Below are 56,212 nucleotides of genomic sequence, written 5' to 3'. Positions count from 1 at the left end.
ATCGGGCAGATGATCGAATGATCGAGCTTCAACTCGTTGCTGAACGCCATGTCGAAGCCTCGGTCGATGAGACCCTCGAGCATGAATGCGGAGAGATCCTCGTGCCCGTCGAGCACGTACTTCGGGATCCCGAACTCTCGCTCCTCGTTGTAGAACGTGGCGTCGTACTTCGGCGCCTTGCCGATCAGGAACTGCGGGTAGTTGTCCAGGAAGAACTGATGGAAGTGGTCGGCGCCGACCATTACCAAGATGTCCGGTTTGGCTCGAGTCAGCGTTTCGCGATACGCCTCGACCTTGCGCTTCCACTCCGGTGCCTGGGGAATCTGCTCCTCCGGCGGCGCGGACGTCAGCTTGAGATAGAACGGATGATGAGTGGTCGCCAGTACGGCGACGAGTTCGGCCACGGTCTTGTTACCTCATTTCGCCTGTGAATCGGATGCCTGCGATGAATCGGATGCAACGTGCGCGCGGCGCACACAGAAGTTTCGGTACGCGATCGGTCCCGTTGCGCCGAGCACGCCAACCAGGATTGCGCCACCCGCCCAGGCCGGGCCGCTGAGAAAATCGAGCCCGAGAAGGTGGTCGATGGACCACTGGCCGGGACCGGTGAGTGCGATCACCACTGCAAGTAGGGCATACACCAGTGCCACTTCAAAGCCCCCGAGGTGCGCCCACAGGCCGTTTGGAAAGTTGTACGCGATCGCTACGGTCATGGTGCCGACGACGATCGTCGTTCCGAGTGGCACGAACGCGCCGAACACGATCAGCGTCGCGCCGACGAGCTCTGAGGCACTCGACAGGATGACGAACGGAAGCCCGGGTCGCAGTCCCCACTTCTCGAACGACGCGGCGGTGTTACGGGCACCCTGCCCGCGGAACCAGCCGAAGACCTTCTGTGTCGAATGCCCGAACAGGAGCGCACCGAGGATCAGCCGCAGCACCAACAGCCCCAGGTCCATGTTGCTTCCTCGCTGAATTCAATTTCGGACTAGTGTCCGATGAGTGGACACTCCACTATTGTCACGGAATCCTCGCCCTGTCAATGCCCAGCCGAAAATCGGCAGCGTCCAGCTATCCTGGGAACAGGGTGCTCGACCATCAGCGGTGCCCGGAGGACAGACGGTGATGAAGCGCAATACCTGGCAACGCGAGGCCGTTCGCGAGGCACTCGGCTTCACCGATGGCTTCATCAGTGCGCAGAGCCTGCACACCAACTTGCGCGAATCGGGATCACCGATTGGGCTGGCCACGGTTTACCGCGCACTGGCGGACCTGGCCGTCGAAGGCGACGCGGACTCACTGCAGTCCCCCGAGGGCGAAGCGTTGTACCGCGCGTGCACCTCGACCGGCCATCACCACCACCTGATCTGCCGCAACTGCGGCCTCACCGTTGAGATCGAGGCGGATGCCGTCGAGCAGTGGGCGCAGTCGGTCGCCGCCAAGAACGGATTCACCCAGGCGCGCCACGTCGTCGACGTGTTCGGCCTGTGCGCGAACTGCAGCGCGGCGTAGTCATCACCTGACCGTGCCGCAGCCGCGTCAGTTTGCGCGACACGCCGGAGGAACGTAAGCTAGATCCTTGGCTGAGCGGACTCCTCCGCTCAGATCGCACGTCAATCCCCCTCTCGAAACAGTTTCGGGGATGAATCGTGCCGACAAGAGATCTTGGGCAAGGCATCCGTCTTGCGGTAATGATGGAGGACACCATGGCAGCAGTCTGCCAAGTGACCGGAGCCGTTCCCGGCTTCGGACACAACATTTCACACTCGCACCGGCGCACCAAGCGTCGCTTCGACCCGAACGTGCAGCGCAAGACGTACTACGTGCCGTCGCTGCGCCGCAACGTCACGCTGAACGTCTCGGCCAAGGGCATCAAGGTCATTGATGTTCGTGGCATCGAATCCGTTGTCAAGGACATCCTGGCCCGTGGGGAGAAGATCTAATGGCAAAGCAGCAGGACGTTCGTCCGATTATCAAACTCCGTTCGACGGCAGGCACCGGTTACACCTACGTGACCAAGAAGAACCGTCGCAACGACCCAGACCGTCTCGTGCTCAAGAAGTACGATCCCGTAGTGCGCAAGCACGTTGAATTCAGAGAGGAGCGCTAAGCAGATGGCCAAGAAGAGCATGATCGCCAAGAACGAGCAGCGCAAAGTTATCGTCGAGCGTTACGCTGCAAAGCGCCTCGAACTGAAGAAGGCCCTCGTCGACCCGAACGGCACAGACGAGTCCCGTGAGGCCGCACGCGTCGGCCTGCAGAAGCTTCCCCGCAACGCATCGCCGGTCCGCCTGCGCGGCCGCGACGCCATCGACGGCCGCCCGCGCGGCTACCTGAGCAAGTTCGGCGTCTCCCGTGTTCGCTTCCGCGACATGGCACACGACGGTCAGCTGCCCGGCATCACCAAGTCGAGCTGGTAACAGCCCGCAACGCTTCATCCAGAGGGGATGTCGGTTTCGACCGGCATCCCCTCTGGCATTCCGGCGAGCCCGTTCGGGCTCCGACGGTCCGCAGAAATGCGGACACACGGGTGCAAAACGGCGTGAAAGGCACGGAAATCCGCGAGATATCGCGGGTTTCTGATACATTCAAGGCGGTCGAACAGACCAAACGTAACGGCCTTCGTGGCTCAACCGTTCCAGATAGATGACGCTGTATCCACAGCAGAAGGTCCGAGGAGGACACTCAATGGCTGACAAGTCGCTGAACAAGACCGAGCTCGTTGCTGCCGTTGCGGCTGCGTCCGGCCAGAGCCAGGCCGCCGTCGGTGGCGTGCTTGACGCATTCTTCGCCACGATTGCGGACACCGTGGCCAATGGTGGCAAGGTCACCATTCCGGGCTGGCTCGCAGCGGAGCGCACGGCAACCGCCGCTCGCACCGGCCGCAACCCGCAGACCGGCGCAGAGATCAAGATCCCTGCCGGCCACCGTGTCAAGCTGACCGCGGGAAGCAAGCTCAAGGCATCCGTCAAGTAACTTCGCGCTATACGGGCTCAACACGAGCAGAGGGGACGCCGGTTCGCCGGCGTCCCCTCTGTGCTCTCCGTGCCCGCCTCCGCCGCCGAGTGCGCGCAAATGGCCGCCATCGGGGCCGTTGCGAGGGTGAAAACGACCACGTGGCCGCACTCGCCGGAAAGCAGGAGGCGCAGCCTAAGCTTGTTGGGTGAACAGAGTGCAACGTGTGGCGGGGCCCGTCAGCCTTGTCGTCGTTGCATTGGTTGCCGTTCTCGTGGCGCTCGCCTACGGCGGCGGGGCACAGCCGCCCATCCTGATCGACCCCGGTCCTCTTGTGCGTTGGGGGCTGCCGATCACCAAGCTGCTCGTCAACCTGAGCGCGGCTGGGATGATCGGTTCACTGGTCCTCACCTGCTTCGCGTTGAGCGCGAAGAAGCCGGAATTCAACACGGCGCTGGATGTCGCAGCCGGCTCGGCCGCGTTGATGACCGTGACGAGCGCACTGACCGGCTTTCTCACCTACCTGAGCGTCAGCGGCATCCCGCTCACCTTCGATTCGACGTTCGGTCAGGGCCTCGGGCAATTCGCAGCGACGATCCCGCTCGGGCAGTCGTGGCTTGAAACCACGCTGATCTGCGCCGCGGTCACCGTGCTGTGTTTCGCCGTGCGCAACGTCACGGCGCTCCTCGTCGTAACCGGTCTGGCACTGCTCTCGCTACTGCCGATGTCACAGCAAGGTCATGCGGCAGGCACGGCGGGCCACGATCAGGCGACAACGTCACTCGGCCTGCACCTCGTCTTCGCGGCGATCTGGGTCGGCGGGCTGGTGACCATCGTGTTCCTCCGCCGAACACTCGAGCCCAAACGCATCATCGAGGTCATCTCGCGCTACTCGACGCTCGCTATCATCTGCTTCTTCGTCGTGGCATTCTCCGGGTACATCAACGCCGACCTGCGAATCGGAACCCTGGCCAACCTGCTCACGCCGTACGGCATTCTGGTGCTCGTCAAGGTAGCGGCGCTCTGCTCGCTTGGGCTTTTCGGTCTGCTGCACCGCCGCTATTTGATCGACAAACTGCGGCGCGGCGGCGGGCGCGGCGTGTTCTGGTGGTTGATCGCGGCAGAACTGGCATTCATGGGGATCGCCTCCGGGGTCGCCGCCGCGCTTGCACGCACGGCGACGCCGGTCACGCAGACACTCAGCACGGCCGCGACGCCCGCAGAGATCCTCACCGGTGAACCGCTGCCACCTCCCGCCACCCTGCAGCAGTTCCTGTTCGCCTGGAACATCGACCCGCTGTGGCTGATCGGCTGCGCGTTCGTGCTCTTCTTTTACATCGCCGGCGTCGTCCGGTTGCATCGCCGGGGCGACCGCTGGCCGATTCTGCGCACGCTCTCCTGGATCGTTGGCATTCTCCTGCTGTGCTACATCACCAATGGCGGCGTGAACGTGTATGAGAACTACCTGTTCTCCGCCCACATGCTCGCGCACATGGTGCTGACGATGATGGTTCCGATGCTCCTGGTGCCCGGGGCCCCCGTCACGTTGGCGATGCGCGCCATCCACAAGAGAACGGATGGCTCGCGCGGCCCGCGCGAATGGATCCTGCTCGGCGTGCACTCCTGGATCGCCAAGATCCTCGCGAACCCGATCGTCGCGGCCGTGCTGTTCGTCACCTCTCTCTGGGCGTTCTATTACACACCACTGTTCCGCTGGGCGACGGTCGACCACATCGGCCACGAGTGGATGATCATCCACTTCGTCATCGTCGGCTACCTGTTCGTGCAGTCGATCATGGGGATCGACCCCGTGCCCTATCGCCTGCCATACCCGTTCCGGCTGGTGCTGCTGCTCGGCACCATGGGTTTCCACGCCTGGTTCGGTGTGTCGCTGATGACCACCAACAGCCTGCTGCTGGCGGACTGGTACGGATCGATGGGGCGCGTCTGGGGTGCGCTGCCGATCGTCGATCAGCAGACCGGGGGTGGCATAGCGTGGAGTATCGGTGAGATTCCAACGATGCTGATGGCACTCATCGTCGCGGTGCAGTGGAGTAGAAGTGACGCGAAAGAGTCCAAGCGCAACGACCGCAACGCCGACCGAACGGGAGACGCCGAACTGAACGCATACAACGCACGGCTGGCGGCGATCGCTGAGCAGGATCACGCCAGATCATGACGTCTGCACTGACGCTCTCCCCTGAGCAGGCCGCGGTGTACCAAGCGATCGAGACGACCAGGCAGCACGTGTTCGTCACCGGTCGCGCGGGCACCGGCAAGTCGACGCTGCTGAATCATCTTGCCTGGAACACCGAGAAACAACTTGTCATCGCGGCGCCGACAGGGGTCGCGGCGTTGAACGTCGGCGGGCAGACGATCCACTCGCTGTTCCGTCTGCCGATCGGGGTGATCGCCGACCATCAGATCGAGCAGAGCGCCGAGTTGCGCAAACTGCTGAATACCATTGACACCCTCGTGATCGATGAGGTGTCCATGGTCAACGCCGACCTGATGGATGCGATTGATCGCGCGCTCCGGCAGGCGCGGCAGCGCTCAGCAGAATCGTTCGGCGGGGTGCAGATCGTGCTGTTCGGCGACCCATACCAACTCGCGCCCGTGCCCGGCGACTCGGATGAGCGTGCCTACTTCGAAGACACCTACCGGTCGATGTGGTTCTTCGATGCGAAGGTCTGGCGGGATGCGGACCTGAAGATCTTCGAGTTGACCGAGATCCATCGCCAGCACGACTCCGATTTCAAGGCCATGCTCAACGCGGTGCGCCACGGCCGGGTCACGAAGGAGATCGCAGACCGGCTGAACACGGCGGGCGCCCGACCGGCGCCCGATGATGGAACGATCACACTGGCCACCCGCAACGACACAGTGAACCGGATCAACGCATCCGCCCTGAAACGGCTGCCCGGCCGGGCGCTGTCTGCCAAGGCGGAGATCACGGGCGACTTCGGGAACCGCACGTACCCTGCCGATGAGACACTGGAGCTCAAAGTCGGCGCCCAGGTGATGTTCCTGCGCAACGACACCGGGCAGGGCGGCGAGGGGCCGCGCTGGGTGAACGGCTCGATCGGCACGGTCACACGCATCGACTCGACCGTGTTCGTCGACATCGACGGGCAGGCACTCGAGGTCGAGCCCGCGATCTGGGAGAAGTTCAAGTACAGCTACGACCCGGTGAACAAGAAACTGACGAAGAACGTCGTCGCCGAATTCACCCAGTTTCCGCTGCGGTTGGCGTGGGCCGTGACCATCCACAAGTCGCAGGGAAAAACCTACGACAGCGCGATCATCGATCTGGGCGCCCGCGCGTTCAGCCCCGGGCAGACGTATGTGGCCCTGAGCAGACTGACCAGCCTCGACGGGTTATACCTGACCCGCCCGCTGCGACCGAATGACATCATGGTCGATTCAGACGTGCGGCGGTTTATGGCCGAGCGGTGATGGTGGCGGATCTCGATACGCGGATTCGCTGCGCTCATGCGCTACTCGATCACCGGCGCCGGTGGTCGAGTAGCGAGCCTTCGGTCCCTGCCCTTCGAGACGGCCGCGGGCGGCCTCCTCAGGAACCGCGGAGCCGAAGGGCGAGCGTATCGAGACCCGCATCCTGATCTCGTAGACTTGCCCCGTGACCCCTCCTGAGCCGTATTACATCGCGCTCGGAGACGGACGATTCGAATCAACGGTGCAGGCACAGGGTGCCTGGAACCCGCACGAACAGCACATGGCACCGGTTTCCGGCATCCTGACACACTGTCTTGAAGGTTTCTCGCCTCGCCCCGACCTGCGGATGGCGCGCCTCAGCTTTGAAATCCTCGGACTGATTCCGGATGGCGAATTCGAAGTCGTCACCTCGATGCTGCGCCCCGGCCGCACCATCGAGCTCGTTCAAGCCGAGCTGATCGCAGGAGGCCGAGTCGCCGTGCGTGCCAGCGCGTGGCGGATGCAGCGTTCGGACACGAGCGCGGTCGCCGCCGTCGAAGATCCACCGATGCCGGCTCGCGACCGCATCGCGGCGCCCGCGTCGTTGACGACGTGGCCGGGAGGCTACATCCGGTCCATCGACGTGTTTCCAACGGTGGATCATCGGGCCGGAAGCGGCAGTGCCTGGCTGCGCACGCGGCATCCGCTCGTCTCTGGCGCTCGGGACTCCGACACGCCCTACTCGGAGTTCGCCGCCTTGATTGGCCTGGTCGACACCAGTAACGGCATCGCCGTGCGAGTTCCGCCGGGTGGTGACGGCTATGCGTTCCCGAACCTGGACCTGCAACTGCACCTGTACCGCCAGCCGGCAGGGCGTTGGCTCGGATTGCAGAACAGCGTGACTTTCGGCTCAGACGGCATCGGCTTGACCTCGAGCGTTCTGCACGACGAGGTCGGCCCATTCGGGCGCGCGGAGCAGATTCTCACCCTGCGAAAGCTCTGAGGCGCGCTACGCAGCGGTCTTTGCCTGGGCGAGATCCGCGAAAAGCTCGGTGTTGAAACGGTAGGCGAGGATGACTTCGTCGATCACACGCTCGCGCTCGGCATGGTTCCAGTCGACCGCGTCGAGCTGAGTGCGGTAGGTTTCCTTGAACTTGCGAGGGTCGGCGATGTCGCCGAACAGGTAGAAACCGACTCCGTTGGTCTCGAAGCCGAACTGGCGCTGCATGAGCGTGCGAATCACCTGCCCACCGGACAGGTCGCCCAGATAACGCGTGTAGTGATGCGCAATGAAACCGCCGGGCCAGGTCGCGGCCACGTCGTTGATTCGCTTTACGTACTGCTGCGTCGTCGGTAGCGGACTGATCTTCTCGCGCCAGCTTGCGCCGATCAGATAGTCGAGGTCGGCTTCGATCGCAGGCAAGCGCGTCAGTTTCGAAGAGATGAACGGTGCGGCAACGGGGTTGGTGCGCATCCGCTCTGCCGCGTGCTCCAGCGCAGCGTAGATGAAGTAGTGCTGCGCGACCAGTGCGACGTAGTCGGCCTTCGTGCCTTTGCCTGTCATCAGGTCGGACATGAAACCGGCGCCCTCGCTCTCGCCGTGGTCGGTGCTGGTGCGCTCGCGAAGCGCTTGGGAGAACGGGATCACGACGGTCACAGGTGCTCCAGGGTGTGAATCGGCAGCTCGGACACACAGCTGCGCCGATGCAGGTTAGGTTGCCCTAACCTTACGCGACGCGCGGTTCGATGCCCAAAACGCCGCAGGCGTCGCGGTAGAGCTGAGTGACAGCGCGGCGGATGTCCGCTCGTTCTGCCACCGGCAGCGGCCACGGGATCGTCACCGTCTGTCGGGTGGCGGCGTGCTGGGTGGCGGCGTGCTGGGTGGCCGGCAGCTGCGCGGCCGTGTGCTGCGTGGCGGGGAGAGTTGCCGCCCATTGCCCGCCGGCCGCGTCGAGGCCGACCATGATCGCTGCGGTGGCGCTCGGTTGCGCGAATGCGCGCACGATGATCAGGTTGTCGGGTTCATGGTCGGTGTTCATGTGAGCAAGAACGGCGTCCACGACGGTGGGCGGGAATCTGATGGGGGAGACGTCGGCCATCTCTCGATGCTAGTGCGCGCCCGTGATGGGCCTCCCCGAGCGTGAGAGCGGCGGTGCCGAATTCTCTGGTTAGACTGCCAGTGGAACGTGATTGTGACCGTCGGGGGATGGAATGGGCAGCAGAACGGCGCGGCTGAGGCGTTCCCTGGCGCTCGCGGTAACGGCGCTGCTGGCGCTCGGCCTGATGGCCTGCACGGGAGCAAGCGGCGCCACGCCGAAGCTCCCTGCGCAGGCGAGCGGTTCACTGCCGAGTGACGTGACAAAGCAATTGCAAACGGCCGTGACGGATGCGATGACGCGCGCGGGCGCATCCGGTGCGATCGTCGGCGTCTGGGCACCGTGGGCGGGCACATGGACGGCGGCGCTCGGCACGGTGTCGAAGGACAAGGGCGCCGCGAAGATGTCAACGAACATGTCGTTTCGCATCGCGTCGAACTCAAAGTCGATGACCTGCACTGTGCTGCTCGCCCTCGTCGACCGCGGGCAGGTTGAGTTGAGTGACCGGGTCTCGAAATACCTTCCGCGTCTGGTCGGCCTCGACGGCGTAACGCTCGGTCAGTTGTGTCACAACACGTCTGGTATCGCCGATTACGAACCGTCGCTTGCCGCCCAATTCGTCAATAATCCGACGCGCCAGTGGGTTCCGATGGAACTGATCAGCGATGGCCTCGCCGAGCCGGCGACCGGTGTCGCCGGCGACCACTTCGCCTACTCGAACACCGGCTTCGTGCTCCTCGGAATGGCACTGCAGGCGGCCACGGGCCGCAGTTGGAGTGACCTGTATCAGGATTATGTCTGGGGCCCCCTGGGTTTGAAGAACACGAGCCTGCCGAACGCCGGTGTGACCGCGCTCCCGTCGCCGCATCCGCAAGGCTATGCAACTGCCTTGAACCCCGGCGGGCAGCCGGTGTGCGAGACCGTCGTCGACGACACGCAACTGTCCCCGTCGATGGGCTGGACGGCCGGCGGAGTGGTCTCAACTCTGAATGACCTGAAAACCTACGTGCAGGCTCTTGCGGCAGGCACCCTGGTTTCGCCGGCGTCAGCCAAGGAGCAGTGGACCACAATGCCGTTGTCGAGCACTTCGCCAACTTGGCAGGGTTATGGAATGGGTGTGATCACGCTCGGCCCGATGCGCGGACATGACGGCGAGATCCCCGGGTTCATCTCATCGATGATGAGCGATCCGAAATCCGGCCTGACGGTCGTCGTCATGTTGAACAATTCGACGCTCGGCGGCGGGTTCGCCCAGTTGCTGGGCATGCAGCTTGCGTCGATCGCCTCGAAGGTTCCTGCAACAACGGGCAAGGCACCGGTCATCGCACTGCCGTGGTCATCGGATCAGGCGAAGCAGGGCATGGCCGCGAACACGATCTGCCCGCCCAAGGGCGTCACGCCGCAACCGTCGGACACGGCAGTTCCGCTTCCGCAGTCCGGAGATTGAGAGTATTCGGCCTCGCTCTACAATCGAGCCATGCCGATTGTGCCGGAAACCAAGAGCTGGACCTGGGTGTTGGAGAAACCCTGCCCTGAATGCGGGTTCGATGCTGGGAGCGTCGCGTACGCGAGCATCCCGGCGATCGTGCGAGACAACGCGACTCAATGGCCGGCCGTGCTCGCGCGAGCGGATGTTCGCGAGCGACCGAACGACCACGCCTGGTCGCCGCTGGAGTATGCAGCGCACGTGCGGGACGTGCACCGCATCTTTCTCGGCCGCATCGAACTGATGCGCACCGAGGACAATCCGGTGTTCGCCAACTGGGACCAGGACGCGGCAGCCGTTGCCGATCGCTACGACCTACAGGACCCTGCCACCGTTGCCCGTGAACTGACGGATGCCGCTGGCCGCGTCTCCGCAGCCTTCCAGGCCGTTCCGCAGGCGGAGCTCGGGCGCACCGCACTGCGCAGTGACGGCGCATCGTTCACGATCGCGACACTCGGCCGCTACTTCGTACATGACCCCGTGCACCACCTGTGGGACGTGACGCACTCGGCCTGAGCTGCGGGAGAGTGGACGCTGCCGGAGAGTGGACGCTGCGAGAGGGCAGACGCCGCGCGAGGACGCCGCACGCGGCTTGACCACCCAAGCAGCGGTCTGTAGCGTGTAGGAGTCGAGGTCGAATCGATTCGATTCGATTCGATCCGCACATGACGCAAGCATACGAGGAGGGACACCGCTGTGACCATTGAGGCTCCGGGCATTCGAGTCACCGTTTGGAATGAGAACGTGCACGAGCGCACTCAGCCGGAGATCAAAGCGCTGTACCCGAACGGTATCCACGGTGCGATCGCCGACGGGCTGACCGCACTGCTGCCGGGTGCGACGATCCGCACCGCGACGCTCGCCGATGCTGAACATGGTCTGGACGAGCATGGGCTCGAGAATACGGACGTGCTGCTGTGGTGGGGCCACATGGCGCACGACGCTGTCGACGACGCTGTCGTCGAGCGCGTCCGGCAGCACGTGCTCGGCGGTATGGGGCTGATCGTGTTGCACTCAGCGCACTTCTCGAAGATCTTCCGCCTTCTGATGGGCACGACGTGCTCACTGAAGTGGCGCAATGACGGCGAACGCGAGCTCGTCTGGGGAGTCAACCCGACGCATCCGATCGCCGAGGGGATCACCTCGCCACTTGTTATCGAGCGGCAGGAAATGTACGGCGAATTCTTCGACGTGCCTGAACCGGACGAGCTTGTCTTCATCAGTTCGTTCGATGGTGGAGAGGTCTTCCGCTCTGGCATCACCTACCGTCGAGGTCTCGGCAAGATCTTCTACTTCAGCCCTGGAGACCAGGAGTATCCGGTATATCACGACAGCGGCATACGTCGGGTATTGGCCAACGCAGTACGGTGGGCGGCTCCCGCTGCTGGCACAACTTCGACCGGCCGTGCGATGCCGATGGTGAGCAATCCGCAGAGGGGCTGGTTCAACGCTGAGCGCGAGGCGGCGCTCAAATGACGGCTGGTGGCTTGCGGGTCGGCGTCATCGGCGTCGGATGGGCTGGCCAGCAGCATCTCGCCGGCTTCGCACGCCTTCCAGGGGTCGAGCTGCATGCCATTGCAGGCATGGAAGCGGAACGCGTGGCCGAGCTGGCGACGAAGTATGGCATCCGCAACCGCTTCGAACGCTGGGAGGACATGCTCGACGCGGGCGGGCTGGACGCCGTCAACGTCGCGGTACCGACCTATCTGCACGCGCCGATCGCGATCGCCGCGCTTGAGCGCGGGCTGCACGTGCTGACGGAGAAGCCGGTCGCCGCCAACCTCGGCGACGCCCAGGCGATGGTCGCGGCGGCACGGGCGGCCGGGCGCATGCTGCAGGTGGTCTTCAATTATCGCGAGCGTGGCGACATCGCCGAGCTGCGGCGCATCATGACTGCCGGTGAGCTGGGCACGCCGTACGCAGCCAAGGCCGGCTGGTTGCGGCGCAAGGGAATCCCGGGTGACGGCACCTGGTTCACGAATCGCGAACGCGCGGGCGGAGGACCTCTCATCGACCTCGGCGTGCACGTGCTTGACTACGCGCTTGAACTGTTGGGAGAGCCCGAGGTGCTGACCGTCTCCGCAACGGCGTACGCCGAACTCGGTTCGCGGGGGCGCGGCGGGAGCTCTGCAGACGCAATCGGCGCGGCCTTCGAAGTCGAAGATCTTGCGATGGCGTTCATGCGCCTTGCCGGCGGCGGCACTCTCACCCTTGAAACGAGCTGGGCGGCGTATCGCCCGGACAACGACGAGATGTGGTTGACGATCTACGGAACGGATGGCGGTGCGGATCTCCGCGTTATCGACTACGCGGACCCCGGTGAGCTGAACGTGTATCGGGATGCCGAAGAGAACTCCGCCGATTACCACGTCGACCCGAGCGCAGCCAACGGCGGGCACAGCGCGGTCATCCGGCGCTTCGCCGATGCCGTCGCTGCCGGGCCCGGCGAATGGGCGAAGCACGACGGATCAATCGGTCTCTCGCGCGCGCGCATCATCGATGCGTGCTATCGGTCGGCGGCATCCGGCCGTGAGGTGGCGCTGGCGGGCCGATAGAGTTCCGCCGGCAGCGATCGGCAGCGATCGGCAGCGATCGGCAGCGATCGGCAGCGACCGGTGCGCGGGCAGCGCGCTACTCGGCGAAGAACTCGACCAGTGTCTCAACCATGGCCTCTGGATCCCAACTGTGGTTCGCGCCGGCGATCGTCACCGCGCGGGCGCTCTGCAGCGCCGCGATCATGGATGCGACGGCGCGCTCCATGATCGGCAGCGTGCGTTCGCCGACGATTGCGAGCACCGGCTGGGTGATGCGCGCCCAGAGAGCATCCCGTGGTGCAGTCTGCGTCCAGGCGAGCGCTTCGGCGTCATCCTGAAGGCTCGGGCCCATTGCGACCATGGTCGGCCAGCCGGGCGACTGCTTTGCACCGTCGAGCCACTCACGTGGCATGTCCTTCATGTAGTACTCGATGACCGCGTCTCCGTCGCCGGATTCGAGCTTCTCACGCAGTCCGGTCAGGTTTTCATCGCCGTCAGCCCCGTTCTCTTCACCGAGCGGCGCCTCCCACAGTGCGAGTTTCGTGATCGGCAGGCCGGCTGCCGCAGCAGCCAGGCTGATCGCAGACCCGGACGAGCTCCCGAATAGTGCTGCAGACTCGCCGCCGACCGTGATCAGCCCCGTAATGTCGTCGAGTTCGCGCGCAAGAGAGAAGGCATCCGCAACGACGCTTTCGCCCCGCCCGCGCCGGTCGTAATTGATCACTGTGAAGCCGCGGGCCGCGAGAGCTTGGCACAGAGCGACCGTCTGCGGGGAGAAGCCTCTGAACTGCATCGCGCCCGCAACCAGGATTACGGTTGGGCCGTCGCCTACCCGATCGTAGGCGATTCGCGTGCCGTCTGCTGATGTCACGTATTCGGTCATGATCGCTCCTTCGTACTGCGCCCGACCAATTGCCTCACGGTTTGCTGGTCGGCGCAAGGGCTTTGCCGGGGTTGCGGCATGTGGTGCAAGATCGGAGCATGACCGCGACGACGCCGGACCTTCTCACGCTTCCGAAAGCCGAGCTGCACCTGCACATCGAAGGCACACTCGAACCAGAATTCGCTTTCACGCTCGCGGCACGCAACGGCGTCGCGCTGCCATTCGCATCCGTCGCCGAGCTCGCCGAGCACTATCGCTTCGACAACCTGCAGTCGTTTCTCGACCTCTACTACGCCACCATGAACGTGCTGCGCACAGAAGACGACTTCGCCGAACTGACGCTTGCATACCTGACCCGCGCTGCCGCGCAGGGCGTGCGGCATGCAGAGATCTTCTTCGACCCGCAGGCGCACACTCAGCGCGGCGTTCCGATTGAGGCCGTCATCGACGGCATCGCTGCCGGGTTTGCGGATGCCGCGCGCGGCCCCGACCCGGCCGCAGGTGCAGCGAACGTCGGCTCAGCGAACGCAGGTTCAGCGAACGACCCGGCAGCGGAGCTCACCGGCGGTCTCATCCTCAGCTTCTTGCGTGATCGCCCTGTCGAGGAAGCGGATGCAACGCTGACGTCCGCACTCGGCAGAACAGCGCTGACCGGGCGCGACCTGCTGCTCGGCGTTGGTCTGGACTCTGCGGAGGTCGGGCACCCGCCGCACCCGTTCGCACCCGTCTACGATCGTGCGCGTGCGGAAGGTTTGCACACCGTCGCGCACGCGGGCGAGGAGGGGCCGCCGAGCTATGTGTGGGAAGCGCTCGACGTGTTGCGGGTGGAACGCGTGGATCACGGCATCCGCTCCATCGATGACCCGCAGTTGGTGGCCCGACTGGCGCACGATCGCACGCCGCTCACGATCTGCCCGCTGTCGAACGTGCGGCTGCACGCTGTGCCCAGCCTCGCGGAGCATCCGTTGCTGCGGCTGGCGGAGGCGGGCGTTGTCGTCACACTCAATTCGGATGATCCCGCCTACTTCGGCGGATATGTCGGCGACAACTTCACGGCGTCGCAGAACGCGCTCGGGTTCGACACGGCACAGGCCGTGCAGTTCGCGCGTAACTCGATCGAGGCGTGCTTCGCGCCGCTGCAACGCAAGGCGCAGCTGAGCGCGGAGATCGATCGGTGGGTTGCCGCCCGTGCAGCGGGCGGCGTCTGACCTCAATTGCCCAGGTAGCTCGTTATGAACTGTCAGAGCGCCGCGTGCGACGAATCGTGTACGCGTTCGTCGGGCGCCCTGTCGTGCCGTACTCCAGTTGCAGGTCGAGGGCGCCGCGTCGTTCGAGCTCGCTGAGATACCGTTGCGCCGTCGGTCGGCTGAGGCCCAGACTGTCTGCAATTTCTGCTGCGCCGATCGGACCAGCGGACGCGCGAACAGCATCGAGCACCTTCGCCATCGTCGGCGGTAGGCGACGGCGTGCCGCATCCGTGGTCTGCGTGTGCAACAATCCGTAGAGCTCATCGACTGACGCCTGATCTGCGATGCGGCCGGACGCCAACTCGGTGCGCCATCTCCGGTAGGCGACGAGTTCGTTCTTGAACTGTTCGAATCCGAATGGCTTCACCAGGTAGTAGATTGCGCCGCTGCGCATCGCAGAGCGCACCGTCGCAAGATCCTGCGCGGCCGTGATCAGGATGCAATCGGGCGCGTCGTCGAGTGCGTGAAGCGAACGCAGGAGGGAGAGCCCGCTTTCGTCGGGAAGATAGACATCTAATAGCAGAAGATCAGGCTTGAGCTCGGCGATCGCCTCGCGGGCCTCCGCGGCCGAATGCGCTTCGCCGACACACGTGAAACCGTCAACGCGGTTGACCCGATCCGCATGGATGTGAGCGACCCGAAAATCGTCGTCGACGACGAGCGTGCGGATCATCGGGCGCGCCCTGCCGGCCTCGGCTGGTCACCCGCGGCTGATTGCGCATCGGCGGCCGATTGCTCGTCCGGGTGCGCAGTCGTCTGCGACGCATCCGCCGGGTCGGGTTGGGGAAGCCAGACTTCGAACCGGCCGCCCGGTGCGGGGCTCACGCGGATGTCGCCTCCCAGTCGTCGAACGATCCGGCTGACCAAGGCCAGCCCGAGTCCGCGACGCATGCCCGTTCTGCGTTCCGCCTTCGTCGAGTAGCCGTCGACGAGCACATCGCCGAGCCGATCGGCAGGCACGCCGGGCCCGTTGTCGACGACGAGGATGCGGACACCGTCGTCGTCGCTCAACGTCACCTCGATCTCGCGGAGTCCGGACCGTTCGGCGAGGGCCTCGATCGCATTATCGATCAGGTTGCCGACGACGGTCACCAGCACCTGCGGACTGATATTCGGCTGCGCGAGATGCGAGTCGTCCGTGATGACGAGCGAGACCCCGCGTTCGGCCGCGATCGTGATCTTGGCTATCAGCAGCGCCGCCAACTGGGGCGGCTCGATACGCGCCTTGAGCTCACCCACCAGCCGTGTCGGCGTATCCGACAATTGAGCGACATAGCTGGCAACCTGGTCGTAGTCGCCCATCTCGATCAATCCGGTGATGACGAACAGGTGGTTGGCGTATTCGTGCTCCTGCGCCCGCAGCGCCTCCGTCAAGCCATTGATCGCATGCACTTCACGAAGGAGGCCTTCCACCTCGGTGCGATCGCGGATCGTCACGACCGACCCGATCGTGCGGCCAGATAGCCCGACGTCCATGTGGTTGACGACGAGCAGGAAATCATCCGTGACCGTGGTTTCATCCATGCCCGCTGTCTTGCCCGTGAGCGTGTCCAGCAACCGCCCGGGAGGGACGACCTGATTCAGTGCCTTGCCAACGACCTCGCCGTCGAGGTCGAGCAACCGCTTCGCTTCCTCATTGATGACTGTGATTCGGCCGTCCGTGTCCAAACCGACCATACCTTCGCGGATGCCGTGCAAGAGCGCTTCTCGCTCCTGCAGAAGCGATGCGATCGAAGCCGGCTCCAGCCCGAACGTGACCCGCTTGATCCTTCGCGCCAGCAACACCGACCCGAGCGCGCTCAGCAGCAGCACGAGGATCGAATAGCCGATGATGACCCGACTGTCCACCGCGAGTTGATCGCTGACCTGCGTCTCGAGAATGCCGACTGACACCTCGCCGACGACCTGACCGGTCAGCGAGAAGATCGGCGCGATACCGTTTGCCGATCGGCCGAGGCTGCCGTTGTCGACGCCGGTGTGGGTCTTGCCGTCGAGTGCGACGACGCCCTCCTCGAGGCGCTTGCCGATCAAAGCCGGGTTTGGGTGCGAATAACGAATGCCCTCCCGGTCGGCCACCACGACATAGGCGGCGCCAGTGGTCTTGCGCACTTTCTCGGCCAGCACTCTGATGGTGTGATTCGGGTCCCCGGCCTCGACGGCGGCGACGATCTCGGGGGAGCGGGAGACGGATTGGGCGATTCCAAGCGCGCGCAATTGATACTGCTGTTCGAGCGCCTGCCCGTTGAGGGTGGAGAACAGCAAGGCGCCGAGCGCCACGGTGAGCACCAGAATGGTCAGCACGACGGCAAGGATCTGGTAGGCCAGAGGCCACGTCTTCCAGCGCCGATAGGCGTGCGGGCTGCTCACGTCAGCGACCGAAGATGCAGGCGCCACTGCGGCGTGAGCAGAATGCACAAAGCCGCAATGAACGCGCGGATCGCACTCAAATGCCACAACTCTGTTGACATCGCCCGACTCTCCCTAGGCTGCTCTCACGCTCAACGGATGGTCTCTCCGAGGCTCAAGCTGCCCCGCAGTCTAGGCACAATTCACCGCTCCACACAACATCAAGGCTGCACAGAACATCACGACGAAGGAGTCGCATGTCGGAACTCTTCCTTGCCATCGGCTTCGGGCTGGTCGTCGCCTCGGTTCTGGCACTGGCCGCGGTGGGCCTGAGCCTTCAGTTCGGCATCACGAACTACATCAACTTCGCATACGGCGACTTCATGGCAGTCGGTGCGTACATCGCCTGGACGATCAACACTGGCCCGTGGCACCTGAACATCTGGGTTTCCATGGTCGTCGGTGCGCTCAGCGTCGGGATCCTCGCCGTGCTGTTGAACCGGTTTCTGCTCGCCCCGTTCGCCAGACGGTTCCAGAAGCTTTTCTACATTCTGATCGTCACCTTCGGCCTGTCGCTGATTCTGCTCAACGTCGTCAGTTCGATCTGGGGCAACGAGGTGCAGCGCTACACGATCCCGAACGAGAACCCGTTCCACGTCGGCCCGTTCCTGTTCACCACGGACCAGCTGGTCGTCATCGGCATCGCGGTCATCCTGATGGTGCTGATTCACTTCATGCTGACGGCGACCCGCATCGGCAAGTCGATGAGGGCGATGTCGGACAACACCACCCTGGCGATGACCAGCGGAATCGACACGCGCCGGATCACCACGCTCACCTGGTTCCTTTCCGGATGCCTCGCCGGCCTGGCTGGCACCGTGCTCGGCATCACGCAGGCGAGCATCACACCGGGATCCGGTGAGACGTTCCTGTTCGTGATCTTCGCCGCCGTCATCGTCGGCGGTGTCGGCAGCATCTACGGAGCAATCGTCGGTGCCGTCATCGTCGGGCTGGCGACCGAAGTGTCCGCCCTGTTCATCGACCCGGCCTACAAACTCGACGTCGCGTTCGTGATCCTGATTCTCGCCCTGCTGTTCCGGCCGAACGGCCTCTTCGCCCGACCTGGAAAGGCTTGAGCATGTCACCCCTCGTGTACTACCTGATCACACTCGCGTTCTTCGTCTTCGCCTATTGCATCCTCGGCTGGGGCCTCAACCTGCAGTTCGGGGAGGGCGGCATTCTGAACTTCGCCTACATCGGATTCGTGGCAATCGGCGCATACGTTGCAGGCGCGACGAGCATGCCGGCACCAACACCCGGTTCCGGCGAACAGTACTTCTTCGGCTGGTCGCTGCCGTTCCCGATACCGCTGATCCTCGGCGGTGTCGCGGCGTGTGTCTTCGCCCTGCTGGTCTCGCTGGTGGCCTTCCGGCGTTTGCGAACCGACTATCTCGCGATGGTGCTGATATCACTGTCGTTGGTGCTGTACGACGTCATCAACAACTATGTGCCGCTGTTCGGTGGAGCTGACGGCCTGACGAACGTGCCCGAGCCGATGGCAGACCTGTTCAGCCTCAACGCGAACAGCTTCATTCCGTTCTTCACGGTGGTGACTCTCATCATCGCCTTGATCATGTGGTGGCTGATGAGCAAGATCACGCGCTCGCCGATGGGTCGCACCATCCGCGCGATCCGCGACGACCCGGAGGCGGCATCCGCACTGGGCAAGAGCGTGTTCCGCTACCAGCTGACCGCGATGTTGATCGGTTCGTTTTACGCCGGAATCGGCGGCGGCCTGATCGTCGAGTTCACGGGCGCGTTCAACACCAGCGCGTGGCTGCCCGGAGAAACCTTTTTGATCTTCGCGGCCGTGATCGTCGGAGGAGTCGGCAACAACAAGGGCATGATCCTCGGCGCACTCATTGTGCCCGTGCTGTTCACGCAGCTGCCCAAATTCCTTCCGGATGTTCCAGGACACCCTGGCCTGATCCTGAACGTGGCCGCGATGGCCATTGGAATCCTGTTGATCATCGTGCTGTGGTTCCGCCCACAAGGCCTGATCCCCGAGCGGCGGCGACTGAGCCGGTTGCCTTCGACACCGTCGTTGCCGGAGACAGGATCCGCACACCGCGCGGCGCTGACCCGAGAGGAAACATTGTGAGCGAACCGGATGTGCTGCATGCCCCCCCGAGTGCAGGCACGGAATCGGCGCTGAGCTGCACCGATATCCACAAGTCGTTCGGTGGTGCGAAGGCCGTGAACGGAGCCACCTTCTCCGTTCCCAAGGGGCAGATCACAGCCTTGATCGGGCCGAACGGCGCGGGCAAAACGACGGTCGTCAACATCCTCTCCGGGGCGATGAGCGCTGACAGCGGTGACGTGAAGATCGGAACGCACGATGTCACGAAACTGCAGAACTACAAGCGGGCGCGGCTGGGGCTCATCCGCACGTTCCAGCTGTCTCGAGAGCTGGGCGGTTTGACGGTGTGGGAGAACCTGATGGTGGCCGCCAAACACCAGCCCGGCGAATCCTTGACGAACGTCTACTTCCGGCCCGGGCTCGTCAAGAGAATCGAAACAGAGAACGCGGAGCGCGCAGGCGAGATACTGGCGAAATACGGCCTGTACGAGCTGCGCGACACCTGGGCTCGGGAGCTCTCCGGCGGCCAGAAACGGCTTCTCGAGATCTCGCGCGCGGTGATGGCCGAACCGACACTGTTGCTGCTGGATGAACCGATGGCCGGTGTCAACCCGGTGCTGATCGACCGGATCGGCGAGCACATCCAAGACCTCAAGAACGAGGGCGTCACCGTGCTGATGGTCGAGCACAACCTAGGCGTCGTCGAGAAGATCTGCGACTACGTGATCGTGCTTGCAGAAGGCCGCACCCTGGCAACCGGCTTGATGAGCGAACTGCGCGACAACAAAGACGTTGTTCGCGCCTATCTGGGAGGGGTGCTCGATGGACGCGTTGACAGCTGAGAACATTTCGAGTGGCTACGGTCGATCACCGATCGTGCGCAACGTGAGTGTCAGCGTCACGGCGGGGCTCGTCACAGCAATCGTCGGACCCAACGGTGCGGGAAAGTCGACCTTCGCAAAGACACTCGCGGGCATCCTGCGACCGACCACCGGCACAATCACGGTGAACGGAACGGATGTGACGCGGATGCCGGGCCATCTGCTTCCACGCCACGGCCTGGCCTACGTTCCCCAGAACGACAACGTCTTTCGCACTCTGACCGTGCGCGAAAATCTCGAAATCGGCGGGTACGCATCCAAAAAGGACCCGAAAGCGCGGATGCAGGAGATCTACGGAATCTTCCCGGATCTGGCCAAAGCACAGGAGAAGAAAGCAGGGAACCTCTCGGGCGGCCAGCAGAACCTGCTCGCAATGGCGCGCGCACTGATGGTTGAGCCCACCGTCATCATCCTCGACGAGCCGACGGCTGGCTTGTCGCCTGCGTACACCGACATCGTCTGGAAGCAGATCGAACTCATTGCTGCCAGCGGCACGGCGGTGCTCGTGATCGAGCAGAACGTCGAGCGCGCGCTATCGCACGCACAATTCGTGCACGTGCTCGTCGCAGGAACGAATCACGTTCACGGTCCCGTCGCTGAGATCGCGAAATTGGATCTCGCGGGAATCTTCCTCGGGCATGACCAAGCGACCCCGAGCAATTCGACAGGTGCCTGATGCGTCCCGTTCACCTATGCACAAAAGTCCAGCGCTCAACAGACCAGCGCTCAACAGACCACTGCACAACAGAATCGAGGTAACTGCAATGAACAATCCACAAGTGCGGATGCGACGCGTCCGCCGGGTTGCGATGGGGTCCAGCGTGGTGCTGGCCATCGCGCTCGCCGCAGCCGGCTGTACAAGCGGCCCGTCCAGTTCGAGTACGAGTTCGAAACAGGCGCTCACGATCGGGGAGATCTTCCCCTTCACCGGGTCGAAGTCGATCCTGTCCGACTGGGGCACACACGGGGTGGCGGCCGGGTTGTACGAGGTCAACCACAACGGGGGAGTGCTGGGCCACCAGCTCAAATCTGCAAGCGCAGACGATGCGGCTGACTCCGTCGACACCCTGCCCGCGTTCCGCAAACTGCTGCTCGACAACCCGGTTGCCGTGATCGGGCCGTTCTCACCGACCATCCAGGCCGTCATCGGCGACTTCGGCCCGAGCAAGGTCGTCGACATGATGATCGGCGGTGCAACGACGCTCGACAAGATGAACTACCCGTACGTGTTCCGCACCACGTCGTCCGACTCGAACGAGTCGGTCGCCATGGCGTACTACGCAGCGAAGGTCAAAGGATTCAAGACGGCGTCGCTGATCTTCGACAACTCGGCGAACTCGCAGGGCTTCGTCGCCCCGTTGACCGCGGCCTTCGAAAAGCTCGGTGGCACCGTGCAGCAGAGCCTGACGATCGTGCCCGGGCAAGGGTCATACCGTTCTGAACTGACGAAAGCATTCGCCAATCACCCCGATGTGATTTTCTCGTCTTTCGACACGCAGACGGCGTCGACCTTGTGGTCGAACGCTGCGCAGCTCGGCGACTTGAGCACACCATGGGTCGGCGACGATCTGCAGTCGTCGAAGGCGTACGCTCAAGCGTTTGGCTCAGGGGCATCGACCAACCTGTTCGCGGCAGTGGCGGCCTCGCCGAGCGGTGACGGCTACACGCACTTCCTCGCCGACTACAAGCAGGTGTACGGCAGTGCCCAACCGCTTCCGACCACCTTCAACGAGTACGACGCAATCGTGATCTCGTCGCTGGCTATGACGAAGGCGAACTCGACCGATCCGTCTGTCTGGGTGAAAGATGTCGTGAGCGTCGCGAGCCCCCCGGGAACGAAGTGCTCAGACTATGCGTCATGCGTCGCGTTGATCAAGAAGGGCACCGAGATCAACTACGAGGGGGCGGGCGGTGACGACAACTTCAACAAATACCACAACGTCTTCAGCGGCTTCTCCGTGGTCGGGTTCAATTCGGATCTGACCAACACCAACGGAACGTATGTGACCCCGTCACAGATCGCATCCGTCGTCGGGTAGTCGACGGAAGGTACTACCCATCGGTGGCGTGGCGGTCAAAGGGTCTCCCTTTGACCGCCGTGCTCGCTACAGAATGCTCGCCACAGAAAGGACAACGGTTCGTGGCCGGTCTACTCGAAGGTGTTCGCGTTCTGGATCTGACGACGATCCTGGCGGGCCCGTTCGCCGGATACCAGTTGAGTCTGTTCGGCGCGGATGTCATCAAGATCGAGCTCCCCGTGACCGGTGACCTTGCACGTGAGTTGAGCAGCGAAAGCGCGACGCACATCCCGATGATGGGTGCGTCGTTTGTCGCCCAGAACTGCGGAAAGCGATCGATCACGCTCAACCTGAAGACCGAAGAGGGAGCTGAAGTCTTCGAACGATTGATTCGAGCGTCGGATGTTCTGCTGGAGAACATGCGCCCGGGCGTCCTCGCGCGACTCGGCTTTCCGTGGGAGCGACTGCACGAGCTCAACCCTGAACTCATCTACTGCGCCGTCTCCGGCTTCGGTCAAACCGGGCCGTTCGCGAGTCGGCCGGCCTACGACCAGATCATCCAGGGCCTGGCCGGCATGGCAGACGTGACCGGCTCTCCGGATGGCGGCCCGCTGCGCGCGGGCTTCCCGATTGCCGATACGCTGGGCGGCTTCGCCGCGTCGATGGCGATCTGCGCGGCTCTCGCCCGGCGCACCGTCGATCGCACGGGCTGCTTCTTGGACGTGTCGATGCTGGAGACCGCGCTGACTGCGATGGGCTGGGCGGTCTCGGATCACCTGATTGCCGGGCGCGACGTGACGCGCAACGGGAACAGCAATGCGACATCCGCTCCGTCTGGAACGTTCCAGACGGGCGACGGCCTGCTGAACATCGCGGCGAACACGCAGACGCAATTCGAGACCCTCTGCCGCCTGCTTGACTGCGCGGAGCTCATCGAGGACCCGCGATTCGTGACGCGCACCGATCGTAAGCTGCATCGCGCCGAACTGACTGTTGAACTGGAGTCGCGGCTTGCCAGCAGAGACGCGGCAGAGTGGGAGGCGATGTTTGCTGCAGCGAGCATCCCGGCCGGCCGAGTGCTGACTGTGGATCAGGCACTTCACCAGGATCAGATTCGCTTTCGCGGGCTGCTGCACGAGGTGGAGCTTCCGGGCGTCGGTGTGCGCGGGGTCGAGGAGCGCAGGGCCGGGCAGCGCAGCGGTGCGAACAGCGGTGCACACAGCACCGCGGTGGTGCTCGGCAGCGGTGTTCAGGTCGACGCCCGAGTTTTGGAACCGTCGTCTCCGCCCCCGCTGCTCGGGGAGCACACGGACTCGATTCTCGACTCGCTCGGCTACTCTGCCGACGAGATCGCCGAACTCCACACCACCGGCGCCGTCTAAGACGCGGCTGCCCGGTCGCCACACCGTTTAAGCGGAAGAATAGAGAGGTCGCTCGCATGTCACCGTCGCCCAATCCGCACGCTTATCCAACCGTGCGCATCATTGAGGAGGGCATGCGCGAGGGCATGCAAATCGAAAGCGCGTCGATCACTGTCGATAACAAGATTCGCCTGCTCAACGCACTGTCGCGCACCGGATTGCAGACGATCGTCGTCGGGTCGTTCGTCAGCCCGAAGTGGACGCCGCAGATGGCCAACATCGACAGCGTCGTCGCGGGGTTCACGCCGGTCGACGCCGTGACCTACACGGCACTGGCCCTGAACGAACGAGGACGAGAGCGGATGCGCCGCTTCGCCCCGCTGCTCACGGAGTCGCGCGAATTCCCCCGCACCCTCGTGCACCTCTGCGACGTGTTCGTGAGGCGCAACACCAATCGCACACAACTGCAGGAGATCCAGGCGTGGCCGCAGGTGATCGAGGCCGCGCTGTCCGCGGGGAGCGAGACGGCGGGCGTCGCGATCAACGCGGCGTGGGGCTCGAACTGGCTGGGTCCGTTCGACGAGGACTATCGCATGGACATGCTGGCGCGCCAAATTGCAATGTGGGATGCCGCCGGCGTGACGGTCGATCGGGTGTGGATCGGTGATCCGATGGCGTGGAACGTTCCGGATCAGGTGGCCTCGCAACTGCTGGCGATCCAGGAACGCTGGCCGCAGATCGAGACATTCCACCTGCACCTGCACGATGCCCGCGGAACTGCCATGTTGTCCGCATATCAGGCGCTACAGGTGCTGTCGCCAGAGCGCACACTTGTGCTTGACTCGTCGATCGGCGGCATGGGCGGCTGCCCGTACGGCGGTCACGGGCGGATGACGCGGATGATCCCGACCGAAGATCTCGTCGACCTGCTTAGCGAGCTGGGCATCGACACCGGAGTCGATCTCGACAAGCTGATCGAGGCATCCGTCTTGGCAGAAGAGGTTGTCGGGCACGAATTGTGGGGCAAGGTGTCGAAGGCGGGACCGCGCCCGCGCGGCGACCGGCTTTTCGCGATGGACATGCCGTTCGTTGAGACGGAAGAACAGGCTCAGCACTTCCGACTCGGTGCCGCGGCCTATGCGGGCGCGCCGTCGCCGTGGGCGGCGCCTATCACCTCGCCGGTGCGAGATGCGGTAGACCGTGGTGAAGACCCCGGTCGTGCCGCCCGCGCCATGATCGACAGGGGGTAACGCTGTTCGCGCCGTACGGGTCTCGATACGCCTGCTCGCCCCTTCGGCTGCGCTCAGGGACCGAAGCTCGCGGGCTACTCGAGCGGTACCGGTGGTCGAGTAGCGCATGAGCGCAGCGAATCCGCGTATCGAGACCCCACTCGAGCCCCCTGTCTGCTGTCGGCAGATCTGCTGACAGCAGTATGGCCGGCGCAAGCGATCACCCTTGTCGCAGTCTTGATCCATGGCTGACGAAGACAACACAAAACCCCCCGCATTCACCGACCGGATGCGCGCGCAGTTGCTGCACGGGCGCATCCTGGTTCTCGACGGCGTGCTCGACGACGAAAACGGAACGCTGCTCGCAACGCAACTGCTGACGCTCGCCGTTGACGACGCATCCGCCGACATAGCGCTGTGGATTCACTCGCCCGGCGGCTCGGTGCCGGCGATGCTCGCGATCCGCGACGTGATGCGGCTGGTGCCGTGCGACGTGAGCACGCTCGCTCTCGGGTTGGCGTGCAGCGCAGGGCAGTTCCTGCTCTCGTCCGGAACGAAGGGCAAGCGGTTCGCGCTGCCGCACGCGCGCATCCTGATGCATCAGGGCTCGGCGGGCATCGGCGGCTCCGCGGTCGAGGTCGAGGTGCAAGCCGATGATCTGCGCTTCACCCGCGACACGGTGCTCGGCCTGGTTGCTGAGGACACCGGCCAAAGCGTGGACCGCGTGTTCGAGGATTCGCTGCACGACCGGTGGTACACCGCTACCGAGGCGCAGGAATACGGATTCATCGATCACGTGGTCGACACGTTCGAGCAGGTGATGCCGCCCAAACGTCGGCACGTCGGACTGGGGGTGGACGCATGAGCAACTACATGATTCCGAACGTGATCACGCAGAACTCGCGGGGCGAGCGAATCATGGATGTCTATTCTCACCTTCTCACGGAGCGCATCATCTATCTGGGCACGGCGATCGATTCGGGCGTGGCCAATGCGCTCATCGCCCAGTTGTTGCACTTGGAGGCGGAGAACTCGGAGCGCGAGATCAATCTCTACATCAACTGCGAGGGCGGCGACTTGACGTCGATGCTCGCCGTGTATGACACGATGCAGTACATTCAAGCGCCGGTTGCGACCACGTGCGTTGGGCAGGCGATTGCCGCTGGCGCCGTGCTGCTGGCGGCCGGAACCCCGGGCCGTCGCGCCGTGCTGCCGCACACGCGGGTGGTTCTGCATCAGCCGGCTGCGCAGGGGCGGGGCACGATTCCCGACTTGATCTTGCAAGCGGACGAGGTGGTGCGCATCCGGGCTGAGCTTGAGGAGATTTTGTCAGCGCATACTGGGCAATCGATCGAAACGCTTCGGCGGGACACAGACCGTGACCGGGTTTTCACTGCGCACGCGGCGCTGGAATACGGGCTCGTCGATCAGGTGATGGGGCGCGTGCTGGCGGCGCGCGACGCGATGGAGCCCAGACAGCGGGAGAATTCATCGGTCGCCTGAGCGGTCGGGGTCATGTGTGCTTGCGCCGGTGGTTGAGGAGCGCTGCGAGGGCAGCGAGCGGCGCGTCTCGAAACCACGACTGTGTACCGCGCCAGGCGGGCGCTAATCGTCCTCTTCGATGGTGATGGATGCCGACGGGCACAGGGCTGCGGCTTCGCGCACCTGGTCGTACTCCGATTCGGGAGGGCTATCGGTCCAGAGTTCGACCTTGCCGTCACTCTCGCGGTTCCAGAACACATTGGGGGCGGACAGTGCGCATTGGCCGGCGGAGATGCAGGTCGGCTGATAGGTGATGACTTTCACAGTGGTGCCCTTCTGGGTGTTCGGAGGTGCTTCGCGCCACACGCTAGGCCCGTAGGATGTGAGCCGCCCGCGTGGCTCACATCCTACGGGTCGGTTCGAGCCGACCGTGCGACCTCTGCCGCCTTCTCGCCCGCGGCGCTTCTCAAGAACAGGAGGTTTGCGTCACAGCAGGCGAAAATCGCCTGTTCTGACGCGAACGCGCAGAATCTGCCTGTTCTGAATGCCGGCGCGCACTATGCGTTCGTCTTGCTCCGCGGTCGCAACGCCCCAGCAGCCGCAAACGACACGGCCAGCAGCACGATGATCAGCCACAGCGAATTCAGCAGCCCGAACTGTTGAGCGAGAAAGCCGACAACCGGTGGCCCGCCGAGGTTCGCGAGATAGCCGATCGATGCGACGACGCTCACGCGCGCTGCCGGGTTCGGGCCGCTGTCCGCAGCAGCGGACATGCCGAGCGGGAACCCCATCGACACGCCGACGGCCCACAGAATAACGCCGATCAGAACGAGCCAGGGTGCCCCGCCGAGGATGAACAACAGCACGCCGATCACGCCGAGCGCGGTCGTGAAACGCACTGTTCGCACCCGCCCGACACGATCCACCAACGGACCGCCGAAGACGCGGGCGAGAGTCTCCCCGAGGGCGAATGCGGTGAAGAAGAGGGCGGCGATCGCATCCGTTTGGTGGTGGTCGTCCCGCACGGAGAGCGTCAACCAGTTGTTCGCGGACCCCTCACCGAGCTCCACGCCAAGCATCACCAAGCCGATCATGAGCAGACGAACGTCCGCCCATCCCGACAACCACGAGCGGATGCGTGCGCGAACCGGCGGCTTCGCTTCTGCGGATGCCGCGCCATCCGTTCGCGGAATGAATTGCACCGAGACTGCGGCGACGGCCGCAATCAACACAGATTCGACCACCAGTTGCGTGCCGACCGAGACGCCGAGGGCGGCGGATGCTGCGCCGATCGCGGACCCGAGGACCGCGCCTGCCGACCATGCAGCGTGCATGAGCGGCATCAGCGTCTTGCCGGCCAGGTGTTCGACCGCGGCGCCCTGCACGTTCATCATGACGTCGACAGCGCCGATGCCGAAGCCGACGAGGATGAATCCGATGGTGGCCGCTGGGGCTGAATGCAGCACGCCCGCGCTGAGCCCGATGACAGCGATGCCGACGGCATCGATCGTCAGTGTCAGCCAGATGCCGCCCCGCGGTCCGAGCCAGGCCAGGAGTGCTGACGCGCTGACAAGTCCGGCGATCGAGCCGACCGTGACAGCTGCGACCAGCAGACCGAGCGACTCATAGCTCAACCCGAGATCACTGCGGAGGCTTGGCAGGCGGGGCCCCCAGGTGGCCAGGCTGACACCGCCGAGTGCGAACGCCGTGATGACAGCGTTGCGCCAGCGAGCGAGTGCCTTGGCGTCGTGGCTCGGGGTCGCCACGCCGGATGCACTCACGGCTGCGAGCGTATCAGGAGTGGGGCAAGGGCCCGCGCGTGGGTGCGACGGCGTGAGTTCCGTCGCGCCAATGTCGGCGGATCGTGCATAGTATGGCCCGACCGCATTCGCATCCCAGACGGAGGACGAGCTCATGGCAGAGGTGTTGCTGTTCCATCACGCGCAAGGACTGACCCCGGGGGTGCTCGCGTTCGCCGACCTTTTGCGGCAGGCAGGGAACGTCGTGCATACGCCCGATATGTATGACGGGCGTACTTTCGACGACCTCGATGCCGGCGTCGCTTATGGCGATTCGATCGGGTTCGAAGAGATCGTGGAACGCGGCCGCGCTGTCGCCGCCGGGCTGCCCGATGCGCTCGTTTATGCCGGGTTCTCGCTCGGCGTTGTTCCGGCCCAGTCGCTGGCACAGACCCGGCCGGGCGCTGTCGGTGCGCTGTTGATCCACTCGTGTGTTCCGGTTTCGGTGTTCGGTGAGGCGTGGCCGGCCGGTGTGCCCGTGCAGATTCACGGGATGGATGCCGACCCCTACTTCGTCGGCGAGGGCGACATCGATGCGGCTCGCGACCTGGTGGAATCATCGCCGGATGCCGAGCTGTTCGTCTATCCGGGCGACAAGCACCTGTTCGCTGACAGCAGTCTGCCGTCGTACGACGCGGCCGCGGCAGCGCTTCTGACGGAACGGGCGCTGGAGTTCCTCCGCAGCGTCAGGTAACCGCGCGCCGATTGCGGGGCTCGCGTGCGCGAAAGCAGGCGCAAGACCGCCGCAGAACTACGAGTTCAGGTCCGCAGAACTACGAGTTTTTGTCCGCAGAACTACGAAGTATTCTTCGCGGAACCACGGAACTGAGTTCGCGGATCTACGAATATCGGTAGAATCATCGACATGGTGCTGATCCGGAGGAACATATTCGAGGTCGCAGAGGAGACCATCGACGCTTTCCCCGCGGTCGTCATCCAAGGTGCCAGACAGGTGGGCAAGAGCACACTGGCTGGGCAGCTTGCCAGCGGCCGCAACGGCTGGAACCTGACGCTCGATGACGAGCAAACCCTCGCCGCTGCACGCGAAGACCCAATCGGATTCGTGAATCAGCGTTCGGCCGGAATCCTCGTTATCGACGAGATCCAGCGTTATCCGGAACTCACGTTGGCGATCAAGGCATCAATCGACCGCGACCGACGCAACGGCCGGTTCCTGCTCACCGGGTCGAGCGATCTGCTGCGCAGCCGTCGCGCCACCGACAGCCTTGCCGGTCGCGCTGCCACGGTCTGGCTGCGCACCCTCTCCCGGGGGGAATTTGCCGGTAAAAAGGAAGACTTCATTCGTCGCTTCCGGGAGGGCATCCCGTATCGTGACGTGACCAGCCAAGTCTCGCGCGCTGATTACGCCAGGATGATCGTCGTTGGCGGGTACCCAGACGTTCGCGACCTCGAGCCGCGGATGCGGAATGTCTGGTTCGACAGCTACCTCGAACGTCTCATTCGCCGAGACGCGCGGGAACTGATCAACACCGACCCGAGTCGGCTGATGAGCTTGCTCCGCTTGATGGCCGCGAACCAAGCCGGTGAGTTGGTAAAAGCCCGCCTCGCCCAGGACGCCGGGCTGCCGGCGACATCCATAACCGCGTACCTCGACACACTCGAAACGCTGTTCCTCACCGATCTGCTCAAACCATGGAAGACGAATCTCACCGGACGGGAGACCAGCAGGCCGAAAGCGTCAATCGCGGACTCGGGCCTTGCGGCACGCCTCTCGCGTGTCACCACGGCGCAACTGACCCCACTCGATGGAACAGCCACGCATTTCGGTGCGCTTATGGAGGGCTTCGTGGCCGACGAATTGCTCAAGCAGAGCGGATGGTCTGAGGAGGAATTCGAACTCTTCCACTATCGCAACAGAGATGGGCTCGAGGTCGACGTCATTGTGGAGTTCGCCGATGGTCAGGTACTGGGTATCGAAGTCAAATCAGGATCGACATTCCGCTCTGACCACTTCAGGCCACTCAAGACACTGCGTGATCTCCTGGGCGACCGATTCGCTGGTGGTGTGGTGTTGAATACCGGTGCGACGGGGTACCAGTTCGGCGATCGGCTTTTTGGGCTGCCGGTATCGTCGCTCTGGGAGCTCTAGGCGGTGCGTAGCGCCCCTCACCGGACCCGTTCGCTGCCGCGTATCGCGGCGAGGACGCGTGAGACCCTGCGATCACGCGGCGTGATTCACGCCCACTCAGTCGTCGCTCGACGAACGCTGTTGCGGAAGATACGGCTCGATCCCCGCCGCGAGTTTCGCCGGCGTCATCGACTGCAGCCAGACATGTCCTGGCCCGTGCACCTGGGCCAAGAACATCGAGTCGCCGAAGAGTTTGTTCTTCACGCCCTTGATCGTTGCGAACTCCAATTGCATCTCCGCCCGATATAGCGCAAGGTGACCGGGGTGTACGAGAATCGATTCGCCGGCAGCAAGATCGTATTCCGTCAGCTCACCGGCGAACTGCACCCAGCTGGTTCCGTTGCCGCTGAGCTTTTGGAACACGACGCCGGCTCCACCGAAGATGCCGGCGCCGAGCTTCTTCTGCAAGCCGACTGAGACGCTGACGTCGGGCGTACTCGCGACATACGAGCCCGACAAAACCATGTAGTTGTCCCCGGGGTCGACCGCCAGCTCACGAATCGTTCCGGGTAGCCGTGCGGCGAAAACGACGTATCCGCCGGTTCTCGCGCTGTATTCGGTGAGGAACAGCTGGCCGCCGCCGAGAACACGCTTCAGGCTGTTCATGAAACCGCCCTGGCCACCGGAGCCGTGCGCGGTCGACGTGTTCAGGTCGAGCCCGGGTGAGAGCCAGGCGACGTTCTCGCCCTCGGCGATGATGCGATCGCCCGCATCCAATGTGACGTTGAGTACCGGCATGGTGGTTCCATCGACGCGCGACTGCATGTGCAGACTGTAACACTCGCCATGCTGCGGAGCCGAACGGTGCGTGCTTCCCACCACATCGCGGCTGCCCGCGCCTCGCGATTGATTGTCTGCGACCTCTAATCACCGACAGGGGGTTGTCGCCGCGACCGCCAAAACTGGTTGACGTCGAGATGGTCTCGACACGAAGCGAAAGCGAGTCCCCATGAATCTTGTGTCCGTTCGGTTGATTACCGACAACATCCGCCGCTTGGTTGAGTTCTACGAGCGTGCGCTCGGCATCGCAGCCGTGTGGTCGACGGAGGACTTCGCCGAACTGCCAACGGCCTCAGGCACGGTTGCGATAGGCAGCACCCGCACGGTGGGCGTGTTCGCGCCGGGTGCTGCCCACGGCGCCGACAACCACACGGCGATCATCGAATTCCTGGTCGAGGAGGTTGACCGCGACTTCGAGCGACTCGAGCAGTGGGTGAGCGATGTGGTGACGCCTCCGACGATGATGCCGTGGGGCAATCGTTCTGCGGTCATCCGCGATCCCGATGGAAACCTGCTCAACTTCTTCGCCCCGGTGACCGCGGATGCCGTCAAGAAGTTCGCGCAGCGCGCGCGGTGAACAAGGCGAAAGCCGCTCGTGCGGCTGACGCCACCAGCGCAGCTATCCGAGGTCGAGTTGGGTGAGCATGCCGTAGGGGATGTTCAACTCCTCTTGGGTCAAGCGGCGCGGCTCGGGCGTCTCGCTGGTGACCGAAACGGATGCGATCCGATCGACGCGAAAAGCGCGGATTCCGTCGCGGAAGCGGCACCATCCGATGAGGTACCAGTGGTCTTGGGATCCGACGTAGCCCAGCGGCTCGACATCGCGCCCGGTCTCCACTCCGGCTTTATCGGTGTATGTGAGGCGTAGCACGCGACCGGCTGACAGGGCACTCGCGATCGCGTGCGGCACGACGGGCGGCGATGAGCCGTCGCCCAGCAGGTGTACGCGTTCGGCGAGACTGCTCGCGGCCGCCGCGTCGTCCCGTTGCATGGCTGCGACGAGCTTGCGCAATGCCGTGCGTGCGGCATCCCGAAATGGCGTGTTTTCGAGCAGGCGGAGGCCGATCGACAGGGCGACGGCCTCGTCCGCAGTGAGGTTCACGGGTTGCAGTGTTCGACGCGCATCCACGCAGTACCCGCCAGAGCGTCCGGGCTCCGCCCAGATCGGCACGCCGGCCTGTTGCAGTGCGCTGATGTCACGTTCGATGGTTCTCGAGCTGACTTCGAAGTGATAGGCCAACCAGTGGGCCGAGCGCGGTCGCGGCGCGACGGCCCGCAACTCCTCGACGAGCGCATACAGACGGTCGGTGCGGTTCACCCCCCAACTCTAGGCAGGTGACGATCAGGTGCTTCTCACCCAACTACTTCTCACATCGAGTCCGTTCATGATAGCGGTTTCGCGAATTGTAGTTGCACTAAACGCATCCTTAGGAGCCCACTGCTCATTCGCTGCCTGTCTGCGCTCGCATCCCCGCCAATTCGCTGAAGTAAACGGAAAATGACTCTTATTGCCGACCGCTAGATCTGCTTAAGTCGAATCTGTTGATAACGATTTCATGATCAGCTTGCGCATTTGTATGAAAGCGTTATCATAAATTCAACACGTCCGACAGGACACGTCCGCGAAGAAGAGGGAACCGATGACCGATCGCCTACGTTGGGGTAACGGCACTGCGACTATCGAGTTCGAGTGGTCGGAGACAGTTGCTCCTCGGATCGCGGCCATGCATGCACCCTCGACGGCACTGGACGTGCCGCATGGGCTGCCACTCATCGACGTGCTGACCGTCTCCCAGGGGCACGCTCTGGCAAACGACCGACTCGTGCACACCGTGGTCGGGCAGGAGTCGCGGTATCTTCGGCATCGCGTATGGCTCGACGGCGTCCGGCACCGGCTGGAGATCACCGTGCGGCACGACGCCACCGGGCTCGAGTCCACGATCTGTCTCAGCATGGGGGCGACCGGCAGCGCTATTCAGTCGCATGTTTCGGTGGCGAATGGCGGAGCGGAAGCCGTCGTCCTTCGCTCGGTCCCATCGTTCTCCAGTTATCTCGGCGGCGACCTTGAAGGCGATCACGGCAGTGACATCCGCACCTGGAACGTGCATCACGCGCTCAGCGATTGGCTGGGCGAAGGGCGTTGGATCACCGAGCCGCTCAATGGCATCCGCTTTCCTCGTCTCGAGCAACACCTCACGAATCACAATCCACGTGGTGAGTTCTCAGTCGTGTCGACTGGGACATGGTCGACGGGCAAGCATTTGCCCGTTGCGGCAGTTGCGTCGGAGCGCCTCGGTGCCGCGTGGGCGTGGCAAATCGAGCACAACGGCCCATGGCGCTGGGAAATCGGCGAGGACACCGCCAGTGGGTACTTCGCCCTCTCAGGGCCGACGGACACCGACCACCAATGGACCAAAACGTTGGCGCCCGGTGCAATATTTGAGACCGTTCCTGTCACCGTGGCGCTTGCATGCGACGTCACGACAGCCATTGCTGCACTGACGCAACACCGTCGCACCGAGCGCCGAGCGCATCCGGACAACCAAGCCATGCCGATCATCTTCAACGACTACATGAACACGCTCAACGGTGACCCCACGACTGAGAAGCTGTTACCACTCGTCGACGCTGCGGCGGCGGTCGGGGCCGAGATCTTCTGCATTGACGCCGGTTGGTACGACAACACGGGTGAGTGGTGGGACAGCGTCGGCGAGTGGATGCCGTCGAGCGTGCGATTCCCCAACGGACTCAGCGAAGTCACCGATCACATCGCGGAGGCCGGGATGGTGCCAGGCCTGTGGCTGGAGCCGGAGGTCATCGGTGTCAACAGCCCGATGGCTTCTCGGTTGCCGGACGGCGCCTTCCTGCAGCGGGAAGGCATGCGCCTCGTTGAGCACCATCGGTACCACCTCGACCTGCGGCATCCGGCGGCCCGCGCACACCTGGACGCGGCTGTCGACCGGTTGATCGCCGAGTTCGGAATCGGCTTCTTCAAACTCGACTACAACATCAACCCAGGCCCGGGCACCGACTACGACACCGCGAGCGTCGGTGAAGGGCTTCTCGAGCACAACCGGGCCCACCTGGCATGGATAGACGGAATTCTCGATCGGCATCCAACAGTGGTGTTGGAGAATTGCGCCTCCGGCGGGATGCGCGCGGACTTCGCGATGCTCTCGCGCTTTCAGATGCAGTCGACCTCTGACCAGCAGGACTTCCTCAAGTATCCGCCGATCGCCGCCGCGGCACCGATGTCGATGCTGCCCGAACAGGCTGCAAGCTGGGCATACCCGCAGCCGGAGATGTCGCTCGAGGAGGTTGCCTTCTGCCTGGCGACCGGGCTTCTGGGGCGGTTCTACCTCTCTGGATATCTCAACCGCATGTCAGACGATCAGCTTCAGCTCGTTCGTGCGGCGATTGTCGCTGCAAAAGACCTCAAGGCCGAAATTGCGTCCTCGCATCCCTTTTGGCCACTTGGACTTCCCGTGTGGGATGCCGAGGTGATTGCACTCGGGCTGACGACATCGAAGAGCCGGTTGATCACCGTTTGGAATCGTTCGCAGGAGCATCCGTCAGTCGTCCTCGATTTTCCTGAGCTCGCCGGCAGCGACATCTGCCTGCACACAGTCTTTCCGCAATCCCTACCCGAGTGGGCAAGCCACTGGGATGTGGAAACCGGAGCACTCCGCCTCGACAACCTCACCGGGGGAGTCGGCGCTCGAGTACTCAGGATCGATGCCGTCACGTCGACGGCCGCAACACACCCTGCAACGCAAACACAGTAGCGTCAGCGATGCTACGTCATACAAGGAGCGCAGTTCAATGAAGATCGCCTGGAAACGCGCCGCTGTAATAGCGACCGCAGCTGCCCTGATTCTGTCAGGATGCAGCGACCCCGGATCCGGTGGAAACAGCAGCACGTCCACGGCCTGGCCGGCCCAGAACACAAAACTCAACGGCGTGTCGCTCACGATATGGGCCGCACAGAATTCGAATAAGACGGCTGATAGCGTCATCGCCGGCTTTGAGAAGCTGACCGGCGCGACTGTCAACGTCGTAACGATTCCCGACCCGTATGAGCAGGGCATCCAGACGAAGGTCGCCACCGGCGACAAGCCGGACCTGGCATTCTGGCAGCCCACGGCATCCGAACTCACGGCGCTGAACGCGAAGACGAATCTGCAGTCGCTCAACGGCGCACCGTGGGTGAAGAACTACACGGGCAACCTCGCTGATATCACCGGCAGCCTGGACAACACCCGGTACGCGGCACTGGTCACAACGCCCGCCGTGATCGGCGTGTACTACAACAAGGACGTCTTCGCGGCCAACGGGATCACAACGACTCCGAAGAACTGGGACGAGTTCATCGCGCTCGCGCAGCAGTTGAAGGCCAAGGGGGTCGACCCGTTCTACGAGATGGGCGGCGACAAGTGGGCAACCCAGTGGTGGGTGCAGGCGCAACTAGCCGACGCTGCGAAAGCCGGTTTGTGGGACAAGGTCAACGCCAACCAAGAGAAGTTCACCGACCCGACCATTCAGGATGCGATCAACAACTATCAGAAGCTGATCAGCGACGGACTATTCAACGCGGATATCAAGACGGCCACCTTCGTCGACCAGGGCGCTGCGCTGCTGGGTGGTAAAGCTGCGATGGTGATGCAGGTGAACTCGTTCTTCGGCGAACTGCAGGCCAGTGCCAGCACGGCCGAGCTCGACAAGAAGATCGGTTTCTTCCCGATCTCACCGAAGGGCAACGTGGGCACCTTCATTCCAGATCAGTCGAACGCGCTCGTAGCCTTCAAGACCGGAGACGGGAAGAAGGAAGCGGCGGCCCGACAGTTCCTGTCCTACTGGCTCGGTGACGGCTACAAGAGCTTCGTGACGGCTCAGTCGACAGTGTCGCTGATCAAGGGAGTGGCCACACCGAACAACGTGCCGCAGGCGCTGAAAGACGTGGCGGCCTCGATCGACGGATCCGTTGGATCAATGCAGGCGCTGGCGGTCGCAAACCCCGATCTGTACCTCAACTTGGCCGATATGATCCAGGGCACGAAGACTCCGGTTCAGGTCGCTCAGACAACCCAGGCACAGTTCGCGCAATTGGCCAAGGCTCAGGGCGTCAAGGGCTTCTAAGCCAGGCAGCGTGTGGCGGGTGTCAGCGCAGAGCTGGCGCCCGCCAGACGCGAGAAAGGCAATTCCGATGACTGCACAGCTCACCCGGCCGCCAGGCGAGACCGCCGCTGCCTTGCGCGCGCAACGGACGACCTACCGGCGCCGCCGGCAAGACCACCCAGCGTGGTTCCTGATCCCCGCATTGGCGATCCTCGTCGTATTCTTCTTCATTCCGACGGTGTTCAATTTCGTCTATGCGTTCACGAACTGGTCGAGCTTCCACAGCGCCATCGATTTCGTCGGCTTCGACAATTTCGTCTCCTTGTTCACCAATGGCAGTCTGCTGGCCGACCTTCGGATCACGCTCATCTATGCCGTGCTCGTCGCGATCTTTCAGAACGTGTTCGGGCTCATTCTCGCTCTCGTCCTAGAACGGGACACGCGAGTCAATCGATTCGCCCGCGTGGCATTTTTCGTGCCCGTTGTCATGTCTGCGCTCGCAGTCGGTTACATTTTTCAGGCCCTGCTCAAGCCGGCCGGTGGCCTCAATCAGATCCTGAGTTTCGTGACGGGGCAGCATGTGGCAATCGCGTGGCTCGGAAGCACGACGTGGACGATCCTCGTTGTCGCCATCATCCATGCGTGGAAATGGATGGGACTGTCGATGCTGATCTACCTCGCCGGGCTCAAGACAATCAATGAAGACATCCTCGAAGCCGCTCGCATCGACGGATCGAGCTGGTGGAACAGCTTCCGAGCGATCCGCTTTCCTCTGCTGGCCCCCGCCGTAACATTCAACGTTGCCACAGCACTGCTCGGTTCGATGAACGGATTCGACATCGTGCAGGCAACGACGGCGGGTGGCCCGGGTGGCACGACGGAACTCCTCAACATCTTCATCTTCCGCACATTCGGCCAGGGCCTGTTTGCCCAGGCGACGACGATGAGCCTTGCGCTCTTCTTGATGGTGACGATTCTCGCGTTTCCCGTCATTCGCGTTCTTCGCAAGAGAGAGGATGTGCTGTGAGCACCGCTGTTCAGGGGCGAACCCGCTTCAGACCCGCACGTTTTATCCAACCGGTCGCGGCCATCGCCCTGGTCGTCATCCTCCTCGGAGTGCCGTTTTGGCTGGTAATCGTGACCGCCGGAAAGAATCAGGCCGAGGCCCTCAATCCGAGCCTGGCGCTGCCCACTCATTGGCAACTGCTCCAGAACTTTGCCACCGTTATCGATCAGGGCCGGATGCTCCCGGCATTCTTCGGGAGCCTGCTCATCATGGTGCCGTCAGTCGCAGGCGTCCTCATCCTGGGTGCTATGGCATCCTGGATCCTCGCCCGCCGTCGCAGCAAACCGATCGCATTCGTCTACGCGTTGGCGATCAGCGGCATCGTGCTTCCACCGGCCGTCGTCACCATCGTGCTCCTCCTTCGTCAGATCGGGCTCGCCGGAACAGCGCTCGGCATGATCGGCGTGTACATGGGCATGTATCTCTCGACTGTCATCTTTTTCGTAACCGGATTTGTTCGCACGATCCCTGTCGAACTTGAAGAGGCAGCGCGCGTCGACGGCGCCGGACCCGTGAAAACCTTCTTCCGCGTGATCCTGCCGCTGCTCGGGCCGACGCTGGCGACGGCGACGATCCTGATCTGCCTCTATATCTGGAACGACGTATTCTATGCTCTGTTCGTCGTAGGCGGGCGGCTGGATACGCTACCGCTGAACCTCTACCAGGTGGCGAGCTCTGGTCTGTACTTGCAGAACTGGCATCTCATCTTCGCGTACATCATTCTGATGAGCCTTCCGCTGCTGATCACCTTCACGGTGATGCAGCGCAAAATCATCTCGGGTATCACCAGCGGAGCGGTGAAGTGACGCCAGACACATCGTCGCTATGCTGAGGGCAATGTCCAAAACAGCGCCGAAGCCTCCCGTAATCGGGGATGTGGCGCGTGAGGCCGGCGTTTCTGTACCGACTGTGTCACGTGTTCTGACAGGCGCGGCAAACGTGTCCGACGACAAGCGCCGTCGAGTCCTTCGAGCCATCGAGTACCTGAATTACCGGCCATCGGCCGCCGCCCGCGTTCTGGTCGCGGGCCAGCCGCGTCTGATTGCGATTGTTGCCGGCGACACGTCTCGATACGGATACGCGGAAACGATTCGAGGCATCGAAGAGACAGCGAGAGCGCACGGCTTCTCGGTCACGATCTCCGTGGTGGAATCGGCGGATGATGTGGCGGTCGATCGTGCGGTTGCACTCGTTCTTGGGCAGTCGATCGCGGGAATCATCGTTCTGAAGTTCGACCCGCCAGGGGTCGCCCTACTGCATCGCCTGCCGAAAGACATCCCGACCGTTTCGATCTCCGGCGTTCGTGAAACCGGCGTACCGCAGGCCGTGCTCGACGAGGCGACAGCCGCCGAAGAAGTTGTGGACTACCTGCTTGGGCTCGGTCACGATACAGTACATCACGTTCGTGTTCCACCCTCTCGGAAGGAAGACGGTCGCACGACAGGGTGGCGACGCGCGCTGCTCAAGCGTGGAGCGCTGGTTCCGGCTATCTTCGATGCAACGTGGGACCCTCAGACCGGCCGTGAAATCGGCAAGCAGATCGCAGAATGCGACGATGTCACGGCCGTGTTCTGCGGGAATGACGAGATCGCGATCGGAGTCATGCGAGGACTTCGCGAGGGTGGCAAGTCAATCCCCGGGGATGTGAGCGTGGTCGGCTTCGACGACCACCCGCTTTCAGCGATGTGGACGCCGGCCCTGACCACCGTCAAGCAGGATTTCGTCGGTCTCGGATCCCGCGCCTATGGACTCCTCGCGGGGTTGCTCGCGGGCGAAAAGGTTCGGAAGTTCTCGTCGGAACTGCCTACTCTTGTGATCAGGGAGAGTGCGGCGCCGCCCCGGCGCAGATGACGTCGCATATCGCCAGCAACATCCGGCTGGCGCAGCTTGTGCACCACTTTCCGGGTCGCACACGCGGCTGACCGTACACTCGAGCCATGGATCGGGTGCTTGCAGCAGGGGCGGTCGTCAAGGACAGCGACGGACGGTTTCTGCTGGTGTTGCGCAGCGACGAACCGCAAGCCGGCCGATGGAGCATCCCGGGCGGAAAACTCGAGCCGGCCGAGACCCTTGCCCAAGCTGCTGAACGCGAAGTGCTCGAGGAGACCGGGCTGGTCGTGCGGGTGACCCGCGAAGTCGGATGCTTCGAATCACCGACCGCGGACGGCCGCGTCTTCGAGATCCACGACTTTTCGGCCGAGCTGGCCGACGCTGCAAACTCGGCGGGCGGTCACGCCGGCGCCCACCCGATCGCGGCCGACGATGCGGCGGACGCGGGCTGGTTCATGGCTGACGAGCTGCGTACGCTGCCGCTCACGAAAGGCCTGATCGCGTGCCTCATACAGTTCGGGCTGTATCCGTAACCCGAATCGTTCGCGCATTCGCCGCGCCGGCGTTGAGTTCCTCAGGCGGTTTGCAGCGCGAGCTGGACGACCGCAACGCCATCCTGTCGACGATAGGCGTGTGCGCCTGTGTTGATGACGACGAGGTCGACTATTTGGTTGGGTAGCGTGGCCTTCAGCCAGTGCAGGTGTCGAACGTCATGGTCGGTGATCGCGGATTTGAGTTTCACCTCCACACCCACTGCTTCTGCGTGTCCCCGGCGGATGATGAAGTCAATCTCGCACCCCCATCATGGTCGAGGCGTAACCTGGCAATCAACCTCGAAGCAGCTCAGGCCGACGGATGCGGTGTCCCTGTTCGGTGAAGTCGTGCGTGATGATTCGTTCGATGCTCGATGTAGTCATCCAGCCATTTTGAGCACGCCCAGTCCACCATATTGAGCGGTACTGGTCCACCATTACGAGCGTGATTTGCCGATCGTAGTGAGCGGCAGGAATCTGGCCGCAGTCGAACTCGAGCGAAAATCCCCGGACTTTGGTCTACCGTCACAACTCGGCACATCTGCGCACTCGACCCAGCAGTATGCGATCATTGCAATAGAGAACGTGCAGTTCTCTATTCAAGGAGAGCCGAATCGTGCCGACAGAGCCGAGACCAGCGCCCGCGTCGACGCACACCGTCGTCGACCTAGGCTCGGTCGGCCGCAACGACATCGCACTGGCCGGCGGCAAAGGCGCCAATCTGGGTGAGCTGATTCGTGCCGGCTTCCCCGTTCCGCCCGGCTTCATTGTCACGACAGACGCGTACTGCTCCGCGCTGACTGCTGCCGGCTTGAGCACACAGGATCCCGCGCTTGCGACGAGCGACGGCGCCGCACTGCGCGCTGCGATCACGGCGCTCGAACTGCCTAAGCACATCGCCACAGCGATTACGGATGCCTACACCCGGCTTGGCGGCACAGTCGCCGTGCGTTCCAGTGCGACCGCTGAAGACCTCCCAGGCGCAGCATTCGCCGGTCAGCAAGACACCTACCTCGGCGTGGTCGGTGCTGAGGCGGTGCTCGATGCAGTGCGCGCGTGTTGGGCGTCGCTCTGGAACGAACGGGCAATCGCCTACCGCCGGCGGCTGTCAATCGACCCGGCCGAGGTGGCGATCGCCGTCGTCGTGCAGTCCCTGATTCCGGCGGATGTCGCCGGCGTGCTCTTCACCGCCGATCCGGTGACCGGCGCCCGCGACCACCTCGTGATCGACGCCAGCGCCGGGCTCGGCGAAGTGGTCGTCTCCGGCCTCGTCACACCGGACCACTACGTGATCGACCGCACTGGCCGCACTCTCGAATTCTCACCAGGCAAACGCGAAGTCATCATCAGCAGCGACGGGCACGGAGGCATCACACGCACCGAAGTCGTCATGCAGGCCGAGGGCGCCCCTGCCGCAGCCCAGGCCAGCAACCCGGCCGCCGCCGCCGCCGGTGCCCCCGCCGCCGGTGCCCCAGTCGCCGGTGCCCCGGTCGGCAGCTCGACGGACAACCCGGCGAGCAAGCCGTTGCTGTCCCACGCCGCACTAGCAGAACTGGCGTCTCTCGGCACGGCGATATCGAAGCTTTTCGACGGCCCACAGGACATCGAATGGGCGATCGCGGGCAACCAGCTCGCGCTGCTGCAGGCCCGACCGATGACGGCGCTGCCGATCCCGCAGAAACTGAATCGTGTGCAACGGCTCATCGGCAGCGTCTTCAGCGACTACTTCAGCGTGCGCCCGTACCCTCTCGACATGGACACCTGGATTCCGTACGGCCCGCTCGGAATGATGGGTCGCGTGATGGCGAGTGTCGGCATCCGTTCGAATTTCGATCGAATTCTTCCCGAAGAGGACGGCGTCGTCGTGCAGTTCGTGCCGCCGATGCCGTCACCGACCGGGCATGTGGTCAAGGCGCCGTTCAGCGTGCTGAGCCGCGCGCGGCGCTACGATCCGGCGCGCTGGACCACCGACCCGCGCTACGCCGACTTCGAACGGCGGCTGCAGGAGCTCACCCGCAGCGATCCGGCCGCAGCGAGCTGGCCGGAGCTCGTCGCATCCGTTCACGCCGCCCTCGACCTGGTCGACCCGATCACGACGCTGCGCACGCAGTATCTGCCGGGCATGGGGGTGGCGATCATTCGCCTGCGTCTCGCGCTCACCCGCGTACGGCGCACGCGGCTGATGGCTGATCTCATCATCGGCGCCCCGACGATTACCGCACGCGGAAACGAACGCCTCAGCGAACTTGCCGAGACCGTTCGGGCGGATGCGACGCTCCGCAGCCTCCTCACCGAGCGGGATGCGCGTGCCGCTCTTGAGCGCGTCACCAGCGATCCGGCGTTTGCGGGTTTCACGAGCGCCTTCGCCGAGTACCTCCAGCAGTACGGGCACCGTGAGACGATCAGCCCGGTGCTCGCCTCCTCACCGACCTGGAGCGAGGCTCCCGAAACCGTGCTCGGGCTGATTGCGCTGCTCGCCTCCGACGACAGCGAACGCGCGGCAGCGACGCGGGCGGCGGATGCCGAGGAAGCGCTGTTCGCGCATCGCCGGCTGCAGTCACCGAAGGCGCGCGAACGGATGCAGTGGCGCATCCGGGCGGCTCGGGCCGGCATCGGATTCCGGGAGGACTCCCACGACGCATTCATGCGCACGCTGCCGCCGCTGCGGCGCGCTCTGCTCGAGATCGGTGTGCGTCTGCGCGGTGCAGGGGTGTTGTCAGAGCCGGCGGATGTCTTCCACCTGCGACTCGGCGAGATCGAGACGGTCGGGGAGGTCGCGACCCTCACGCCGACGCAGGCTGCGGAGTTGTGCGCGGTCGCGACGGCGCGGATGCTGAAACGCGAGCAACTCGCATCCGTTCGCATGGTCGACTACGCGGCGATCTTCGGGCGCCCACGCCGTGACGAGAATGCGTTGGTCAGCGGAACGCCGGCCTGCGCAGGGCGAGCGACCGGAACGGTGCGCGTCATTAGCGGGCCGGACGAATTCGGCTCGCTGCGCCCGGGTGAGATTCTGGTCTGCCCATACACGAACCCGGCGTGGACCCCACTGTTCCAGAGCGCTGCGGCTGTCGTGGTGGATACGGGCGGCATCGGTTCGCATGCGGCGATCGTGGCGCGCGAGATCGGCATCCCCGCGATTATGGGTACGGGGGAGGGGACGCGAACGCTGCGCACGGGGCAGCGCGTCACCGTGGACGGCGGCGCTGGGGTGGTGACGGCGGCGTGATGGAGGTGGCGCAAATTCCGCTGGATGCGACGACTGGCGCGACTGCTGTGGATGAGGCAACCGCAGGCGACCACCGCAGCGGCGCCCGGAGGCGGGGTGCCGTTCTCACCGCGGCGATCTACGCGGCGACGCTGACCGAGTTGAAGCGTCACGGCTATGCCGCGCTCACCATGGAAGCGGTTGCGAAGCGAGCTCGCACGGGTAAGGCATCCTTGTATCGGCGTTGGCCGACCCGGACTGAGCTCGTCATGGATGCGGTCTATGACGCGTTGCCTGCGGAGCAACTTGTTGCTGACACGGGCACGCTGCGCGGTGACCTGATTCAGATGCTGACGACGGCTTTGGTGCCGCTGTCGGGGCCGCTTGGTGCGGCACTGCGTGCCCTGCACGGCGAGGCTCTGATCGACGCGGATCAACGGAGGCGGGTGCGCGAGTACTCCCGCGACGGTGCCGTTGAGCGGATGCGAACGATCGTGATGCGTGCGGTCGCGCGTGGAGAGCTCGATGCGGCGAACGTCACGCGTGTGCGGCTGGAGGTGGGTCCGTCGATCCTGCGGAACCGCTTTCTGTTCCGCGATCTCGACGACTTCGACGTGGTGGAACTCGTCGACGACGTCATCATGCCCGTGTTGATGGCGCCGGTGGCGGGGGCGCCGGTGGTGCGATCGCTCGCCGGGCGGTCGTCGGGCAGTCGCTAGCCGGCAGCCGGAAGGAAATGTGTGCCGCCGTTTGCGCGGACTCTGCCGGCCATTCGCGTCTCCCGATCGGGGTCGTTCAGTTCTCTTCGAGCAACCGCCCGAGGCGGCGCGAGACCTTCCGGCTACGGACGAGATGCTTGAGAATGTCGCGCATGGCGAAGGTGCCCTCGTCGGTACGACTGATTGCGGCCTGCGCTCGTGTGTGTTGCAGGGCGCGCTGACCCGCGCGGTTACGGGTTGCGTGGTAGTCCTGCAGCGCGTCCAACGGGGTCTCACCGCGCACGGCCCGAGCAGGCGGGAAGCGAGGTCGAGCGCATCCTTCAGCCCGATGTTCAGCGATGGGCCGCCCGTATCGAAGACGTGAGCAGCGTCATCGGCGAGGAACACGCGGCCGCGCCGATAGGCATCCGCTTGCCGGCTGTTGCCCACCGTGCTGCGGATCGCGGTGGCGTCGGTGAAGGGCAACTCGGTGCCAAGTACCCGGTGCAGTCCCGTGCGCAGTTCGTCGATGAATGCGTCGTACGCCCGCAATGTCGAAGCTATTGCCGCGCCGAGCGATTCGGGCGGCCGGGATGGTTTCGCGTGCGATGTGTGCGACTCCGTCGCTGGTGAATCCGGGGAAGGCGATTCCTGCGCACTTGCGAACGACGCTGTGCGCGCCGTCGCAGCCCACCAGGAAGGATGCGCCCAGGGAAGTGGTGGCCTCTGCGCCGACGGCGTCGGCGCCCGCGATTGCGACGTCGGCATCCGCGCGGGAGTCGTCAGGTTGCGGGTAATTGATCCCTATGTCAGTCTGGCTTGACAAATCAACAGTGTCAATTTAGACTGACAGATATGGAACCCGCGGAGTTCGCGAAGCAGTTGCGCACCACCGATCCACTGATCGGTCTGCGTGCCGTCGGCGCGCTCCATCGGCTCGCTGAGCGCGTTGAGGCGACGCATGTTGCCGAGGCCAGGCGGGCGGGATGGTCGTGGGAGCAGATCGGCGACGCACTCGGTGTCACACGCCAGTCGGTGCACGCGAAGTACGGCAAGCACGACGGCGGCCGACAGAAGAATGAGACGCAGGGGAACGATGTTTGAGAGATTCGCTCGACCGGCGCGGATCGCGATCGACGATGCCCGATACGAAGCAGGACGCCGGGGTGATCGAAGGATCGGCACCGAGCACTTACTGATTGCCCTCCTCCGTGACGACGAGCTGGCTCGAATTGTTGGAGTCGATGCCGAAATCGCACACAAAACGGCCGACAGGCTCGATCGCTCGGCGCTCGCCGCAATCGGGCTGGAAACCGACGCCGCACCCGCGACGCACGCTGCTCTGGGCACGCGGGTTCCGCTGACCCCTGGGGTCAAGGCTGTGCTGCATCAGACCATCATCACCGCGACGGCGGAGAAGTCGCGAACGATTACGACTCGACACATGATGCTCGCGCTGCTCGACCGGCGCGAGCCCGATCCGGCGGCTGCGTTGCTCGCCGCCATGCCGATCGACCTCCAAGCGACTCGCGAGCGTTTGTCGGCGGCTGCATAGACCGGCTGAATCAACCGTCACCCGCGGACCGTGTTGTCTGCAGAAGTGCTTCTCAGTGCGCATTCCGCGCGCGCAATCACGAAAAGCAATCGCGAGAAACAGTCACGATAAACCTATTGCCGCGTGCCTGCATCGGAGCTAGCGTCCACTTATTGAACACAAGCGGTGCACGAGGGAGTGTGCGAAATGCGGTGGGATAGCGCAGGCCAGGGACGGTTCGGTCGGGGTTGGCACTCAATCGTGGGGCGTTTGACGTGGTTTGGGTGCCTCAACCGACCTGAGGACTTGCCGCGATCGCAGTGCGAGGCCGAGTCGCTTGCATTGCTGTGGGTAATTGACCAAGCGATATTGTTGGCGAACTCGGCCGAAGATCTACTGGCAAAGCTCGATTCCGCCACGGCAGCGGACGCGGCCGACGCGGCCGATGGAGTCGATGCGCGATCCGGCCTACAGCTTCGGCTCGCATTCGTCAACCTACTCGGCCCCCTCGAAGACCTTGACTGCTGCACCGAACACACGGTGATTCAGAACAAGGCAGTCGCACTGCTGGAGTTTTACCTGCACATGATCACGCGTTCATTTGAGCTGCACTACTCCGTGGTCGCTCGGCGCAGTATTGGGATCCTCGGGCATGGTCATCACCCTTCTTCGACGTATCTGAAGCTGACGGCGCTGCGTTCAGAATTGCGGAACCCGCTGGCCGGAGTTGAACCCAGCACAATCAGGTTGCCAGCAGCCGCCGAACCTGGCGTGGTCATCCCATCCAGAGAGATGCGCTATCGCAAAGCCGGAAGTTCGAAGTCTTTCGTGGCCGTTGCCGCGGTCGGAGTTCTTTATGTTTCCAGCACTGCCTTTATGCCAGGCGCTAACTGTGTCCCGGGGCGATGCTCGGTTCCAGACAACTACGCGTTCTTACAGTTCGTTCGGCTCTTAGCACCCGCGGTGCTGCTGGCTGCACTGATCTGCCTCTTGATCGCAGTACTAATCCGGGCGATCCCGCAAGCCAACACCCTTGATGTCGAACCCGACCCCCAAGATGTCGAACCACGGACCCTTGACGTCGAACCAGATCCGCCGACAACCAGTCGACCAGCGGACCTGGCCATTTTCATGCGCCCTCCAGACCCAGGCGGAAAAGAAGCCCTAAATCCTTCTCGCTAAGCCCATAAAAGTGTCATCCGGGCCGGGGTAACGTAACCGGCGCCACCTACTCGCCGGCGCAAAACCTGGCAGTATGGCAGTATGACGGATTCATTCGCGGCCATGGTGTTGCCTGAGTGCGCACCGTGCTGCGGCGAACCGTGGCCGAGGATGTCGTGACCGGCGCGCGCGGCGCGAGGTGACGTCGGCCGAAATCTCTGCGGGCAGCGGTGGGCGCGAACGCGTGCGCCGCTTCGCCGTTCTGCGCAGCTGGAAGACGGGACCATACCTGGTCGGCGGCGGCATGGCGATGATGGGCGACAACATCGAGCACGTGCTCACGTACTGGGTGTTGTGGGAGAGATTCCATTCGCCGGCGCTTGTCGGTTTCCAGCTGGTCAGCCACTGGCTGCCGTTCCTCCTGCTGTCGGTGTACGCGGGTGCGCTTGCGGAACGGTACGACTGTCGGCGGCTCATCCAGGCGGCACAGGGTCTGTTCATCTTCGTGTCGATCGCGTGGGGGGTGCTCTTTCTCACCGACAGCTTGCAGCTGTGGCAGGCGTGCGTTCTGCTGGTGCTGCATGGCACGGCGGGGAGTCTGTGGGGGCCCGCCGAGCAGATGATGCTCTACGACTTCGCCGGACGCAAGCAACTTGCCAGCGCGGTGCGCATCAACGCGACGTTCCACAGCCTGGGCATCCTGCTCGGGCCGGTCGTCGGCTCTGCGCTACTTGTGGGCGTCGGCCCCACCCTGGGCATCTTCATCAATGTCGTGTTCTACCTGCCGCTGACGATCTACCTGACGCGCACGCCGTTCACCGGGCATCTGCGCGAAGACGCGTCGGTCGGCGGGCGCACCTCGACCCGGTCCTCGACCCGGTCCTCACTGCGAGTGCTGCTCGAGGTGCGACACAATCGATCAATCGTGGGCATGCTGATTCTTGCCGCGCTCGCCTCCGTCACCATCGGGGCCGTGCTGCAGACCGCGATGCCGGTGTTCGGCAACGCGCTTGCCGCCTCTGGGCAAGACGCGGGACTGATCTACGGTGTCTTGCTGTTCGCGCTCGGCCTCGGAGGCGTGGTCGGAGGGTTCTTCCTGGAGGCCAGCGGATGGGTGAAGCCGAGTGTGGGAACCGCCGTGGTGGCGACGATCGTGTTCGGCCTGTCTGCCGCCGTGTTCGCGTTCACCGGGTCGATCGTGGTCGCGGTGGTCGCACTGGTGCTCGCCGGCGTCGCCCAGATCACCAGCACGGCCACGGAGCAGGCGATCGTGCAACTTGAGGCACCAGTCGCGCAGCGCGGCCGCGTCATCGGTGCGTACAGCATGTTTGGCCCCGGCATGCAAACATTCAGTGGCCTGACCGTCGGTGTGCTCGGCACGATGATCGGCATTCCGTTCACCGTCATTCTGGGCGGATGCGTGCTGGTCGCGGGGGCGGTCGCGACCGGCGTATATATCGCCAGGGGGCGCGCCGAATAGTGCGCGCCATGCACTCGCTGCTGCGCCAATTCGGCGAGCGCAGACGCATCAATGACCAGCATTACGCGGCGTCGGTAACGCGCGCCTCGCTCAGCACATCGGATACTCACATCTGCGGATTCACAACCCCACGCACACGGATGCGCTCGCTCAACTCATCGAGGCTGGGGCGGGCCACGCTCGCCGTGAGTTCCGCGAGTGCGAACTCCGAGAGGCTCTGGCCTGCAGCTGCCGCGCGGGCCTTGAGGGCGCGTAGTGTCTCGGCGGGAACATTTCTGACTTGCAAGCTAGACATGCGATCGGCATATCGCTCATGCATAATGCATGTACAGATGAATTGTGTGCGATCGGCTGCGATGTGCCGGGCAGATGGTGGTGATCGCGCCCTCCTGAGAGCGGATGACGGGAATCGAACCCGCGCTATCAGCTTGGGAAGCTGAAGTTCTGCCATTGAACTACATCCGCGCGACCGCCACGCACGCCGACGATCGACAACCATCCTAAGGCACGGCGTCGAGGAAGCCGAAGCGCGTCAGTCGGAGGCACATCGAGCGCACCGACGACCAGCAGAATAGACAGCATGCATCCTCACGACATCGCAGCACTGCCCCCGCTCATCTTCGGCGAGCCTGGCGAGTTCCGCGAGCAGGTCGTCAGTGATATCTTGGCCGGGCGCAAAACCGGGTCGACCAACCTTGCCGTCGCATACGCGCTGAAGGGTGAGCGCGTTCCGCGTGTCAGCGAACTCCGCGCACTGCTCGACTCCACTAATCGCCGCGTCGCCGTCGTTCGCTACACGGATGTCGTTCGCACCAGCTCCGCCGACATCACCGAGTTTCTCACGCTGAAAGAGGCCGCGTCGATTGAAGCCTGGCGCACGATCCATCGCGAGTATTGGGCGACGCTGGTGGAGGACATCCGCGGGTTCCTCGGCGACGCCGAGTGGGAACTGCGCGCGGACGAGCCCGCGATCAGCACGGTCTTCGAGGTGATCGAAATCACCGAACGAACGCCTTCCGTCGCGTTCATCGGCGCCGGATTCCACGCGAGCTCGAATCTTCTCCCGGCGTGCGTGCTCGGCGGCATCCGCATCGACGCCATCGCAACGACCGACGTGAATCGGTCGGCCGCCGCGCTGGCGCGCTTCGGCTCAGACGGCGTCGCCTACAGGGACGCCGCCGAGCTGCTGCAGAATCCCGCCGTGCGCAACGTTGTGATCGTCGCCCAACCGGATGACCAGGCCCAGCTTGCCCGGCAGGCGATCGCCGCCGGCAAGAATGTGTTCGTCGAGAAGCCGCTCGGCCGCGATGGCGGTGAAGCAGCTGAGATCGCTGCAGCCGCTGAGCAGGCTGGCGTGCGGCTCGCGGTCGGCTTTATGAAGCGGTACGCACCGGCCTACCAAGCACTCAAGGCCGAGCTCGACGATGGATCGCTCGGCGAGCTCCACTCCTTCCAACTGACATTCGGATGCGACAGCACCGCGTTCTGCGCAAACGAGCGCGAGTTTCTGACACTCGCCGCAATCCACGTGGTCGATCTCGTGCGCTACCTCTTCGGCGAGCCTGCGGAGGTGAAGGCGCTCAGCAACACGGCTGGCAACCTTGTGTCGATGGCCGTCAGCTTGCGCTTCGACTCCGGCGTCATCGGCACGCTCGATCTGACCGGACTGCCGTCATTCTCGAGCGAGACCGAGCTTCTGCGCGTTGTCGGGCGAGCGGGGGTTGCGGCGGTTCGAAACGTCGCAGAGCTGGCCGTGCACACGGCGGATGCGGGCGATGTCGCGTCGTGGCGGGTGCTCACCGACGCGACGGTCACACGGGTTCCGGCGGAAAGCGCGATGTCGGGGGTTGAGCGCGATCTGTACCTGCGCGGCTTCGTTGGCGAGTTGCAGGCGTTCGCCGACTCGGTGGCCGATGCCGTGGCGCGGCCCACGTCTAGCAGTGACGGGTGGGACAACGCCCGAACGATGGAACTCTGCGACCGCATCCTGGCAGCGGCGGGCTGAGTCGGGCCGCGGGGATGAAGGTCTCGATACGCTCGCTCGCTGCGCTCGCGGTCTACTCGACCAGCGGTGCCGGCGCTGGGGCGGGCTACTCGACCAGCGGTAGCGGTGCTGGCGCTCGCTACTCGACCACCGGAGGCGCGGGTGCGACCGTTCGGATGCCGAGTTCGGCCGCCGCGGCGCCGAGGCGCGCGTCGTAGGCGACCAGCAGATCGGCGTCGAGCAGGGTCGCACTGGCGAGATGCAGCGCATCCGGAGTTCGGAGAATCGGCGGGCCGATGCGGCGAGCAAGTGCCACCACGCGGGCATCGAGAGGGAACTCCGAGAGCCCGGAGAGTGCAACATCCGCCAGTTCTGAGATCGACGAAGGATGCTCATGGTCCAGTCGGGTGCGTAGTGCGCGCGTCACCTCGACCCAGGCCAGCGACGAACTGGCGAGCGTGTCGCCGGCCGCCAACCGTTGCTCAAGCCAGTCGACGAGCGCGTCCGATTCCGGCTCATCGACCGCGCGCTTGATCAGCGCACTGCTGTCAACGTAGATGCGCACTCAGATCCGATCTTCGCGACCGAGCAACTCGGTCGACGAGACGCCGGGTGCGAGGCGAATGCGCTTCGTCGCTCGTCGCCATGGGCTCCGCGGCGGAATAAGACCGAGCGAGTCATTCGCTTCTCGCGCCGATGTAGGCGGCGTGCCTGCGCGCGCGAGATAAGCCTCGATCGCGGTGCGGATGATGTCTTGCTGCGACCGGCCGGTGCGTGCTGCCTCGGACTTGACTGCTGCCGCGACGTCTGCGCGAAGTCGGAGATTAGTGGCCATACCCAATGGTACCGATCCGGCACAGGCCTGGTACCGATCTATGATGGCCGGGATTGGCTCGCGGGGTCTCGAGACGGCCGCCCTTCGGCAAGCTCAGGGACCGGCCCTCCCCGACCAGCGGTGCGGCCCGGCACGCTAGCGGTGCGCCATGTGCTGCATCCTGCGCCACTTCAACTGGCGCACTACACGCCAAGTGGCGCAGATGGCCGGGCGCGCGGGCGCGCAGGCGCGCGCAGCGATTAGGGGGCGTGCGGTGCGCGCGCCGCCGCGCGTCGGTCGTAGATCCTCTGCGCGGGAATCGACAGGAACACAACAAGGAGTGCGAAGAAGTTGATGGGTGGCACCAGTACGCCGATCACGAGTGCAACCGCGAATCCGATCGTGGTCGCGATGCTGGCGAACACCTTTCTGCCTCGCATCGGATTGCTCGGGTCTTCCAACTGCGGATGCCTGCGAATGAGAAGTGTCATCGCCAGCAGCGTCACGCTGCTCGCGGTCAACGTGCCGATGTAGATGCCGACAGTGACCGGGGTCGTAGCGAACTGCGAGATCATTTCGGTTGGTAACGGCAGCACAACGATCGTGAATGCCCAAACCAAGCTGAGCAGTAGCAGCTGCCCGTTGTATGACTTGACATGTTCGAATGCCGAATGATGCGAAACCCAGAACCGTGCGATTACAGCGAAGCTGAGTGCGAATGCACCCAGCTGGTTGACGTTGTCCGCGAGGAATTGCGCTGCGTTGTGCCCGGCTGTTGCGGCTCCGGAGACCGAATCGACCAACGGCAGGATGAGGAGCGTGATGGCGATCGCGGTCACGGCGTCCGTGAAGAACACGAGTCGATCGAGGCCACGCGCTGTCTGCATACTGCCAGGTTAGGGGGCAACGCGACGTGTCCGCATCCGCAACCTCACGCATCCGCTCTCGCGAGATGCTCGCATTCGAAACCTGCCCGCAACACGCGTTCCGATAGTCTGACCGTGTGCTGCTGTCTGATCGTGATATCAAGGTCGAGTTGAATGCGGGGCGGATTGCGCTGCATCCGTATGATCCTGACATGCTGCAGCCGTCGAGCATCGACGTGCGTATCGACCGCTACTTCCGGCTGTTCGACAACCACAAGTATCCGTTCATCGACCCGGCCGAAGATCAGCCCGAACTTACGCACCTGGTCGAGGTCGACACCGACCAGGCGTTCATACTGCATCCGGGCGAATTCGTGCTCGGCTCGACCTACGAGCAGGTGTCGCTGCCCGACGACGTCGCTGCGCGGCTGGAGGGCAAGAGCTCGCTCGGCCGGCTCGGCCTGCTGACGCACTCGACCGCCGGATTCATCGACCCCGGTTTCACTGGGCATGTCACCCTCGAACTGAGCAATGTGGCGACGCTGCCGATCAAGCTCTGGCCGGGCATGAAGATCGGTCAGATGTGTTTCTTCCGGCTGTCGTCGGCCGCGGAGCATCCGTATGGTTCGGGTGCCTACAGTTCGCGCTACCAGGGGCAGCGCGGGCCGACCGCGTCGCGGTCGTTCCAGAATTTCCACCGAACGGATGTCGGCGCATCCGATGCGGGCAAAGCGGGCCGGTGAGACGCGCGTGCCCGACAGCCCAGTGGCCGCCAGCCCAGCGCCCGACAGCCCAGCGCCCGACAGCCCAGTGAGCGACAGCCCAGTGAGCGACTTCGCACGCGCACTGATCACGGAGGGGCCGACCACCAAATATCCCTCGCGGATGCGTCGCTTCGGCAAGCTCATCGGCACCTGGGATGCGCGCGGTCGCAGCCTCGACGAAGCCACCGGCGAGTGGGTGGAGCGTTCGTTCACCTGGATCGTCTCGTTCGTACTCGGCGGGCGTGCCGTTCAGGATGTCGAGGTCGTGCCGAGCGCGGACGATCCGTCCGTTTCCGAGACGGTCGCGACCGCCCTGCGCGTGTATGACCCGGTCGCCGGGGTCGTTCGAGTCAGCTTCTTCAGCCCGGCCACGAATCAGTATGCGAACCTCGTCGCGATCGGCTGGCACAAGGGCATCCGGCAGGACGGCACGCAAAACGACGGGCGGTTGATCCGCTGGAACTTCAGCGAGATCACGCGCGACAGCTACCTCTGGGACGGCTGGGTGTCCAACGATGACGCCGTCACCTGGGTGCACGTCGGGCACGTCGAGGGCACCCGCATCGCATGATCGCGGTCCGGCGCTTCGGCTGCGCTCAGCGACCGAAGTTCCGGTCCCTGAGCGAAGTCGACGCTTCTATGGGTTTTGTCAAGTGTTGGCGTTGAGTTTTCGGAAGATTGAGCGTGCGATGTGGCGTTTGAGGTTGCGGAGGGTTTCGCGGCGGTTGTGGCCTTGTTCTTGGCGTTTGGCGGTGTAGGCCTTGGTGGGCTCGTCGTTGAGCATGCGGTGGGAGGCGATGATGTAGAGGGCGTGGTTGAGTTGCCGGTCGCCGCCGCGGTGCAGGCGGTGCCGGGTGGTGTTCCCGGAGGACGCGGGGATCGGGGCGACGCCGGCGAGGCGGGCGAATGCGGCCTCGGAGCGGATGCGGCCGTGGGCGGAGAAGGAGACCAGGAGTTGGGCGGCGGTGAAGGGTCCGAGACCGTTCTCTTCCAGTAGCCAGGCGGCCAGTGCGGTGACGTGGATGGTCAGCTTGGCGTTGATGGTGGCGATCTCGCCCTGCCGGGTGTGGATTTCCTGGGCCATCCGGGTTGCTTCGGCTCGGATGGTGTTCTGTGCGGGGGTGTCGGTGCTGCGGGTGCGCCAGGCGGCGACCTGGCCGATTTGTGCTTTCGTCAGTTTCTTGCGGGCGTCGATGCCGAGGGGAAAGCCACGCAGCAGCGCGGTCAACGCGTTGCTGGTGGCGGTTTTGTTCTTCTGCAGTGCTTTCCGGGAGGTCAAAAGGACTCGCAGTGCGGCCTGGTCGCCGTGGTGTGTGCGGGGGATCATCAGCCGGTCCACGGGCAGGGCCAGTGCGTGGCGGGCGGCGTGTTCGGCGTCGATGACGTCGCTTTTACCGGCCCGGCGGACACCTCGTTTCGGTGGTTTCGTTTCGGTGACTTCCACCCGGTGGGCACTCAGCAGGTCGGTGAAGGTTGCCCCGTAGGAGCCGGTGCCTTCCATCGCGACCAGGGTGTGGCCTGGTGCCTCGCGCAGCATCCACGCGTAGGCGCGGTCCAGCCCGGGTTTACTGGTCGGGAAAGTCGCCGACTTCAGCAGCGCTCCGGCACTGCTGAGCACGGCCAGGGTGTGGGTCCTGGCATGCGTGTCGACCCCGATGACGTGGTCGTACTGTTGCCAAACCAGTTGTGAGACGATGGGCACGGTAACTCCTTCTGTAGGGGGTGTTATTACGTGCCGGTCTGGTCGTCGAGCAGGCGTTTCTGTAATGAGTCACGGGATCTCTTACAAGGTCCCGGACGAGCTTCTATCAAGCCATGTTCACGCGGTCAGGCCGGCGCTTCCCGCCCTGCCTGGTGGACATGTCGACTGCAAGACACACGCTGCGCGCGGTCGGAAGGGCGGTGAGTCACACCAGACAAAGCTGAAAACGCCAGTCTGCCAGCCAGTACCAGACCAGCCACAACCATTACAGAAGGGTCAGCGAACGGTCGCCGTGTACAGTAGCGGCAGCTGAAGACTCAGCCATGGGCTGAACGCCCACGGGGTCGCGGTTACTGCTTTGAGCAGGTCGGCGGGGTCGACCCAGCGCCACGCCATGACCTCGTCGGGCGCCGGCGCGATCGCATCCGTCGTCGTTGCGGTGTAGACGGGACAGACCTCGTTTTCGACGACGCCACTGGCATCCGTTGCTCGATACCGAAAGTCGGGCAGTGCAAGCGTCAACCCAGTCACACGGATGCCGAGCTCACGTCGGGCGCGCCGCTGCACGGCATCCTCGCTCGCTTCGTCCGGCGCCGGATGCCCGCAGAACGAGTTTGTCCAAATGCCGGGCCACGTGCGCTTGGTCAGCGCACGCTGGGTAACGAGGATACGGCCGTCACCGTCGTACACGTGGCACGAGAACGCCAAGTGCAATCGGGTGTTCGCGTCGTGCACGGTCGCCTTGTCCGCGACACCGATCGGCGTGCCGTCCTCGGCGAGCAGGACGACTTGTTCGGTGTGCGCGTGTGTGGAACTCATACATCCATTTTCGTGCATGGGCTGCGGGGTCTCGATACGGGTTTCGATACGGGTTTCGATACGGGTCTCGATACGGGTCTCGATACGCTCGCTGGCGCTCGCTACTCGGCCACCGTCTTGGTGCTCGCTACTCGGCCACCGTCTTGGTGCTCGCTACTCGACCACCGTCTTGGCGCTCGCTACTCGACCACCGTCTTGGGCGGACCTTACACGTCGCTGAAGAGTTGGCGCACCTCGCGGAACTGCTGCAGAGTATCATCGGCGGGAACCAGTGTGTGGTGCGGGTTGCTCAGCTCGCCGGCACCGCGGATCTCGGTGTGCAGGCGTTCCATCTTCGCGTCGAGGCGGGCCGCTGTTTCGGCGGCCTCTTTGAGCTCGTCGAGCAATTCTTGCGGCACCGCACGGTCGTATTTGTAGTAGATCTTGTGCTCGAGGCTGGCCCAGAAGTCCATGGCAACGGTGCGGATCTGCACCTCCACGAAGACCGGCTTCGGCCCGGCAGACAGGAACACTGGCACCTCGATGATCGCGTGCAGACTCTTGTAACCGTTCGGCTTCGGCTTCGCGATGTAGTCCTTCGCGGTGATCAAGCGCACATCGCTCTGACCGGTGAGAAGTTCGAACACGCGATAGACATCCGAACCGAAACTGCAGGTGACGCGCACGCCCGCGATGTCGGTGATGGTGGCGGCGATCGCGTCGAATGACGGGTCGCACTCCTTGCGGATCACCTTAGCGACAATGCTCTCCGGAGTCTTCAAGCGGCTCGACACGTGCTCGATCGGATTGTAGTCGTGTAGCTGACTGAATTCCTCGCGCAGGATCGAGATTTTCGTATTCACCTCGTCGATGCCGAACTTGTACGGCATCATAAAGCGGGCGAAGTCGTCACGCAACAGCCTGATCTCATCGAGCGTCGTGTCGTCCACGCCCTCGAGCGCATGAGCGGCTCGATCTGTCAACCAGTCCGGATGTTCTGACTCACTCGATGTGTACGCATCCAAATCCAGTTCTGTGCTCACGGCCTCCAATCTAAAGCACGAGATTGTGGGTCGCCAATGAATTCACAGGTGGGTAATCAGTGATCCGCGAGTCGCTCCTGCTGGGCTTTCACCGGAATGAGCAGCACGAGGCCGATCGCGAGAACGAGCACGATGCCGAGGATGCCCCAGTACTGCGCGCCGCCGATGGTGACGAACAGAGCGAACGCGGCGGGTGCCAGTGCGGTCGCCGCTTTGCCCGTCGTTGCGTACAGTCCAAAGACCTCGCCTTCCCTGCCGTTCGGAATCAAGCGCGCCAGGAACGAGCGGCTGGCCGACTGAGCAGGGCCGACGAACAGGCAGAGGGCCAAGCCGAAGATCCAGAAAACCGTTTGGCCACCGGAATGCAACAGAAACACGAGCATCCCGCAGACCACAAGCCCGACCAGCGCCGTCACGATGACCGGCTTCGGCCCCAGGCGGTCGTCGAGAACTCCGACAGCGACGGTCGAGATGCCGGCGACGACGTTCGCTGCGATCGCGAAGATGATCACTTCGCCGGGCGTGAAGCCGAACGTGCCGGCGGCGAGCACGCCGCCGAAGGTGAAGACGCCGGTCAGACCGTCGCGAAAGATCGCGCTGGCGATCAAAAAATACACGGTGTGCCGGCTGGTGCGCCAGAGTCGCGCGATGTCGCGGCCGAGGATGGCGTAGGAGCGGAAGAAGCCCACTCGCTTGGCCCTGGCATCTGTCGTCGCCCGGTTGCCGGGAACAGAGAAAAGCACGGGCAGCGCGAACAGGCCGAACCAGGCCGCGGCAATCAGCATCGAGACCCGA

Annotated in this window: 61 protein-coding genes, 1 tRNA gene and 2 pseudogenes (2 of these 64 cut by a window edge); 40 read left to right on the top strand and 24 right to left on the bottom strand. The window is 63.9% G+C overall.

Annotation, left to right across the window (positions count from 1 at the left end):
- On the bottom strand, positions 1-404 hold the start of the coding sequence (locus QU604_RS21630) for a DODA-type extradiol aromatic ring-opening family dioxygenase (RefSeq protein WP_308466669.1). Its footprint begins 502 nt before the window's first position; only the first 404 of its 906 coding nucleotides appear in the window; its start codon is at positions 402-404; the stop codon falls past the left edge of the window.
- Positions 405-416: 12 nt separating this feature from the next.
- Positions 417-959, bottom strand: coding sequence for a DoxX family protein (locus QU604_RS21625; protein ID WP_308466668.1), 543 nt, complete (start codon positions 957-959; stop codon positions 417-419).
- Between the two features lie 166 nt (positions 960-1,125).
- On the opposite strand from QU604_RS21625, the gene QU604_RS21620 reads away from it, so the two are divergent.
- The 8 genes from QU604_RS21620 (at position 1,126) to QU604_RS21585 (ending at position 7,393) form a co-directional block, all read left to right on the top strand.
- Positions 1,126-1,512: a Fur family transcriptional regulator gene (locus QU604_RS21620; protein ID WP_308468993.1), complete on the top strand. Its 387-nt coding sequence runs from the start codon at positions 1,126-1,128 to the stop codon at positions 1,510-1,512.
- Between the two features lie 194 nt (positions 1,513-1,706).
- On the top strand, positions 1,707-1,943 hold the full coding sequence (gene rpmB, locus QU604_RS21615; protein WP_308466667.1) for a 50S ribosomal protein L28: 237 nt from the start codon (positions 1,707-1,709) through the stop codon (positions 1,941-1,943).
- On the top strand, positions 1,943-2,110 hold the full coding sequence (gene rpmG, locus QU604_RS21610) for a 50S ribosomal protein L33 (protein ID WP_185201999.1): 168 nt from the start codon (positions 1,943-1,945) through the stop codon (positions 2,108-2,110). The genes rpmB and rpmG overlap by 1 nt, the downstream gene beginning before the upstream one ends.
- A gap of 4 nt (positions 2,111-2,114) precedes the next feature.
- The gene (gene rpsN / locus QU604_RS21605; protein WP_308466666.1) at positions 2,115-2,420 is read left to right on the top strand and encodes a 30S ribosomal protein S14; all 306 of its coding nucleotides are present in this window, start codon (positions 2,115-2,117) and stop codon (positions 2,418-2,420) included.
- Between the two features lie 268 nt (positions 2,421-2,688).
- Positions 2,689-2,976 (top strand): HU family DNA-binding protein, encoded by a 288-nt coding sequence (locus QU604_RS21600; protein ID WP_308466665.1) that lies wholly within the window; start codon positions 2,689-2,691, stop codon positions 2,974-2,976.
- 187 nt (positions 2,977-3,163) lie between these two features.
- Entirely contained in the window at positions 3,164-5,134 is a 1,971-nt protein-coding gene (locus tag QU604_RS21595) for a bifunctional copper resistance protein CopD/cytochrome c oxidase assembly protein (RefSeq protein WP_308466664.1), read from the top strand.
- Complete coding sequence (locus QU604_RS21590) at positions 5,131-6,411, top strand: ATP-dependent DNA helicase (protein WP_308466663.1); 1,281 nt, start codon at positions 5,131-5,133, stop codon at positions 6,409-6,411. Before QU604_RS21595 ends, QU604_RS21590 begins: the two co-directional genes overlap by 4 nt.
- Positions 6,412-6,595: 184 nt before the next feature.
- On the top strand, positions 6,596-7,393 hold the full coding sequence (locus QU604_RS21585) for a thioesterase family protein (RefSeq protein ID WP_308466662.1): 798 nt from the start codon (positions 6,596-6,598) through the stop codon (positions 7,391-7,393).
- 6 nt (positions 7,394-7,399) lie between these two features.
- On the opposite strand, the gene QU604_RS21580 is transcribed toward QU604_RS21585, so the two are convergent.
- A complete protein-coding gene (locus QU604_RS21580; protein ID WP_308466661.1) occupies positions 7,400-8,047 on the bottom strand; it encodes a biliverdin-producing heme oxygenase in 648 nt (215 codons plus the stop codon).
- A gap of 70 nt (positions 8,048-8,117) precedes the next feature.
- A complete protein-coding gene (locus QU604_RS21575) occupies positions 8,118-8,489 on the bottom strand; it encodes a DUF2470 domain-containing protein (protein ID WP_308466660.1) in 372 nt (123 codons plus the stop codon).
- 112 nt (positions 8,490-8,601) lie between these two features.
- Between QU604_RS21575 and QU604_RS21570 the strand changes: the two genes are divergently transcribed.
- The 4 genes from QU604_RS21570 (at position 8,602) to QU604_RS21555 (ending at position 12,527) form a co-directional block, all read left to right on the top strand.
- Positions 8,602-9,933, top strand: a complete 1,332-nt coding sequence (locus QU604_RS21570; RefSeq protein ID WP_308466659.1) for a serine hydrolase domain-containing protein — start codon at positions 8,602-8,604, stop codon at positions 9,931-9,933.
- Positions 9,934-9,963: 30 nt separating this feature from the next.
- Positions 9,964-10,488, top strand: a complete 525-nt coding sequence (locus tag QU604_RS21565) for a DinB family protein (RefSeq protein ID WP_308466658.1) — start codon at positions 9,964-9,966, stop codon at positions 10,486-10,488.
- Between the two features lie 180 nt (positions 10,489-10,668).
- A complete protein-coding gene (locus QU604_RS21560; RefSeq protein WP_308466657.1) occupies positions 10,669-11,448 on the top strand; it encodes a ThuA domain-containing protein in 780 nt (259 codons plus the stop codon).
- The gene (locus QU604_RS21555; RefSeq protein WP_308466656.1) at positions 11,445-12,527 is read left to right on the top strand and encodes a Gfo/Idh/MocA family protein; all 1,083 of its coding nucleotides are present in this window, start codon (positions 11,445-11,447) and stop codon (positions 12,525-12,527) included. The genes QU604_RS21560 and QU604_RS21555 overlap by 4 nt, the downstream gene beginning before the upstream one ends.
- Before the next feature lie 76 nt (positions 12,528-12,603).
- Here the strand turns inward: QU604_RS21555 and QU604_RS21550 are convergent, their stop codons facing one another.
- A complete protein-coding gene (locus QU604_RS21550; RefSeq protein ID WP_308466655.1) occupies positions 12,604-13,389 on the bottom strand; it encodes an alpha/beta fold hydrolase in 786 nt (261 codons plus the stop codon).
- A gap of 98 nt (positions 13,390-13,487) precedes the next feature.
- Between QU604_RS21550 and QU604_RS21545 the strand changes: the two genes are divergently transcribed.
- Positions 13,488-14,597 carry an adenosine deaminase family protein gene (locus QU604_RS21545; RefSeq protein ID WP_308466654.1) on the top strand — a complete coding sequence of 370 codons (1,110 nt, stop codon included), beginning with the start codon at positions 13,488-13,490 and terminating at the stop codon, positions 14,595-14,597.
- Between the two features lie 22 nt (positions 14,598-14,619).
- Here QU604_RS21545 and QU604_RS21540 read toward each other — a convergent pair whose 3' ends face one another.
- Positions 14,620-15,309 carry a response regulator gene (locus QU604_RS21540; protein ID WP_308466653.1) on the bottom strand — a complete coding sequence of 230 codons (690 nt, stop codon included), beginning with the start codon at positions 15,307-15,309 and terminating at the stop codon, positions 14,620-14,622.
- Positions 15,306-17,003 carry an ATP-binding protein gene (locus tag QU604_RS21535; RefSeq protein ID WP_308466652.1) on the bottom strand — a complete coding sequence of 566 codons (1,698 nt, stop codon included), beginning with the start codon at positions 17,001-17,003 and terminating at the stop codon, positions 15,306-15,308. Before QU604_RS21535 ends, QU604_RS21540 begins: the two co-directional genes overlap by 4 nt.
- Before the next feature lie 236 nt (positions 17,004-17,239).
- On the opposite strand from QU604_RS21535, the gene QU604_RS21530 reads away from it, so the two are divergent.
- The 9 genes from QU604_RS21530 (at position 17,240) to QU604_RS21490 (ending at position 26,114) form a co-directional block, all read left to right on the top strand.
- The gene (locus QU604_RS21530; RefSeq protein ID WP_308466651.1) at positions 17,240-18,118 is read left to right on the top strand and encodes a branched-chain amino acid ABC transporter permease; all 879 of its coding nucleotides are present in this window, start codon (positions 17,240-17,242) and stop codon (positions 18,116-18,118) included.
- 2 nt (positions 18,119-18,120) lie between these two features.
- Positions 18,121-19,143: a branched-chain amino acid ABC transporter permease gene (locus QU604_RS21525; protein ID WP_308466650.1), complete on the top strand. Its 1,023-nt coding sequence runs from the start codon at positions 18,121-18,123 to the stop codon at positions 19,141-19,143.
- A complete protein-coding gene (locus QU604_RS21520; RefSeq protein ID WP_308466649.1) occupies positions 19,140-19,964 on the top strand; it encodes an ABC transporter ATP-binding protein in 825 nt (274 codons plus the stop codon). The genes QU604_RS21525 and QU604_RS21520 overlap by 4 nt, the downstream gene beginning before the upstream one ends.
- The gene (locus tag QU604_RS21515) at positions 19,945-20,679 is read left to right on the top strand and encodes a branched-chain amino acid ABC transporter ATP-binding protein (RefSeq protein ID WP_308466648.1); all 735 of its coding nucleotides are present in this window, start codon (positions 19,945-19,947) and stop codon (positions 20,677-20,679) included. The genes QU604_RS21520 and QU604_RS21515 overlap by 20 nt, the downstream gene beginning before the upstream one ends.
- 88 nt (positions 20,680-20,767) lie before the next feature.
- Positions 20,768-22,042 (top strand): ABC transporter substrate-binding protein, encoded by a 1,275-nt coding sequence (locus QU604_RS21510; protein ID WP_308466647.1) that lies wholly within the window; start codon positions 20,768-20,770, stop codon positions 22,040-22,042.
- Positions 22,043-22,143: 101 nt separating this feature from the next.
- The gene (locus QU604_RS21505; protein ID WP_308466646.1) at positions 22,144-23,403 is read left to right on the top strand and encodes a CaiB/BaiF CoA transferase family protein; all 1,260 of its coding nucleotides are present in this window, start codon (positions 22,144-22,146) and stop codon (positions 23,401-23,403) included.
- A gap of 56 nt (positions 23,404-23,459) precedes the next feature.
- Complete coding sequence (locus tag QU604_RS21500; protein ID WP_308466645.1) at positions 23,460-24,632, top strand: hydroxymethylglutaryl-CoA lyase-like TIM-barrel protein; 1,173 nt, start codon at positions 23,460-23,462, stop codon at positions 24,630-24,632.
- A 223-nt stretch (positions 24,633-24,855) separates the two neighbouring features.
- Positions 24,856-25,476 (top strand): ClpP family protease, encoded by a 621-nt coding sequence (locus QU604_RS21495; RefSeq protein WP_308466644.1) that lies wholly within the window; start codon positions 24,856-24,858, stop codon positions 25,474-25,476.
- Positions 25,473-26,114 carry a ClpP family protease gene (locus tag QU604_RS21490; RefSeq protein WP_308466643.1) on the top strand — a complete coding sequence of 214 codons (642 nt, stop codon included), beginning with the start codon at positions 25,473-25,475 and terminating at the stop codon, positions 26,112-26,114. Before QU604_RS21495 ends, QU604_RS21490 begins: the two co-directional genes overlap by 4 nt.
- 102 nt (positions 26,115-26,216) lie before the next feature.
- Here QU604_RS21490 and QU604_RS21485 read toward each other — a convergent pair whose 3' ends face one another.
- Entirely contained in the window at positions 26,217-26,417 is a 201-nt protein-coding gene (locus QU604_RS21485; RefSeq protein WP_308466642.1) for a ferredoxin, read from the bottom strand.
- A gap of 233 nt (positions 26,418-26,650) precedes the next feature.
- Entirely contained in the window at positions 26,651-27,874 is a 1,224-nt protein-coding gene (locus QU604_RS21480; protein ID WP_308466641.1) for an MFS transporter, read from the bottom strand.
- 133 nt (positions 27,875-28,007) lie between these two features.
- Here QU604_RS21480 and QU604_RS21475 point away from each other — a divergent pair, with 133 nt between their 5' ends.
- Together QU604_RS21475 and QU604_RS21470 are read left to right on the top strand one after the other, a co-directional pair.
- Positions 28,008-28,586 (top strand): dienelactone hydrolase family protein, encoded by a 579-nt coding sequence (locus QU604_RS21475; RefSeq protein WP_308466640.1) that lies wholly within the window; start codon positions 28,008-28,010, stop codon positions 28,584-28,586.
- Positions 28,587-28,757: 171 nt separating this feature from the next.
- Positions 28,758-30,002, top strand: coding sequence for an ATP-binding protein (locus QU604_RS21470; RefSeq protein WP_308466639.1), 1,245 nt, complete (start codon positions 28,758-28,760; stop codon positions 30,000-30,002).
- A 96-nt stretch (positions 30,003-30,098) separates the two neighbouring features.
- On the opposite strand, the gene QU604_RS21465 is transcribed toward QU604_RS21470, so the two are convergent.
- Positions 30,099-30,806: an AIM24 family protein gene (locus QU604_RS21465; protein ID WP_308466638.1), complete on the bottom strand. Its 708-nt coding sequence runs from the start codon at positions 30,804-30,806 to the stop codon at positions 30,099-30,101.
- 184 nt (positions 30,807-30,990) lie between these two features.
- On the opposite strand from QU604_RS21465, the gene QU604_RS21460 reads away from it, so the two are divergent.
- Positions 30,991-31,398, top strand: a complete 408-nt coding sequence (locus tag QU604_RS21460) for a VOC family protein (RefSeq protein WP_308466637.1) — start codon at positions 30,991-30,993, stop codon at positions 31,396-31,398.
- A 42-nt stretch (positions 31,399-31,440) separates the two neighbouring features.
- On the opposite strand, the gene QU604_RS21455 is transcribed toward QU604_RS21460, so the two are convergent.
- On the bottom strand, positions 31,441-32,139 hold the full coding sequence (locus tag QU604_RS21455; protein WP_308466636.1) for a helix-turn-helix transcriptional regulator: 699 nt from the start codon (positions 32,137-32,139) through the stop codon (positions 31,441-31,443).
- A 322-nt stretch (positions 32,140-32,461) separates the two neighbouring features.
- On the opposite strand from QU604_RS21455, the gene QU604_RS21450 reads away from it, so the two are divergent.
- The 6 genes from QU604_RS21450 (at position 32,462) to QU604_RS21425 (ending at position 39,365) form a co-directional block, all read left to right on the top strand.
- Positions 32,462-34,606 carry a glycoside hydrolase family 36 protein gene (locus tag QU604_RS21450; protein ID WP_308466635.1) on the top strand — a complete coding sequence of 715 codons (2,145 nt, stop codon included), beginning with the start codon at positions 32,462-32,464 and terminating at the stop codon, positions 34,604-34,606.
- A gap of 37 nt (positions 34,607-34,643) precedes the next feature.
- Positions 34,644-35,957 (top strand): ABC transporter substrate-binding protein, encoded by a 1,314-nt coding sequence (locus QU604_RS21445; RefSeq protein ID WP_308466634.1) that lies wholly within the window; start codon positions 34,644-34,646, stop codon positions 35,955-35,957.
- Between the two features lie 67 nt (positions 35,958-36,024).
- Entirely contained in the window at positions 36,025-36,963 is a 939-nt protein-coding gene (locus tag QU604_RS21440; RefSeq protein WP_308466633.1) for a carbohydrate ABC transporter permease, read from the top strand.
- Positions 36,960-37,808: a carbohydrate ABC transporter permease gene (locus QU604_RS21435; RefSeq protein WP_308466632.1), complete on the top strand. Its 849-nt coding sequence runs from the start codon at positions 36,960-36,962 to the stop codon at positions 37,806-37,808. The genes QU604_RS21440 and QU604_RS21435 overlap by 4 nt, the downstream gene beginning before the upstream one ends.
- Before the next feature lie 31 nt (positions 37,809-37,839).
- Entirely contained in the window at positions 37,840-38,853 is a 1,014-nt protein-coding gene (locus QU604_RS21430; protein ID WP_308466631.1) for a LacI family DNA-binding transcriptional regulator, read from the top strand.
- 86 nt (positions 38,854-38,939) lie between these two features.
- Entirely contained in the window at positions 38,940-39,365 is a 426-nt protein-coding gene (locus QU604_RS21425; protein ID WP_308466630.1) for an NUDIX hydrolase, read from the top strand.
- Between the two features lie 41 nt (positions 39,366-39,406).
- On the opposite strand, the gene QU604_RS21420 is transcribed toward QU604_RS21425, so the two are convergent.
- Positions 39,407-39,580: a hypothetical protein gene (locus QU604_RS21420; protein WP_308466629.1), complete on the bottom strand. Its 174-nt coding sequence runs from the start codon at positions 39,578-39,580 to the stop codon at positions 39,407-39,409.
- A gap of 401 nt (positions 39,581-39,981) precedes the next feature.
- Between QU604_RS21420 and QU604_RS21415 the strand changes: the two genes are divergently transcribed.
- Together QU604_RS21415 and QU604_RS21410 are read left to right on the top strand one after the other, a co-directional pair.
- Positions 39,982-42,594: a PEP/pyruvate-binding domain-containing protein gene (locus QU604_RS21415; protein WP_308466628.1), complete on the top strand. Its 2,613-nt coding sequence runs from the start codon at positions 39,982-39,984 to the stop codon at positions 42,592-42,594.
- Entirely contained in the window at positions 42,594-43,292 is a 699-nt protein-coding gene (locus QU604_RS21410; protein WP_308466627.1) for a TetR/AcrR family transcriptional regulator, read from the top strand. The genes QU604_RS21415 and QU604_RS21410 overlap by 1 nt, the downstream gene beginning before the upstream one ends.
- Positions 43,293-43,368: 76 nt before the next feature.
- Here the strand turns inward: QU604_RS21410 and QU604_RS21405 are convergent, their stop codons facing one another.
- The 3 genes and pseudogenes from QU604_RS21405 to QU604_RS22305 form a co-directional block, all read right to left on the bottom strand.
- A complete protein-coding gene (locus QU604_RS21405; protein WP_308466626.1) occupies positions 43,369-43,557 on the bottom strand; it encodes a hypothetical protein in 189 nt (62 codons plus the stop codon).
- An 86-nt stretch (positions 43,558-43,643) separates the two neighbouring features.
- Positions 43,644-43,757 (bottom strand): annotated as a pseudogene (locus QU604_RS22310) (FAD-dependent monooxygenase); the annotation flags it as partial.
- Positions 43,758-43,914: 157 nt separating this feature from the next.
- Positions 43,915-43,965, bottom strand: a pseudogene (locus tag QU604_RS22305) (hypothetical protein); the annotation flags it as partial.
- Between the two features lie 161 nt (positions 43,966-44,126).
- Here QU604_RS22305 and QU604_RS21395 point away from each other — a divergent pair.
- The 4 genes from QU604_RS21395 (at position 44,127) to QU604_RS21380 (ending at position 47,446) form a co-directional block, all read left to right on the top strand.
- A complete protein-coding gene (locus QU604_RS21395; RefSeq protein WP_308466624.1) occupies positions 44,127-44,375 on the top strand; it encodes a helix-turn-helix domain-containing protein in 249 nt (82 codons plus the stop codon).
- Positions 44,368-44,826, top strand: a complete 459-nt coding sequence (locus QU604_RS21390; protein WP_308466623.1) for a Clp protease N-terminal domain-containing protein — start codon at positions 44,368-44,370, stop codon at positions 44,824-44,826. Before QU604_RS21395 ends, QU604_RS21390 begins: the two co-directional genes overlap by 8 nt.
- Positions 44,827-45,345: 519 nt before the next feature.
- On the top strand, positions 45,346-45,987 hold the full coding sequence (locus QU604_RS21385) for a hypothetical protein (protein WP_308466622.1): 642 nt from the start codon (positions 45,346-45,348) through the stop codon (positions 45,985-45,987).
- Between the two features lie 178 nt (positions 45,988-46,165).
- Complete coding sequence (locus QU604_RS21380; protein WP_308466621.1) at positions 46,166-47,446, top strand: MFS transporter; 1,281 nt, start codon at positions 46,166-46,168, stop codon at positions 47,444-47,446.
- 106 nt (positions 47,447-47,552) lie between these two features.
- Here the strand turns inward: QU604_RS21380 and QU604_RS21375 are convergent, their stop codons facing one another.
- Complete coding sequence (locus tag QU604_RS21375) at positions 47,553-47,741, bottom strand: FitA-like ribbon-helix-helix domain-containing protein (RefSeq protein WP_308466620.1); 189 nt, start codon at positions 47,739-47,741, stop codon at positions 47,553-47,555.
- Positions 47,742-47,840: 99 nt separating this feature from the next.
- A tRNA-Gly gene (locus tag QU604_RS21370) sits at positions 47,841-47,911 on the bottom strand.
- Between the two features lie 115 nt (positions 47,912-48,026).
- Here QU604_RS21370 and QU604_RS21365 point away from each other — a divergent pair.
- Positions 48,027-49,451 carry a Gfo/Idh/MocA family oxidoreductase gene (locus QU604_RS21365; protein ID WP_308466619.1) on the top strand — a complete coding sequence of 475 codons (1,425 nt, stop codon included), beginning with the start codon at positions 48,027-48,029 and terminating at the stop codon, positions 49,449-49,451.
- A gap of 118 nt (positions 49,452-49,569) precedes the next feature.
- On the opposite strand, the gene QU604_RS21360 is transcribed toward QU604_RS21365, so the two are convergent.
- From QU604_RS21360 to QU604_RS21350, 3 genes are all read right to left on the bottom strand, one after another.
- The gene (locus QU604_RS21360) at positions 49,570-49,995 is read right to left on the bottom strand and encodes a type II toxin-antitoxin system VapC family toxin (RefSeq protein ID WP_308466618.1); all 426 of its coding nucleotides are present in this window, start codon (positions 49,993-49,995) and stop codon (positions 49,570-49,572) included.
- Positions 49,996-50,265 carry a ribbon-helix-helix protein, CopG family gene (locus QU604_RS21355; RefSeq protein ID WP_308466617.1) on the bottom strand — a complete coding sequence of 90 codons (270 nt, stop codon included), beginning with the start codon at positions 50,263-50,265 and terminating at the stop codon, positions 49,996-49,998.
- A 239-nt stretch (positions 50,266-50,504) separates the two neighbouring features.
- Positions 50,505-51,131, bottom strand: coding sequence for a TMEM175 family protein (locus QU604_RS21350; RefSeq protein ID WP_308466616.1), 627 nt, complete (start codon positions 51,129-51,131; stop codon positions 50,505-50,507).
- A gap of 116 nt (positions 51,132-51,247) precedes the next feature.
- Between QU604_RS21350 and dcd the strand changes: the two genes are divergently transcribed.
- Complete coding sequence (gene dcd / locus QU604_RS21345; protein WP_308466615.1) at positions 51,248-51,853, top strand: dCTP deaminase; 606 nt, start codon at positions 51,248-51,250, stop codon at positions 51,851-51,853.
- Between the two features lie 82 nt (positions 51,854-51,935).
- Positions 51,936-52,445: a hypothetical protein gene (locus tag QU604_RS21340; RefSeq protein WP_308466614.1), complete on the top strand. Its 510-nt coding sequence runs from the start codon at positions 51,936-51,938 to the stop codon at positions 52,443-52,445.
- 78 nt (positions 52,446-52,523) lie between these two features.
- On the opposite strand, the gene QU604_RS21335 is transcribed toward QU604_RS21340, so the two are convergent.
- The 4 genes from QU604_RS21335 to QU604_RS21320 all read right to left on the bottom strand — a co-directional run.
- Positions 52,524-53,576, bottom strand: a complete 1,053-nt coding sequence (locus QU604_RS21335) for an IS110 family RNA-guided transposase (protein WP_308466613.1) — start codon at positions 53,574-53,576, stop codon at positions 52,524-52,526.
- Between the two features lie 276 nt (positions 53,577-53,852).
- Positions 53,853-54,395 (bottom strand): isopentenyl-diphosphate Delta-isomerase, encoded by a 543-nt coding sequence (gene idi / locus QU604_RS21330; RefSeq protein WP_308466612.1) that lies wholly within the window; start codon positions 54,393-54,395, stop codon positions 53,853-53,855.
- A 206-nt stretch (positions 54,396-54,601) separates the two neighbouring features.
- Positions 54,602-55,267 (bottom strand): GTP pyrophosphokinase, encoded by a 666-nt coding sequence (locus QU604_RS21325; protein WP_308468992.1) that lies wholly within the window; start codon positions 55,265-55,267, stop codon positions 54,602-54,604.
- 206 nt (positions 55,268-55,473) lie between these two features.
- Positions 55,474-56,212 carry the 3' portion of an MFS transporter gene (locus QU604_RS21320; protein ID WP_308466611.1) on the bottom strand. The gene runs 602 nt beyond the window's last position, so the window shows 739 of its 1,341 coding nt (coding positions 603-1,341); its start codon lies off the right edge, out of view; its stop codon occupies positions 55,474-55,476.

The sequence above is a fragment of the Rathayibacter sp. SW19 genome (assembly GCF_030866825.1).
Classification (GTDB): Bacteria; Actinomycetota; Actinomycetes; order Actinomycetales; family Microbacteriaceae; genus Rathayibacter_A; species Rathayibacter_A soli.
Note: the sequence above shows the minus strand (reverse complement) of the source record. Positions and strands in the feature narration are given on the sequence as shown.

Coding starts and splice junctions, on each gene's coding strand:
- QU604_RS21625 (WP_308466668.1), bottom strand. CDS start 959: ATGGACCTGGGGCTGTTGGTGCTGCGGCTGATCCTCGGTGCGCTCCTG.
- QU604_RS21620 (WP_308468993.1), top strand. CDS start 1,126: ATGAAGCGCAATACCTGGCAACGCGAGGCCGTTCGCGAGGCACTCGGC.
- rpmB (WP_308466667.1), top strand. CDS start 1,707: ATGGCAGCAGTCTGCCAAGTGACCGGAGCCGTTCCCGGCTTCGGACAC.
- rpmG (WP_185201999.1), top strand. CDS start 1,943: ATGGCAAAGCAGCAGGACGTTCGTCCGATTATCAAACTCCGTTCGACG.
- rpsN (WP_308466666.1), top strand. CDS start 2,115: ATGGCCAAGAAGAGCATGATCGCCAAGAACGAGCAGCGCAAAGTTATC.
- QU604_RS21600 (WP_308466665.1), top strand. CDS start 2,689: ATGGCTGACAAGTCGCTGAACAAGACCGAGCTCGTTGCTGCCGTTGCG.
- QU604_RS21590 (WP_308466663.1), top strand. CDS start 5,131: ATGACGTCTGCACTGACGCTCTCCCCTGAGCAGGCCGCGGTGTACCAA.
- QU604_RS21575 (WP_308466660.1), bottom strand. CDS start 8,489: ATGGCCGACGTCTCCCCCATCAGATTCCCGCCCACCGTCGTGGACGCC.
- QU604_RS21570 (WP_308466659.1), top strand. CDS start 8,602: ATGGGCAGCAGAACGGCGCGGCTGAGGCGTTCCCTGGCGCTCGCGGTA.
- QU604_RS21565 (WP_308466658.1), top strand. CDS start 9,964: ATGCCGATTGTGCCGGAAACCAAGAGCTGGACCTGGGTGTTGGAGAAA.
- QU604_RS21555 (WP_308466656.1), top strand. CDS start 11,445: ATGACGGCTGGTGGCTTGCGGGTCGGCGTCATCGGCGTCGGATGGGCT.
- QU604_RS21550 (WP_308466655.1), bottom strand. CDS start 13,389: ATGACCGAATACGTGACATCAGCAGACGGCACGCGAATCGCCTACGAT.
- QU604_RS21545 (WP_308466654.1), top strand. CDS start 13,488: ATGACCGCGACGACGCCGGACCTTCTCACGCTTCCGAAAGCCGAGCTG.
- QU604_RS21540 (WP_308466653.1), bottom strand. CDS start 15,309: ATGATCCGCACGCTCGTCGTCGACGACGATTTTCGGGTCGCTCACATC.
- QU604_RS21530 (WP_308466651.1), top strand. CDS start 17,240: ATGTCGGAACTCTTCCTTGCCATCGGCTTCGGGCTGGTCGTCGCCTCG.
- QU604_RS21525 (WP_308466650.1), top strand. CDS start 18,121: ATGTCACCCCTCGTGTACTACCTGATCACACTCGCGTTCTTCGTCTTC.
- QU604_RS21515 (WP_308466648.1), top strand. CDS start 19,945: ATGGACGCGTTGACAGCTGAGAACATTTCGAGTGGCTACGGTCGATCA.
- QU604_RS21510 (WP_308466647.1), top strand. CDS start 20,768: ATGAACAATCCACAAGTGCGGATGCGACGCGTCCGCCGGGTTGCGATG.
- QU604_RS21500 (WP_308466645.1), top strand. CDS start 23,460: ATGTCACCGTCGCCCAATCCGCACGCTTATCCAACCGTGCGCATCATT.
- QU604_RS21495 (WP_308466644.1), top strand. CDS start 24,856: ATGGCTGACGAAGACAACACAAAACCCCCCGCATTCACCGACCGGATG.
- QU604_RS21490 (WP_308466643.1), top strand. CDS start 25,473: ATGAGCAACTACATGATTCCGAACGTGATCACGCAGAACTCGCGGGGC.
- QU604_RS21475 (WP_308466640.1), top strand. CDS start 28,008: ATGGCAGAGGTGTTGCTGTTCCATCACGCGCAAGGACTGACCCCGGGG.
- QU604_RS21470 (WP_308466639.1), top strand. CDS start 28,758: ATGGTGCTGATCCGGAGGAACATATTCGAGGTCGCAGAGGAGACCATC.
- QU604_RS21465 (WP_308466638.1), bottom strand. CDS start 30,806: ATGCAGTCGCGCGTCGATGGAACCACCATGCCGGTACTCAACGTCACA.
- QU604_RS21460 (WP_308466637.1), top strand. CDS start 30,991: ATGAATCTTGTGTCCGTTCGGTTGATTACCGACAACATCCGCCGCTTG.
- QU604_RS21450 (WP_308466635.1), top strand. CDS start 32,462: ATGACCGATCGCCTACGTTGGGGTAACGGCACTGCGACTATCGAGTTC.
- QU604_RS21445 (WP_308466634.1), top strand. CDS start 34,644: ATGAAGATCGCCTGGAAACGCGCCGCTGTAATAGCGACCGCAGCTGCC.
- QU604_RS21440 (WP_308466633.1), top strand. CDS start 36,025: ATGACTGCACAGCTCACCCGGCCGCCAGGCGAGACCGCCGCTGCCTTG.
- QU604_RS21430 (WP_308466631.1), top strand. CDS start 37,840: ATGTCCAAAACAGCGCCGAAGCCTCCCGTAATCGGGGATGTGGCGCGT.
- QU604_RS21425 (WP_308466630.1), top strand. CDS start 38,940: ATGGATCGGGTGCTTGCAGCAGGGGCGGTCGTCAAGGACAGCGACGGA.
- QU604_RS21410 (WP_308466627.1), top strand. CDS start 42,594: ATGGAGGTGGCGCAAATTCCGCTGGATGCGACGACTGGCGCGACTGCT.
- QU604_RS21395 (WP_308466624.1), top strand. CDS start 44,127: ATGGAACCCGCGGAGTTCGCGAAGCAGTTGCGCACCACCGATCCACTG.
- QU604_RS21390 (WP_308466623.1), top strand. CDS start 44,368: ATGTTTGAGAGATTCGCTCGACCGGCGCGGATCGCGATCGACGATGCC.
- QU604_RS21375 (WP_308466620.1), bottom strand. CDS start 47,741: ATGTCTAGCTTGCAAGTCAGAAATGTTCCCGCCGAGACACTACGCGCC.
- QU604_RS21365 (WP_308466619.1), top strand. CDS start 48,027: ATGCATCCTCACGACATCGCAGCACTGCCCCCGCTCATCTTCGGCGAG.
- QU604_RS21355 (WP_308466617.1), bottom strand. CDS start 50,265: ATGGCCACTAATCTCCGACTTCGCGCAGACGTCGCGGCAGCAGTCAAG.
- QU604_RS21350 (WP_308466616.1), bottom strand. CDS start 51,131: ATGCAGACAGCGCGTGGCCTCGATCGACTCGTGTTCTTCACGGACGCC.
- idi (WP_308466612.1), bottom strand. CDS start 54,395: ATGAGTTCCACACACGCGCACACCGAACAAGTCGTCCTGCTCGCCGAG.
- QU604_RS21325 (WP_308468992.1), bottom strand. CDS start 55,267: ATGATGCCGTACAAGTTCGGCATCGACGAGGTGAATACGAAAATCTCG.